The following is a 56,631-nucleotide window of genomic DNA, read 5'->3' as shown; positions in this document are numbered from 1 at the left end:
ACTACAATACGGACTTCCATAGTTTTGATATTCGCTGGCGTGGTAAATGTATCGAGGCCAGTACCCGTCCCAGAAATAGAGGTTCCGATCGTGTCTAATACAGTTCGCCCTTCATTGTCGTACCCCATTACATCCACATACACTCCACTATATTTTTCTTGACCATTCATAGTAACTTTCGCCCGGAGTGTGTAGATAGTATTCGGTATAGCAGAAACGAGATTAGAACCATACTGCACTACCGTTGAACCCGTTGCTTTGATTAAAGCAGAATAAGCTGACATTATGCTCATAGAACTACCGACAGTACCCTCATATAGTGTAGGGGCCAAATTCTCCCCATACCGGATTACATACGGGTTTCGTACAGGCTGAACACTATCGACGTATGGGTACTTGGCGGCGATTTGTTCTGGTGTCATACTGTCAAGTGCAGTGTATTCAGTGGCAGATATCTCGTATATTCGAATGGAATCATAGTTTCCCGACTGCCCATCCTGAATATATATTTCATTGCCTAATGAATCTTTTAGCTGCAATCTAGCAACAACTTTTATTACGGCTGTTGGCTTAAATTTTAGAACGACAGGTTTGAAGCTTGCTGTATCCTCCACTGTATTTGATGCTGCATAAATATTGTTAGGTTGATTGTTTGAGTCTAACCCGTATATCCTCATGTAGGCTTTACTTTTATTATTTGATGGCTTAGCCATTCCTACCAGGATGTAATGAGCATCCACCTTTACAGGTATTCCCTCGTGGTCAATATAATGCTCGGATGATGCGGTTCCCGTAGCTGAAACTTTTAGAGAACTTGAACCCCCTTCCTTCATGCCGGTATCGAGCATTACCGATGTTTGATACGCTGCGGACCATCTGTTTACAGATTCAAAACCCCCATCCCGCCCGAGCAAATTCACCAGCGTCCGCCCTTTAATCCCGCTCAACTTAAAAGGTGCGCTCCGCTCTGCGTTCACGATCTGGAGCCCTGGCTGCAGCACGACTTCCCTGCGTTCTTCCGTGTCCAGGCGCTTTTCCAAAGCGCCGATTGCTTCACTGGCTGCACCCGCGAACTGATCTACGGCATCCGCGTTCTGATCGATATACTTATCCAGATCGAAATACGTCGTGGACGGTGAGGTTCGATCGATTTTGTTTAATCCGATATTCGGTGTAACCGGATTTGTCATTTAAGCTCCTCCTCCCAACAATCTGTCTTGTGTTGTTCCTGATATTTCATCAAAGGTCATGCCCTCCACCTCGGCTATCGTGAGATAACGCAGCGCGTAATCGACAGTCATATGCGCAGGTTTAATCTCCTCAATGGCCGATTTCAGATCGCTTAAATTCGGGGGAATGCCCAGCGTATCCCGAAAATGAATTGTCACTTTATACGCATCCGGCTGTACGGTTACTTCGATGCTGCCCCGCTCGTAGGCCTGCGCCACGTTTTTGAGCATGCTGGCCGACACTTTCCCGCTCCCCCGCATCTTCGAGATAATAACCGAGCGCCGCTGCTCTATCGGCTTGGACAGATTCACCGGAATGTTCAAGTCCTGCTCATATCGGGACAGCGCCCAGGTAGCAGTCTCTGGATAATACTGATCCAGCAGATCCTCAAGTTCCTGCGTCAGCTTGTCCAGCTCGGTCCCTTCGGCTCCGGCGATGGCTTTCATCTCCCGAACATCGTGATAAAAGGACGGCAGGTAACTCAGCCAAACCTCCGCTTTGCTCATTGGACCGTCACCGTCCCCAAGACGGCTACCGCTTCCGGGTGAATGGGAATGCTGTCCGTTCCTCCATTAATGGTCAGTACCTCATAGTCGATTACCGCGGGTATGTCCAAAATCACGTTGGCAATCCGGTTAAACCGGACCAATGGATCGGACATGGCGAGATCTTTAAGATACTGGCGAACCCCCTGCTCAATCGCTTCCTGCACGCCATCCATGCCGGCTCCTTCCAGAAGCGTAACCTGCACTTCGATATGAACGGGCACTTCATTCGCGCCAACAACGGTAACCACCGAGCCGACGGGAGCCGCTCCTTCGCCCATCCCATCCATGGTCGGATCGATGTACTGCTGCACCGATTCCACAACAGAAGGCGTCGGCGATCGCATCTCATTGTCGAGCAGCACGACCTTCACGGTACCCGGACCATTCCACAACGGAAAAGCCCTGGCTTTGCCAACTCCGGCCTTTTCTCTGGCCCACAGCTCATATTGATTCCGGTTCGCGCTGGTCACGGGACGAGCGATTTTTTCCCGGTAACGGTCATACAACGCTTCGTCCGACTCGGTATCTTCGCCTGGTACCCACAGTTCCATCAGCTCTGCCTTCACCAAGCCTTCAATGTATTCCAGTGGCAGCAGCGAACCGAAGCGGCGGTTGCCATCCTTCCCGATCGTCTCGCATTCCACAATATATTGACCCGCTTCCAGCCGGGTAATGACCTTATAGTTCAGCGGATCCAACGAAAACCGGCTTCCCAGCGGTACATCCACCGGGACACCATTACTGCCAGAAAAGTGCCCCAAAAGCTGCGCTTTAGTAGCCTGCTTCCGGGTCAATCCCGACCACGCAATGCTCCGATCCAAATATTCACCCGATGCCGTAGCGGCAAATTTCAGATTCATGGAATATCCCAATTCCGCGTACATCTGAGCAAGCTCAGCAGCAGAAGGTGCCAACGCATCGTAGATGATGCTGCCCTCTCTTTTGTCCATGCCGTCCGGAATCCGATCCAGCATCCGCTCCAGAATGGCTTCATACGTCTGTTCCTCTACCATCCTCCCTCACCTCCTTCGTCATATTGAAAGTCCCATACAGACTCCGAACCGTAAATTCCGCCATCGCCTGCTCGCCCGCAAAAGTGATATTCATATCATCCACGGACACAATCCGGTCATCCTGCAGCAGCGCTTCCTTGATGTGCCTCTCGATTTCGGCATAAGCCCACAGCGGGTCACGCCCGATGACGGAATCCAGCTCCTGCCCGTAGTTACTGCTATAGATCAAATGCTCAAACCGGCGGGTCTGAAGGATTTTTACGACAGCCTGCTTAACAGCCTCAAGACCGTCTATGTGACCGGATATCGAGCCTTCCTCCAGGTTCAATTGGTACGTCAAACTGGGCTGCTCCAGCGTTTCCACGATCTCACTACCCGGTAGAATCGTTCCTCCCTGCGGGATCATGACGGCTTCACCAGCCGATCCAGCACGAGGTATGTCTGCCCGCCCTGATAACGAATTAGCAGCACTGTATCCCCAATCTCCAGCCCTCTGCGAATGTAATACTCTTCGCCGCCGATGTTCAGCTTATACTCGGTCATCGACTCGCCGATAACCAAAAAATCCTCCGTCAGGCTGAAACGCTGATCCACGTTCACCTCCAGAGGATGTACAGATGTGACTGTGCCGTACAGCACCGCCATCGGATTCGTGCTTCCTACGGCGCTGAGACTGGCTTTTTTGATAATATCCAGCATTCCTGCTTACACCACCTTCATATTGAGCGACATCGTGTGCGTACCGTCCGAGAATTTATGCGTACATTCATCGATGAGGTACGGCTTCAGCCCTTCTTCGGGAAGATTGACATAAATCGTGTTTCCCGCACGGACCCGCAAGTCTCCCATAGCCTCAATCGACAGCGTCTGCTGCTCCCTGTTCTTCAGTTCGAGCAAATTCTGTGCCAGCTGCTTCAATTGGGCCGGGTTCATGTTCTCGTCTGCCACCTCGTACAGCTGCAGCAAGCCCCACTGGGCGATGTTCTGCCCATGCTGGTACATATACACGTCCCGCTTCCCGCTCTCCTTGTTGTCCCGCACGACTTTAACGCGGTTGTACGTTTCGTTGTCGATGCTTTTTTTATATGAAAAATCCGTCATCAGGCTGTCTTCTCCAACAGCGAGCATGAGCAGCATATCATTGATGTTGCGAAGTGTCAGTTCACCATACTGGTCATAAAACATATAATACTGCTTGGTCGCAATCAGCGTGGACTCCAGCGTCTTGCAGATTATATCAATCAGCTTTTTGTCTGCTTCCAGCATCGCGGGAATCGTATGGCCGGTTTGGGCCAGCGTGCCTGTTTTCAGATTAAAATCTTTGGCAATCTTGCGAATGATTTCCTCTACCTTGGCATTGGTGAACCGATAGGTGTCGTTGCTGGACAAATAGCGCAGCTGGTCGTAGGCCATCAGTTTCACCTGGGCGTCCAACCCCCATTCTTTTGAAAAAACATAGCCATAAAATAGGTCCTTGTTATCCTTGCGGAAACGCACAATGTCACCGTTCTCCACGTCAAATTCCTTGCTCTGCGCCAGACCATTGTTGACGTAGTTGATATCAAGACTCGCCGGCTTTGCCTGACGGCTTGTTTTCCATGTAATATCCGTTACGATCTGCCCCAGATCCCACACGCTTCCATTCTTTCGGTCAATCATCAGCTCGATCATGCAGCCACCTCCTTAAGGAATCTTGAGAACCCGGCCAATCGCCAGCTTCCGAACCTCATGGTCCTGGATTCCGTTCAGTTTTTGGATGTCCGTATGGCGCGAGCCGCTCCCGAGCAGCTTTTGGGCAATGCTCCACAGGGTGTCGCCTTTGGCAACCGTATAGGAGACGGGCTTCTTCCGGTCATCCGGCCGGTCTTCCTTCTTCACGGCTGCCGCCTTCTTATCCTTGAGCGGTACCACCTTCCTTGCCCCATAGAACACATAGCGCTTTAAGGTAATGGAGAATTCAATATCCTCCGGCGATCCGGACATCGTGTTCCAGTTGAAGCTTTCGATGGATGCCGCCATGTTGATGCCAAATGACTTCATCGCCCGCACCACATTCTTGCCGTCTGTACCGCTCAGCGGATCGGGAACAAGCCCCGTCATCACAAAACGTACCGGTCTGCGGCTCTCCATCCAGCCTTTGATGGTATTCACGTATTCCATTGGAAGTTTCAGCTTCTCATCAGACCCTAGATGGACAAAGGGATATACCCTGCCCGGGAAAAAGCTCTCAAACGAAATCTCCGTCAGCTTCGGATGCAGAATCGCATTCACTTCGCCAAGTCCCGCTACCGTATAGGATTTGCCCTCACCACTATCCTTGACTTCAATCCGCTCAGGGTTCACCGGAAATCGAAAAACCTCCTCCTGGTTATTAAAGCTCAGGAAAAATCCGTAGTCGCTCATGCTACAAATACACCCCCTCGGCACTGGACACAAACTGTTCTTCCAGCGTACGATTTATTCTTGACATGATGGTATCCAGATCGGCGCCGGAGTTGATATCCCCCGTTGTCATCTGTACAGTCGGCGTCAGGGTGATCATATTGCTGATCGCGTTCACTTCCGCCAGGTCGCGCATGACCTTCAGATCCTCGCTCGCCACGTCGACCGAATTGTCCACTTGACCGATGGAATCGATGCTGCCGCCCGCAGCGGCTACAGGAATTGGGGCACTTGACATGGCCGGCATGGAAGACATCCCGGGCATGGCCGGGGTTGGAGTTGTTTTCGGCATCGTAACATCGTAACCGGTTTTGCCTATATTGTACTGCTCCAAAAGATCCTCGTTGTTCTTGCCCGCACTCTTATCCGGCATGAAACTGTCCTTAATCGTATCCATCGAAAAATCTTCTATAAAATCCTTCCCATTTTCCTTAAAATTCGTAAAGTCCGCCTTATATTCAATCTCTGCAATTTGCTTGGTATCCACGCCAAGAACCTTGCCAAAAAAGCCAGCTACCGCATTCACACCTTTGATGATGCCGTTAATAAGATTAATTACTGTATTGACGGTGTTTTGCGCAAGATCGACGATGAAGCCGAATACGTTGCTGAATATTTGCTTAAGTCCGAGGGTTACTACTTTCCAAGCACCGAAAGCTGAAATCACAGCAATAATTAATGCGATTAAGTACATAAGAGGATTCGCATTAATAATCATATTAAGAATTCTCATCGCACCAGCCTGGATGCTGGTTGCTGCTGTTAAGAGACTGGTCTTCACAGCTGCAGCCATTTGAGCGGCACCATAGCCCAATGCAGCGATTTTCCCGTATAAAAATCCTGCGTTAAGTATAGCTAATAAAACACCTACAAAAGTAAAAACAGGCATTAATCCAATCAAGATGTTAATTAAATTCCAAATGACTATCCCGACTCCTGTAATTGTACCTTTGATAAACTCCCAAGCCGGAGGAACCAATTGCGATACCCACAAGAAACCCTCAGCAATTACAGCTAATCCAATGGATATAGCGTCAATGAAAGGTTGAAAAGTTCCGTTTTCAAAAGCTGCATTTAACATATCCAGAATTGGGATAATTGCGGCTAAAGCCCCACCTCCCATCTGAACAAAAGAATCGTTAACGGATCCCATTAATTCCTTCCACTTATTAACAGGCGAATTTAACATGGCATCCATAGCTTCTTGTGTCATGCCTGATTTTTGAAGAAGCTTGTCCATGGACGAAAGAAACGCAGTAAAATTCCCCTTAGATGATGCGATCTCCGCATTGAAACTTTTAATCTGCGAATCAGGAATATTAAAATTCTTAGCTAAGGCGCTAGTATCACCTTGCATCGCACTCATAATTGCTGCAGTTGCATCTTTCGAGCTTTTGTTACCAGAGGAGAGTACGCTCATCCGATCAGCAAAACCGTTTAATTGTGAAATTTGATCTGAGTTTTTAGTCATCGACATGAATGATAGTGCATTGTTTAATGATTCGTTAACATCAACTCCGGTTTTCAATGCGTTCTGTTTCACATTCTCCAATATGGCTGAACCGACCTCAGCATTGCCAGTCTTGACTTTAAATAAGTCTTCCATTGCTTGTTCTTTGGCTGCTGGAACAATCGTCATCTTGGCAACAAAATCGGCTGCCTTATAAACAGATTTGAACAATTTAAAAGCATTTCCGAGCTTCCCGGCTTTCTTCCCTCCTTCTTCAATTCTTTGATTCAGCTGTTCCTGTTCTTGCACTGCTTTGGAAATTTGGTTTACGGTCTGCTGGAAGCTGTTTTCGAACTGCACCAGCTGATTCACAATCATATCATTAGCCATATTATTCAAATAGGACAACGCATCCTTTACACTCGCCATTCCTTCACCCCCTTCTTCTACAACCTATCTCCGCTTCCGTACCCGCTCGCGCTTCTCCTTCTCCACCCGCATCGAGATCATGGCATAGATGGCGGCCCGTTCCCGGACCGTCATCGCCATGAGCTGGTGAGGAAGGATGTGCAGTTCATGGAGGGCGTAGTACGCATAGTTCGCGTCACCGTCGCCCTCTTTGATTAGTTTTTTACGTCGTCTACCAGATCGTTCATATCCCGATCAAAACCGTTCAGGGCTTGCACCCGCTCACCAAGCGCGGCGAACTCGCCGGGCAGCAGCATTTTGCGGAGCAGGGATTCTGCACCAAGCACGCCGTAGGATTTTTGCAGCTCGCTGTTTTTCAGATCCGGGTAAATAACGCTCGATACCATCAACTTCGCCATATAGTCATTCGGGTCGATTTCCGGCGTGAATACGCCGTTCTTGCCCTTGACCTTACGGGTAGCGGCTTTGCGGCACTCCTGGTTCTCTTCCTCCGTGATGCTGCGCAGCTTCCAAGGTACGGGGCTCCCCTCAGCATCCTTAAAACGAACAGAGACCACGAATTCCTCCGTGATCTCCGCAGACGACTGTCCAGCAAAAAACATACTAAAATCGCTCATATTCCTTCCTCCTCATTCATGTTAAGTATTAGGCCAATGGGTTAAACGGCGTCTCAATTCGCACATTCTCAAACGTGAAAGCCACTTCTTCCTCCAGCGCCTCCGCTTCGGTGTCGAGGGATGCCATAATCACGCTGTCCAGGTTGACGCCTTCCAAAATCACCGTCTGACGCCCCGTTGACGAGCCCGGATCCTCATTACGCACTTCGATCATGAAGTAGGCGTCTTTGCCGGTCTGGATGTATTCCATCATCAGCTCGCGGAAGAGCGAAGTCACGTAATAGATGGTCATCGTACCGCTGCCCTTCCAGCCAATGGCTTTGTGCTGCACGGCGCGTTGGCCCATCGTTTTCAGCTCGGCTTTTTCCTTCTCCACCGTAGCTTCCAGTGTTTTAATGTAGAACATTTCCTCCATACGCTCGCCAATTTTGACGAATGCCTTGCCCTCTTGCCCGGAAATCGTGTCGTTTGCCCGCAAAAATGCCATCTTAGACCACCTTCACTTTCATGTATACTTTTTCAATTGCATCCACTGGCTGTACCTTGATATCCACAAACAGCACATCGCCTTCTGTACCCGGCGTCACCACAATATCCTCGTTTGCATCGAAATTCTGGATTGCTCCGATATTCTGCAAAGACGCAAAATACGCAGCACATTCCGCCCAGAACAGAGTCCGTCCATCCACGTTGTTGTCTACTTTCCCGATATAAGACTTCTCAAAAATCAGCTTCAGGTCATTTGCAATGCCATCCAGCACGCGGACCACTCGGTTTTTGGAAAAATGGCGCTGTTTCGCCGGTTCAATCGAAGTAAAGCTGTTAATATCCTGCTCGACCACGGCTTTGCCGCCGCTGTAGCTGAACAGGAACTCGCCCTTCGTGAGCGCCGCTTCAATCTCCGTATGGCTCAGGCGAACATCGGTATCCACCGCTTCGTCGTACGCTGCATACGTGAGCGATTCGTTAACAGCTGCCGCAGCCGTAGCACCAGTAACCCAAGCAACGGCTTTTACTTTATCTACAACGGTCCCGTCGGTGAGAACAACACCATTTTTCACGCTAATGATGCCTTCATAATCCGCAGCAGGGTAATCAGACAATACAGCTTGCACCTTCTTGCCTTCTGACTCGCGAAGACGCTTGACAAAGGCGGTATACAGGGACTTGAGCGTTGGATCTTCAGACAACAGACCTACGGTCTGGAAGTCTTGGACCTCAAGCCCGGCAAGAAAATCCACATGGTCTTGGTTGGTTACGGTGCCGTTCGCGCCGCCTGTGAGAGCAAACCCAGCCGTTGCAGTTAGATCACCGGTATCCGGTGCGAAGGCTACGTACAAGTTCGGTTCCAGTTCGGCCGCACTAGCTACAAGCTGCTTGTCCACAGCTTTGCCGCTCAGCAGCGTACTGACCACAAACTTCCCGGGATCATCCACCGCGTTCTCAACAACGATCTGGATGTCATTCCCACGTTCGCCGCCGTAAAGAGCAGTCGCTTTCAGTCCGGCAACCGAACCAGTTGCTTGTACGCCGCTATTCAAGCGGTACAGCAGGAGTGTGCCAGCACGCTTGAGGGTTTCTTTTACCGAAAGCAGCTGCGGTGCCGTGATATCATAACCCAGCACCTCGACCAGATTGGTACCTGGTTTGATCGTCAGAATCTTTTGGGGTTCTCCCCATGGAAGGGACAAGCCCATTGCGGCAATCCCCCTTTCACCTACGCGCCCGATCGGCTGCTCCTGCGATGAGATTTGGGTGTATACGCCTGGTCTTACTTTGTTGGGTGTTGTCCATGTTCCTCCGGCCATTTAAATGACCTCCTTTTTCAAAAATGTAGTCATCTGGTCCTTTGCTTGCTGAACGGTGTACGCCTTGCCCTCTTCGAGAATGGCGCTCAGCACATCCTTCTCGCGATTGTTGAATTGATTGGACTGTGCCAGCTGAAACTTGTTGAATGTTGGTACCGTTTCTTTTTTACTCATTTCAATTCGCCTCCCTGTTTCAATGTTTGCATCTTGGTTTCCGTTTCGACCTGATCGGTCGTCATCTGAATGACATACTCTGCGCGAAAATATCCTTCTCCCGCTGCCCCGTCATTCCCCGTGGGTCGCTCCCACGCCACTGCCGATGCCCGGCATGGTCGGCCGCTGACATCCAGGGATGTCAGGCTCTCCAGCATCGTGTCCATGATCGCGGACACTGGCTTTCCAGCAACCGGAACGTAATGGATCCTGAAACGAAAACGAGCCGCATATCGATGGGTCGATATCGGCTCGAACTCGGCTAGGGTTAGCTCGGTTTGGAAGTATGGGGCTGGAGGTAGTAGGGCGGCATCCTCTTTGGAGATGAGGGGGATGTCGGTGAAATTCGTTTGTAAGACGCTTTTCAGAGAAGCTTGCATCTCCTGAACAATCATACTTTATGTTCCTCTCTTTAACTGGGATGTCTATCGAGTAAACTCTAGACGGCGAAGTTGACATTCATTGAACAATCATATCACTGAGAAAAGGTTTCTTTCCATTAAACTCTGCATGCAACGGAGAGAGGCCAAGTAGAATTTTCTAACTGAGCTTTGCTCGTTTCAAGCAGGCATTCAACGGGTGGGGTTTGACGTTTTAAGATCACTTTAGCCCTTGGAGACAGGGTTGACTGGACCAATTTTATCAGGTACTGCAACTCAAACGATGTCAACTTCCCATTTCAGATGAAGTGAAATCTCGTCGTGAAAGAACAATCTTATATATTTTTTTATAATAATTCATGTTCTCTTTTTATTTAAATCAATAGTGGTTATTTCCACAGTGTTATAGATGAGCTTACCCGTTTCTTTGTTTTCAAAAATGGTCTGTCCCTATCTTACATATAAGTCTCCCTCCCTATGCCCATGCTCTTACAAAGACGTTATACCAAGGCGCTGTCTGTGCATTATAGACCCTAAAAGATGATGTCAAGAATTTCCCATCGGCTACATCGCCGGGATAATACGGGGTTCCGTCACCCTTACGTATTGACATAAACCCACCGTCTGAGATGGATGAAATCGGCGCCTGGCTCGCAGGCCTCCCTCCGTATGGGAAGACAAAAATTGTGGTAGTGTAGACTACCTGTTGATCACCGCCGGAAAGGGAAGAAGTTACAGTAACAATTCGAGGTAGGAACCCTGTATTAAATGTGAGGTGTCCAGAAGCTGCTATGGTTCCTAGATTAGCTTCATAATAATCCTTCCCCGTTTTAATCTGCGATATCTTATTCGCCAATACTGCAAACTCGTCGCCACCTGATGCTGGTACTCCCTTGCCAGTAATAGCGGCAGCGACCGAAGTCTTTCCATTACTGACATTTGTAAAAAGCTCGTTGATAGCTGCAACTGTATTGTCCTTATTGATCGTTTTCAGTTCAGACAAATTACCCAAAGTATTCTTTAAAGCTATTTGGCTTACCGTCGATGTATCAAGCTCTTGCAAGGTGATTCCCTTTGCCATGTGTGTTCATCTCCCTCTACAAAATATCATTAAGATCTTGCGGTGCACTATACCCAGTCTCTCCTTAAGCTTGCCAGTATTTTTTAGTGCATCGAGCATAGACAAAAAGATTATCGCCATTGGTGTTTACAATCCGCATGATAATCCGCACAGGTCCATTCAAGTTAAAGTTTGCGGGAATGGTAGGACCCACAGGAATATAGGCTCCTTGATCCGCGCTGCCCGAAATAGAGACGGATCTTGTGGGGTAGTAGATTATGAGCGGACTCAGGGTAAACGTAATGTCGTACGTCAAAGATTGTGGTTCCCCATATAGTGCTTGAAATTCCATATTATTCGAATCTTTGAGGATGATGTGAATTTTGCATGCTACATTTTGCACTCTCCATGTCCATTCACCTGTCCCGGACATGCTGAACAGGTTAACACCTGCCGGGATCGTATACATCAAGGTATCGTAGGTTCCGGGGTATCTACCATCCCCATTATTGATGTCGAAAGCCCCTGTAGCGGGCATTGCTGGATATAGGCTTCCTGCAATCCCTCCGATACTTGTACCCGCCCGAATATTACCCGCGATGAGATGCGGCTCGGCTGCCGTTACCCAGGTTAACCCGTTATAATAACCTCCGGGTGGCTTGATGAAATACCGATCACCCGCCCACACCGTTTTATCAATACCTGGCATATGCTCATTTTGGGCGCTCCGGTCCGGCATGCTTCCGTTAAATGGGCCGTTAGAATTAGAAGCGCTTCTTCCAACCAAAAGGTCTACTTCCGTAGCATTTCCCGTCGCCCGAATAACTGCCGCAATCTTCGGTATGAGTTGCGCCCATGTCTCACTAGTGGATGCCGGTACTCCGATGGCAACAAGCGCGGCAACCACTTCCGCTTTTCGCTCATTGCCAGCTTGAAAAGCCCCGTCTAGTTGATCTTGCAGCCCATTTACTCGATTGATCGGGACAGAATCCATCGCCAGCACTGCACCATTGATCGCGCCCTCCGGGCCGATTGGAACGTTTTTCAGGACTACCATCGTCACCTCAGACGTTGAGGCCACGCCGGAAAGAAGAGTGATCTTCGCCCTCTGACTGACTTCCCCAGCAGCGTTTCGGACTGTGTTGGTCACGGTGTATTGTGTCGGGTCCAGAGCAGCCCGATTAATTGCTACTAGCAAGGTGTCAGTGTCAGCGTCGAAAAGGTCAAGCGGGATCTCGAATACCTTCTGATTATCGGCTGTGGCCGTCACCAATAGCGGGTAGCTGACCAGCTTCGGGATGCCTGTTTCCGTGACCAGGCTAATCTGTTGGTCGGTGTATGATTTCGCCTGAAGAGCAGCATCCTTCACCGCTTTCTCCGTAGCCGCCACATTCTCCCTCGTACCATTTGTGGCGCTGGAGAGCTGCACAATCCCCTTCTCCGTCAACGAAGCGTCTGGAACTTTAATATTCCCCACCGCCTCATCAACCTTATCCCAGTTCTCATTCAGCATCGTCTCGATGTTAAAGGTCTCATTGCCATCCACCATCGGGTCTTTTTTCAATAGTCCTAAATTCGGTGTGTTACTGGACAACTCAAACACCTCCTGCAAATTTGTTTAATGGCGTCTGCCCCAGTTCACCCAGGGTCATCACATCATGAATATCGTGTATGAGCAAGTAGTTGAACACATACGCCACCGCCAGATGCGCCGGCTTGATCTCCTCGATTGCGGCCTTCAAGTCCTCCAGATTCGGCGGGATGCCGAGCGTATCCACGAACTTGACGGTAAAGCCCCATGCCTCTGGCTGAAAAAAAACCTCGACCTTACCGCCGTCATAAGCCTCCGCCACATTTTTTACAAGCGCACCGGAGAAGGTTCCTGCTCCGCGCAGCTTGGACTCCAGCACCGCCCGCCGCTGCTCGATTGGCTTGTTCCGGTCGGTGGGAATGCCCAGCTCCATTTCCCAGTGTGCCAGCCCCCAGGTGGCTGTACGGACAAAAAACTGGTCCGCCGCTGAATTCAGCGCTTGATAAAGCGCGTCCAGCTCGCTGCCCTTGGCATCCATATCGGATAACATGACGCGCGAGGTCTCGTAATAGGCCGGGAGATAAGAAAACAGCTCGCGACCGCGCAAGCTGTTCATTCGGACATTATTCACTTACGCTCACCGTCCCCAGCACCGCTACCTGACCGGAGCCAATTTCAATATTTTGCTGCTCGCTGTGGCCGTTAATCGTCAAATCCGAGTAGTCCACAATAATCGGAATATCCAGCAGTACAGCGGCAATTCTCGTGTAACGAACCAACGGATCTTTCCTGTTAAAAGCGATCTGCTGTAAATATGAACGAACACCGTCCTCAATCAGCTTACGGATTTCATCCATCGTCGAGGGCTGCTCCTGCGTGCGCTGCACTTTGACGGAAATATTTATCGCTACTTCCGCCGCGGGCATCACCGTGATAACCGGACCTGCCGGGGCAACGCCTTCCCCCTGCCCATCCTGGGACGGGTCAATGTGCCCCTGAACGGCATCCACGATATCCTGGCTTGCCGCACGCTTGTCCGTATCCAGAAGATATAGCCCGACCGTGCCGGGCCCTTGCCACAGCGGCGCCACTTCCACACCGCCAACGCCGGCAATCTCATTGGCCCACAGCATATACTGCGCTTTGTTGCCGCTGGTCCCCTGACTGCGAACCTTGGCGTAAAAACGCTCCAGCAGCGACTGGTCGCTTTCGGTATCCGTCCCGCTCCGCGTGGGTTCCGGGTTGGTAACCGATGTTACGCCGCTGACCGACGTCATCATAAGCTGAATGACGCCTGCCGGAACATTCCCGCTGCTGCCCGGTGTAACGGCTCGAATCGGCGCCGTGCCGGTACCCAAGTCACCCAGCGTAACGCCGGATATCGTCACATATTCCACCGAGGACTCCCCGGAACCTTCATCGGCCGGTGTTGCTACATAAGTTCCGGCAGGCACCGTTGTCCCCGGTTTTCCCGTAAACACAACACTACCGGACGAAGCGACCGCTTCTCGTCTCGTGATCCCATGTTCTGCTGTCCTCAGATCGAGTTCGGCTGACCGGATCTCCGGACGATCACTTGCCACGGTGCTTGCAAAGCCGCGCCGCAGCAGCTCCTGCGCCCACAAGGCCGCCTCGGACAGCATAAATGCCACCGGTGCCTGCGCATCCCAGATAAAAGAGCCCTCCGACTTGTCGATGTCCGAAGGCACTTGATTCAGCATGCGGTTCATAATATTTTCTTCCGTCTGATCCTGCAAATATAACGGCAAGTCTGCCATCAGATCACCACGCTTTCTATAATTTCCGTTTCATCCCGGACACTCGTAATACGGCAGCTGAAACGGCAAGCTTCTCCTTCCCAGACAAAAAGAAATTGGTCCACGCTCTCCGTCCGCGCATCTGCCAGCAGCGTCTCAGTCACCATGCGCTGAATTTCACTTTCCAGCAAGGCACGGTCGTAGCCTTTGCCGACCAGCTCCTCCAGCTCGCTGCCGTAATCCCGCGTATAGATCAGATGACGGTAACGCGGCGTACGAATCGCTTTTTCACACCAGATGACCCAGGCTTCCTTCTCGTCCGCAACCGGAATCTTCCGGGTGGGTGTCATAATAAACTCGCCAGCTTCAAAATCATACCGCCAGCTCCGTCCAAAAACAGCCCCGGCTCCCTCCAGCACCTCCGGATCCGTGGCATCACTCCAGATCATGTCATCACTTTCCGGAAATAAATTAGCCACCGCTGCTCACCACCTTGCACACGACCACCACGTCATTGCCGCTGTTGACCCGAACGGCGAGCACACGATCCCCCGGCTTCAAGCCTTTTCCCAATTGAAAAAGGGTGTCTTCCATTTCATGCTCTTCCACATCGAACGTCATATCCTGCTGCTGGCCCCCCAGATTCGCGCTGCCAGCAGCCGTATAACGGGGTAAGGACAACAAGCCCGGCAGCTCCGCCACCATATAGTCCTGCAGCTCATGCTTGAAATCATCCAGCTTGAGTCCTGTCGAGGTTATCGTGCCAAGCACGGCCCCCACGCCGCCCACGGCTTGACGAGTTTGCTTGTTTAATGAGGCATACAGGGAGGACGCCAGTTGTCCATAGGGGTCTTTATTCAAGGTAAAACCTCCTTTTTACATCGTCGTAACTCCCCAGCTCCAGCATCATGTTACCGGGGCTGCCCAGCTCTCGACTGACGGAAATGACGAGCAGCCTCATCGAACCGAGCATCACCGCATCACCGGCGCGAATCGTATTGATGTCGGGTGCATTGAGGGAAATGGTCTCCCGAATTCCTCTCAATTTATTTCGAGCCAGCTGGCGGGCAGCCGCAGGCGACTTCACTTCATCATCTTGAATAATGGCCTGGAGCTGGCCATATTTAGCGATATCTTTTTCCTCAATCGCCATCACCTTGGACGGAACCTCTTGTCCCGTCTCACTTGCGGCCGTTGCCAGCACCTTGACCTTGGTCGCCGCACCCTCCAGCGTCCGCGATTGCGTGGTATCGGCTAAAGCCTCCAGGATATACACATCTCGATTCGTTCCAAGCTCATACAGCTCCAGCCCGGAAGAGATCATTCTCGGGTGGTACAGCTTGCCGCCGGCTTTGGCCGTTTCCCGCAGATCAGCGAACATACTTGCGTAGATCGACTGCGTGCGGTAAACGGAACGTCCCAACTGCTTCTCGGTATCCGGCAAAACCGCAATTTTCAGGTTCCAGTCGGCTGCGTACTTTTTGAACCGCTGGGTGGCCGTCTGCTTCGCCGGGAACAGGTACTCATCCTCTGATTTGTCCAGATAGACCGTACGGTCGTACAGTGTGAGGGTCATTCGCTTCACCCCGTTATTCGAAGTTTCCACTTCCCACACGACAGCCGGGTGCAGCAGGGGGACATAATCCTTCTTGCCGTAAGGAATTCCGCTGATACGGATTGCCATTCCCGGCGAGATCGGCGGCATATCCGGCGTTACGACCAGATTGACGGTCCCCTGATAGGCAACTTGTTCAAGCGAATCCCGCAGATGGATAGCTTCTACTAAGGGAGATAAATCGTACTGATCCTGCAAAATCACCTTGTAACTCATGACAACACCAGCTTCTGTCCAGGCTTGATGGCGTTCGGATCTTTACCGATCATCTTCTGGTTCAGCTTGTAGATCTGGTTCCATTTTGAGCTGTCCCCGAGCTCCAGCTTGGCGATTTTGGAGAGTGAGTCCCCTGACTTCACAATGTAGGTTTTGTTCTTTTCCTTCATGTCTGCCCGAGGCTTTTTATTCGCTCCCGCTGCCCCGCTGCTGCCCGCTGTTTTGGCTACCTTCATATCGCTCCAGGTCCGAAGCGTGATATCAAAATACACATCCCCGACCTCGCCGCCACGGAACGTGGACTGATGGGAAGCAACATACACCGGCACATTCACCGCCGTCTCGGTAATGACGAACTGCAGCGGCGTTTTATACGCCAGAAACTCGTTAAGTTTATTCATCGCGGTTTGGGGTTTAATATGATCCTTCTTATCCCCCTTGCAGAATGCTGCATCATACTCTTGCGGGAAAAATGAAGAAAACGAAATCTCCTTGATCCGATTGCCCTGGGGAAAATCAAACTCTCCATAGTTAAGAATCGTGGCCGTTTCCAGGCCCTTTTGCCGTGAAATGGTCACCTCTTCGGGATTAACCGGGAATATGAACGTCATGCCCTTTCCATTCTTCAAAAGAAACTCCACCTTGGGCCCCTCCTTTCTGTATGGATGCGTTCCGCCCCTTTCATGCCTGTCATTATCGATTATCCTCAATAGGCCATCGGGGTCGGCTTCCGGTTCTGCGCCGCCTTGCTGAATTCGGCTCTCAGCCTCTGCCCAATCAGAAGGATCAAGCCTTCGACATCGACAGGGTGTTCCTCATGAACCGTAACCTGCACCGCACCTGGAGGAAGATTGTAGTTGACGGTTGTCTCCGTTTTGAAGTCCATCAGCAAGCCGGATATGGTGCTCATCTGGTCCGGACTAATCTGAACGGACTGCGGGGACGTTGGCTTCCCGGCAAAAGCCTGGTTCTGGGCAGCACTTGCAGGCGGCCCAAAAGTACTCATGCTTGCAGCATGACTAGGCGGCACATAGGAACCATACATCGGATTCAGAGCTGGGTTCGGCAGCAGCGGCTTGTTGAAATCAGCCGGCGCTGGTTTCGGAATGATGGGAGCCGGAAGAGCAGTCACGTTGGAATTAGGAGGCGGCGACTTTGGAGCCTCCTTCGGCTTGACTGCTTCCTCGTCTTTTTTTCCAAAGGAAAACGTCTTGGAGAACCATGCCGATACCTTCTCCTTGCTCTCATTAAACTTTTCGCTGATGCCCGTTATGGCACCGCCTACCTTCTCGCCAACAAAACTTCCAACGGTGCCGCCGAGCGTCGATCCAATCAAGGTCCCTGCAACCGGGATCACGGAGCCGACAATTCCGCCAATTGTGCTTCCAATGCCGCCGCCAACGGCAGAGCCCATGGCTTGATTGCGCTCTTTCCCTGGTTTAGCGGTAGCGATTGCGGCCGCATCGGCTATATATCCTAACGGACCAAGGGCCCGTTTACCAAGACCCTTCATTAAACCGGAGCCTAGGCCGTTTTTGCCGGCATTTTTCACTGCGTTTGCTGCGCTGCCATCGGCCGCCTGTTTTACGGCGTCTGACCCTGCACCCGTCTTGCTAGCACCTGCCAAACCTCCGGAAACGATGCCGCTGGCACCACCGCCGCCGAACATATCCTTGGCAAAATCTGAGGCCTTCTTAAGTAATTCCACTGCCCCCTTTCCCGTTGATCCAACGTTTTCTATAAAGTCCCCTGTTTTTTCAGCTCTGTTAAAAGCCTTGCCCCACTTCGTTAAAGGTTTCTCCGCTTGTTCAGTTTTGGGAACAGCAGCCGTGTTTTGATTCGCCTGACGCCCCCTATTTCTGGAGCCTACCCTTCGTTCTTTGTTGACCTCAGCGGGCTTGTTATCAGCAGGTTTATCTTTACTCCAGGCCTCGCGCATCTTCTGGTGTTTATCTTTCATTTGGCCCGTGCCACGCATAGTGGAACCAACCAACGCTACGTTCCCCAATATACCTATCGCCGTATCCCAACCAGATTTTTTCCCGCTCCCGCCTGCGGGCTTTATCGCCCCAAGCGAACTCGTAAGCTGAATCACAGCCTCCGTATTCGCCTTCAAGGCATCGATCATGGGAGTAAAATCAAGCCCCGATGCCCGCAAATCCACCATAACACTCGCCTGGATTTGCTTCTGCACGCTTAAGTTCAGATTGGTATCGATCTGCTTCTGCACGTTCAGCTTCACATTGGCCGAGGCCTGGATCACCTGCGACTTCACCCGCTGCATCTTGGCAAGCAGGTTATCCAGCCCTTTCGAGGCGCTGTCCTTCAGCACGATTTCAGGCGCCATGCGGGTGCGCCCGATTCGCATGACGCGTCCCTGGATCCGCTCAAAATAACGCTCCATCGCCCGCAGCTCGCGGTTGGCCTTGATCACGTTTTTCGGATCGATGACCAGATTCATGCGGTAGTTCATGGCTTCAGCCATTTCATTTCACCTCCTGTTCACTTCAAGCTCTGACCGGCCATGCCCTCCATCTCCTCCTGGGAGAAGGCAAGCAGCAGCAGCCGCTCGCCTCGCGGCAGCAGCCAAAAATCTCCGGGACGAAGGTGATGCCGGACCCACAGATGGTACAGCATCGATGTCATTCCCCCGGAGCCGATCAGTTTTTTAGGTCAGCAATCTCGACCCCGAAGCCGGAAAGCTCCAGCACCTTATCGCCTACGGCATCCAGTTCACCCGCCAGCAGCATGCGGCGGACCGCCTGCTCTCCGCCCGACAGCTTCAAGCGGCTGGTAATCCGGGAATCACCCCAGCCGCTAAGCGTCAGACCCTTTACGGACAAGCTGCTGGTGGCCTCGGAGATCAGCAATGCATTAAAAGTCTCCGTATCCACCTTCTCGTCCACCGCGCCTTTGATCGTCCGGCGGACTGTGCAGCGCTCGCGGATGCTGTCCACTTTACTAGAGGTCAAGCCTTGCAGTACCATCTGCATATCCAGCCGCTTAATGCGTACGGTTTCCTCCGGCAGCTTCTCCGCCGCCTCAAACAGACCATCCAAAATTTGCTCTTCGCTCATGTTCTCGTTTAAACTCATGCGTCTATCTCCTTTATGAATCAAGTAATCAAATCGGTGCCCTCAATGGGGCTGCTACGCGAGCCAATGTCTGTTCCGATGAAGGATTGAAGGGTACAGTAGTGTACAGTGTAACAATCCCCTACCTTCAAACGCATGAGGAAATGGGCAGAACGAATCCGTACATGCAGCCACTCCCTCTATGCTTAACTTCAGCTGTCATAACCAACATAGCATTCATCAAAATCATCCAGCGGCTAGCCACCGGCTCCCATCGTTTGGACCCTACTCTTAAAGCGGACCCAGCAGACGCTATTTCGAATAAATGGGTTGTTTTTAGAAACTGAACGGACCCACGATCCGCTATTTGCGCGAAAACACAATAAAAGTGCCAATAATAGACCCAATAGCGCATCTCATGTCCGCTAAATCTAAAATTATGGCAATATCCCAAGACATAACGGAACCAGAGTCCGCTACTCAAAAGACACAAATAGAAGTACACCCGTAAAAGGGACACGCTGCTCTCTGAGGAGCCATTGGCGTCCTAAAACGAACAGCCCCCGACTTTACATCCTGCACACATCAAGTCTGTCCCTCTTAATCCCCCTGAATCGGATCCAGCAGCTCATACCCCTCGAAGGTGAAGGAAGTTTCTTCCTGCACTTCCTCACCCGCTGTCCAGTTGGCCAGCTGGATTTTGTCCGGCATGCAGCGGATCAGGCGAACGCGCTCATGACCGTAGGATTCGGGATCATCCAGCTTGGAGATGATATCGAATTTGGTGAAGCCGCGGGAGATCATATCGGAGGTGACCTTGTAGCCGGTCATCGTGCCCGTTCCTTTTTTGCTGCCGTTCTTGTGCACCGTCCAGTCGTTGCCGACCAGCTTCAGCTCGCGCTTCTCCAATTCCACGCTGGCTTCCAGCTTGTTAATATGCGTCTGCCATACCCCGTCAATATACGCCTGGCCGTATGTCCCCATAATGACTCTTGAAGCATCCAACATGTTAAGTTCCTCCTCGAATGGTTAGGTTTTAATCAAACAAAGCCCTCTTCGGGCAGTTCGTGGTATCTTAAATACGCTGATCGGGCGTCCTATTTATTGCACGTAGAATGTTCCAAACAGCTGCTCCATCACGTCGGTCAGCTTCACGTTCCACTGCAGGAAGACCTGATCGGGTTCCGGCGTGTTCACGGCGGAATCGCCATAATAGGACGGATCGAGAATGACGTCATAGCCATCAGGCTCAATGACATTGCTGAGCGACAACGAAGCGAGATATTCCTTCACGGCGCCAATCAATGCGAGTCGGCCTTCCTCCGTGTTGTTTACCTTGCCGATGTAGGTTTGTTCGGCAGCCAGCTGCAAATCCGCATGGATCGCATCCATGACGCGGATCGAACGGATTTTTTTCCAGGCATTGTTTTGACCTTCTGCCGGACTCACCAGTGTGTTGATTCCGCGCAGCGCCTTTACCTGGCGTCCGTCATAGAAGAGCACGAACACACCGCTGCGTACGGCCAGCTCCTGCTCGGAGCGTGTCCAGCGCCGGGTCACATCCTCAAAAGGCGTTACCGCGTATGTAGCGGATTGATTCAAGCGTTGGCCGGCAATGAGCCCGGCTACATAAGCAGCGGTTTGGGCGGAACTGTAGTTCACGCCGGACAGACGCACGCCCGTACCGACATTGATAATCCCTTCGTGGTTCAATGCAAGCGAACGGTCTGCCGCCAGTTTTGCTGCATCCTTGGAGGTGTCGTCCGCAGCGCTCCCTCCGAACACCGCCAGCACGCCGCGTCCCTCTTGGCGGAGGCGCTTCACCCAAGCGGCAAAGCTTTGCAGCAGAGCCATATCGGCCGCATAATCCAGTGCCAGCACGTTGAACTCCTGACCTTCGACCGCATCCTGCATCTCGATGTAATCCGCGTTGGTCAGGCTGCCGTTGCCGCTCTTGCCTCCGGACAGCATGGCACCGCTCACATCGGCGGGAATACCGGCAGCATCCAGCGCTGCAGCCGTTACCCAGAGATTCGCGTCATCCGCATTGATCTGAGCCGCAATCGAAGCGGCTGAACCGTCTTCACTTGTGTAAGAACCCAGCAGCTTGGCGCCTTCATAGAGGCGAAGTTCCCGGGCTGCCGGATCAATCAGCGACGGCTGAACGCTGACCGAGAAGCCGTTGCCCCGGCTGCCCGGGTATTTAGCCGTGAGCTTCAGCACATCGGATGGCGTGGCCTCCGCATTTTGAAGCGTAACAGTTGCCGCGGCTGCTGTGTTATCTGCCAGGCGATAAGCCAGCAGCTTCTTCGGACCGCCGAGCAAGGCCAGGTAAAGCGTCTCGTAGGCCGTTGCCCCGTCCTGGTTATCCACAGAATACAGGTCGGCAATCGCAGACTCGCTTCCGATTTCTACGAATTCGCGCACCGGTCCCCAATTGGCCTTGACCGGCACAACGACCGTACCTCGGGCTCCGCCCTGGATCGCCGAAGCGGCCGCCGCCTTGAAATTCATATACAACCCCGGCAATACCGGTTTATTTGTACTTTCCCATGTTCCACCCGCCATGATTAGACCACCTTCGCTTTCATAAATTGTTGGATTTTTTCTTTGACCTCGGCTACCGTGAACAACGCTCCGTCAATTCCATACATGGCGCCTGCGAGCACTTCCGTCCGAACCTCGAACAATTCCTTGGCGTGTGCTTTAAGCTCTGCAAGTGCATATCGCGGAGCGCTGCTGCTCTGGGCTTCCGCCTTGTTTGTTTTTTTCACAGCCATTGTGGCCACCTCACTTTAAAATAGGTTGAATGTTAACGCGCCTGATCAAGGCTGCTTCTTCCGGTGAACGCAGCTTCCGCTGCGCCAGGGTCAGCTTCAGCTGTCCGTCGAGAATGGGATCGGCTTGCATATCGCTCGCAATCTCAACCACCGATGCATAGCGGCGATTCTGTGAATCCAGCAGCAGCTGAACCTGGGTGCCCAGCTCCTCCACAAGCCTTACAGCGGTGAGCTGCTCGCTTCCGGAATCCAGAGCGGCGATGTGCCCGGTGAAGGTTTTGCGGACCTCAACCATCGAAGCACCCGCCATTCGGGTCTCACAACCCGTCATCCGCCATAACATGGCGCAATCGTCCCGCCCTGCCGGCCATGCCGTGTGGTAGATGCTCCAGGAATTGCCCAGCACATCTCCCGTCCAGGCTGCCAGCGCACTCAGCCATTCGTCAGGCTGTCCGGTGAAACCGGCTCCTGAAAGCTCCGGCACATAGACACCGAATCGCATGATTCGGATCATTTTGCCTGTGGATGGATCGAACTTGTCGGCTTCCGGCACACCCAAATAATGCAGCTTGAAGCTGTTCCCGTCTGCTCCGGTAACCCGCTTGCGGTGAAGTCCCGGAATTAATTGATTCGCCCAGCGATCCAGCTGCAGCAATTCGGAAGGATTCGCATACAGCTTCAAGCGAACCACCTGCCGGTACCCCGCCCATGAGGATTTCCATACGTCCTCACCGAGCGTGATGGCCGCAAAAAGAGGCTCAACGGCCCCATCCGGCGGGTATACATCATACACGCGGCCTTCAAGCTCCGGAATGATGCCTACAACGGCCTGCCTGACCGCCCCTCTCATTCCGCAGATTGCCGGACGGCTTCCGCTCGTTCATCGGACAGGCAGCTTGTCACTACGATCACATTGTGCAACACGGCCCCTCCTTTCTGTTCATATAGGGATCGAAAATGAAGCAATCGAAACTCATCCGAAAGCAAAAAACCGGTCCTCTACAAGGCCGGCCTACATCTACACGATGCGTGTTCGGTATGCTCTTTTGCTTCATTCCCGATAATACAATCTTACACCCCTAAATCGGATACGCTGACGTATCGTTGGACGGTTAAAGCGGAACTTAAAGTGGATTGTCGGCGGAAAAAAGCAAGAACACTTGTTCGTATTTATTGTATAATCCACAACCTCCTTTGAGTTCTAACATCATGGTAAACTGCACACATCTTGAAACAAAAAAACCGAAGCGCCTCTTAGAGGTGCTCCGGTTATCGTTTGCTTGGATCCATTAGCTGAGCGTGTATCAGCTCAAACTTCCATGTGCTTTTCTAGCTGGGCATGTACCAGCTTTAAACTTCCATATGCTGTTCTAGCTGGACATGTACCAGCTCAGCTCCGTGTGCTTTTCATGGCTTTTTCCAACTCGTTCAGTTTCAGCAATCCCCTGTCCGCCAAGGCCAAGGCCAGTTTATAGAACGCCCGGGTGCGGATCTTCGTATACGTATCCTTGCTGACCGGCGGTTCGAGGATATGGTTGTACACCTTGTAATCAAATACGTCGTCATGCTTCATATACCGTTCCCGGATCAGGAGCTGTTCCCGCTCGCCAAGCCGTTCCACAATCGATTCGATGGTCTCGCAATACTGCTTCCTCGCCGCTGGAACATCTACATTATATATAGCGACCTTCGCCGTTTGATCCGAGGTTACGTTGGTTGGCCCATGGAACCGTTCCATGTAGGAAGCGGTGACGCTTACCTCTCTTACTTCGAATGTAATGGTTTTATAGATACGATATTTCTCGAATATCGCCTCAACGGCATGCTGGGTTTTTCTGCGATCTAATTCCGGTAAAAATGGATTCATTTTAAAACACTCCCTTTTGAATGTCATTTTCAAAGTTTAATTTGCCATTTGGCAGAAGGTGGTCTCATTCTTACGTTCGTATATTGTTCGTATTTTTTCATTAATATACCACTATTTGGAGAGAGACGTAAACCATCAAAAGGGTGAACTTTTCACGAAAATAGGGATCATAACTCTCGTTTTCTTGCCTTTTGGCAATAATCCTCTCTTTTATTTTACCTGTTGGCAAAGATTGTGAATGTGTTTATACTAGGGGTAGATGTCTCAGATGGACTATGGTGAGGAGTGGCCGGAACGTGGATCACATATTTGGAACATACTTGAAAGAGATCAGGGAGGACAAAGGCTGGAGCATCAATCAGCTGGCACACGCCGCTGACATCAGCGGATCACAGATCTCCCGTATCGAGAACGGGCTGCGGGGCATACCCAAGCCGCAAACCTTGCGCAAGATTGCCGATGCGCTTGAAATCCCCTACGAAGAGCTAATGAATAAAGCAGGCTATCTGCCGACGGATGCCGCACATCAAGATGAAATATCGGCTCCCGCTTGGGCAACCTCCAGGGACAAACGGGATTTTAAGAAAATGCTTGAGGATGACGGCGAGCTGATGTTTGATGGCGTCCCTCTGAATGAAGAGGACAAGCAGCGCATCAAGGACGTGCTGACCGGACTGTTCTGGGAAGCCAAACAGATGAACAAACGCAAGAAATAATCTACTAAATCTACATAATAAGGAGCTATATACCGATTACTACGATTCAACCAATACCAATATTGCAGGTGAACCGGCATGGATGATCAATTACAACCCGTAATCCGCCAGCTGATCAAAAAACATCATACCAACTGCCCTTTTGAAATTGCGGCTTCGCTGGGCATACATATTCGATTTGCAGATTTAGGCCAGACGACCAAAGGGCTGTATTTCCGTAAATTAAGACGGAGATTCATCGTCATTCATAATCAGCTGCCACCACCTTGGCAGCGCTTTGTGTGCGCCCATGAGCTGGGACATGATCGTCTCCATAAGGGAATCAGCCGTTTTTTTCTGGAGGAGCATTCCTATTTCAGCCCCGGCAAACTGGAGCGGCAGGCCAACCGTTTTGCCATCGCCCTGTTGACGGCCAATCTGGCCCCGGGACCGGGAGAATCCTTGCACGAATTCTATCTACGGGCTGGCATCCCACAGGAAATGCTATATTTTTTTAGACTTTAATCGAACATACGTTCTGAATATGTATATCCATATGCCAAAGCTCTAAACAAACTTGAAATCAGACCTAAAAAGTGACGCGAATGATTTCATTTGCACCGCTGGTTGTGTTCATACTTTCCTTACATAAAAAGAAATAGACCGTCCTTTGGTCAGGATAGCGGTCTATTTCTGATCGGATTTCCCATAGCAAGGCCGCCCTTATAGCGGTACCTTGTATCCCGGGATCGTGTTAGCGCACGGTCCCTCTTACATTCTATACACATTAGAACGGAGATGATGCACGAATGCCACGCATCGCCTGAAATACGCGGCTGTCCCTTACTTATCCAGGTGGGACATATAGTCAAACGCCGTTGTGCCGTACACATTCTTGAAATGCCGGTTCAGATGGGCAAGGTCTGTGAAGCCACACTGGGTAACAGCCTGATAGACATCCCTGCTGTCCTCGATCAGATGTTTGGCGCGCTCCACTTTGCAGTTCAGATAGTACTGATAAGGCGAGAGCCCCGTATTCGCTTTAAAGGAACGGATGAACTGATACTTCGACATCCCGAACTCCCCGCTTAATTCGTCCAGCCTTAGAACATGGTCCAGGTGACCCTGCATCAATTCTTTTGCCTTCCGGGTAAAGATGGTGTCCCTCCTGCCGTCCGGGTTCAGAATATGCTCGTTAAAATGTCCCGCCAAACCCAGCAGCAGCTCGCTGCTCATTGCCTCCGGTTGACCGGTGAAAATCGACTTTGTCACGTCCAGGATGCTTTGCCGAAGTCCGGCATGATACACAACCGGGGACTGAAAACGGACAATATCCTTCTTCTCGATCAATTCCAGGAACAGCTCAGGATGAATGTAGATCATGACATAGTCGATACCCGTCCGTTCCTGCGACCAGCCATCATGATTCTGCTCCGGATGGAACAGCATCACCCCGCTTTGGTAGGAAGCCTGCTGACTGCCATCCAGCGAGTATTTCTGAATGCCGCGCAGGGTTACGCCAAGGGCATACTCCTCGTGGTAATGTTTTTTGTATTTAAAATCAGTCAGGCTCGCGGACAGCGCCGTAATGCCTACCGCTTTTTTATAGATAAACTGCTCCATCTTTCCATCACCCCTTTATGAGCTCCGGTATGCCAGATACGACGATTGCCGAATACAGCAGAAACAAAGCCAGAATCGTGTTGGTCGTTCTCCGATATTTTTGCATAATTCCTTGAAAAAGGCTACCGCACACCGCCCAGGTCATGTACGCAGACAGCCCGATTAGTGATACCGCAACAACAAACGCAGAGATGACAGGGCCTGCCGTATAATATGGCATGACATAACTCGGAATAACCGTGAGGGTGAACAGCACCACCTTCGGATTGAGAAACTGCATAAGAAAACCGGATGTGAAGGATGTCGTTTGGTTACCGGACGACTTGGATACATCCATGGTATACACTTGATACGCAAGATACAGCATAAACAGGCAGCCCGCAATTCGCAGCACCGGCAGAATGAAAGGCATGCTGGACGTCAGCAATTGACCTAACACAACCGAAGCGACAATTAATAGGAAAAAGGCAATCGATGCTCCGGCAATGTAGCGCAGCGTCTTTTTCATGCCAGAATTTTGAACAGAGGCCAAGATGACGATATTCGCTGGCCCCGGCGAGAACGCCACAATGACACAGTAAATAAAAAACGACGAAAGGTTCATGATGATAGCTCCTTACAAAGGAATTTCCTTTGCCATTATAGAGCCGGTTGCGCTGCGGGGCATAGTACATTATTGCAGCAGAACAAGAGCCGCACCAAGCACTTGGCACAGCTCTTCTCTAAGAATCCTATATGGTTGACGCACTTAGTTGCCGGACTGATGAATCCTTGGCTGTTCCTGCGCATGCGCGCTGCCTGACAAATTCAGCAGCACTACACCCGCAATTATAAGCAGGATGGAGAAGACCTTCAATCCATTGATCTGCTCCGCAAAAAACATATATCCGATAAGCGTAATAATAAGAATGCCAAGACCTGACCAAATCGCATATGCCACCGAGATTTCAATCTGCTTCAGACTCAGCGTCAGAAAGCTCAGGCTGCAGATGTAGAATACAACCAGCAGAACGCTGGGCAGCGGTTTGCTGAACCCTTCCGACAGTTTCATATTCAGGGTACCCGCCACCTCAAACACAATCGCCAAACCTAAATACAACCAATGCATAATCTTACGACCCCTCCCGTTTATCCGCGGCGATGCCAAACAGTAATATGTCCATGATGGACTCCAGCAGTTCTCCCAGCGGCAATTGATGCTTAACCGTCGCTCTCGAGTCATAAATCTGATGAAGCGACCCGAGGTACAGATCAATGAACACCGGCAGATGGATTCTCTTTAGACTTCCTTCCGCCATCCCCTGCTCCATCAGCTCGCTGACAATACCCCATTCTTCTCTGAAAAAGGTGTCCAGCTTCTCCCATTGCGGATAATGCGACCGTTTCAAATCCGGCAGCATCCCCAAATCCATCTTCTCCATCTCCTGAGGCAGACAGATCAGAATTTGGCGAAGCTTCTCCGGAATGGTAAGCTCCTCATCCGCTGCAATGTCACGTTCCTGTTCCTGGATATGCCGGATCATTCCATCAATGATATGTTCAACAATCTCTTCCTTGGAAGAGAAATGCTCATAAATCGTCCGTTTGCTGATGGCAAGTTCTCGGGCCAGGTCACTAACGGTGAAGGTGAAGCCCTGCCGCTGAATCAATCGCATCGTTTCATTCAATATTCGCTCACGCAAGTGAATACTCCCCCGCTTCTGGTACTTCAAATACTATATCAGTACCAACAGTATTATAACGCCAAACTCGGCATTAAATCCAGACATCCTTACAAAAATATGAAGAATGGCCTGTTCCACACTCAGGTATAGCCTTGAAATCTCACCAAAAAAAGATATCCCAAAAGGTCCATAAAGACCCTTCAGGATATCCCCGGCTTAGTTGCTGCAAAATGAATTCTTCTTAATCAAAGCGCACATCGCCAATCCCGAACCACGGAAAATACCCGGCTGCCACATAAGCGCAGCAGGCTGCGGCCGCCAGCAAGCCGATCACCAGCAGATCATACCGCGAATAACGTGACGGATAATAATACGTCCGGGCCTTCACCTGGTCCCCGTTAAACTGCTTCGCCTCCATTGCCGCAGCCACCCGGTGTGCCCGGCGGATGCTCTGCGCCAGCAGCGGCACCACGTACATCCCCGCACGGTTGACCATGTCACGCACGCCCCGAATCGGGCGAACTCCCCTTACTTTCAAGGCTTGACGGCGAATCACAAACTCCTCCCACACCATGGGCAGAAGCCGTATCGAAGCCATGAAGCTGTACGCATACTTGGGCGCAAGCCGCAGCTTCTGCATCAGGCTGTAGAATAAATCCACGGAGGACGTTGTCGTTACAAGGAGCAGTCCCTCCGAGGCAAAAGCAATCCCCTTAAACCCCAGATGCAGTCCCCGGTAGAAGCTTTCTTCCGATACCCGGAACAACCCCCACTCCCACCAGAGAGTCTCCCCTTTGCCGAACAGCATCATGGAAGAGGACGAAGATATAAAGGCAAGCAGAAACGGAATGAAGAAGAGCAGCATCTTCCACGGTTTAACCCCACTCAGCACCACCAGACAGACCATAAATACCAGTGCCTGATACATCATGAAATCAAGATCATGGGTCAGCACCGTCATGAAAAAGAGGGCAAAAATAAGGCCGAGCTTCACCACCGGATTGGCCCGGTGCAGCCAAGTGATCCGTACAGGGTTCCATATATTCATGAATTCACCCCCGTGAGGTGAGCTGCACTTGCGGAGGAGGGATCGTAGGATTCTCCGGCCCGGTTCAATCCATCATCCTCCTGCCGGGATTCCGCACCGGTACACAATCGGGGTGAAGCCATGCTCGAGGTCAGCTGACCTTCCCGAATTTCCCATATATGCGTGGCGACCCGCTGCGCAATCTCCATCTCATGGGTCACCATGAGAATGGCGGTTCCCGCACGGCGCAGACGCTCGCACATCTCCAGAATCGCAAACGTATTCCGCGCGTCCTGACCGAAGGTCGGCTCATCCAGGAGCAGAACTTCCGGCTGTCTGGCCATCGCAGTGGCAACGCTTAAACGCCGCTTCTGACCGGTTGACAGCTGATAGGGATGCCTGTTCTCCATTCCGCTTAGTCCGAAGCGTTCGAGACAGCGATCGGCTTGGGCCTTCGCTTCCTCCGCAGGCATGTTATCCACCAGCAAGGAGTAAACAACCTCGTCGCCAATACGCTCCGTCAGAAACTGAAGCTCCGGATTCTGAAACACGAATCCGATTTGACGGAGCTGCTGCTCTCTCTTCTTCCGCACCTTTCTCGCCTTGCCTTGCACAACCTCTTCCCCGCAGAGCACGTAGGTCCCTTGCGCGCGCAGCAGTCCCATCAGACTGAGAAGAAACGAGCTTTTCCCCGCTCCGTTCGGCCCTACCACCGCAATAAATTCTGCCCGATAAACTTCTGCCGAAGGGAGAGAAATCACAGGTTTATCCCATCTCAGTCCCTTGAAATCCTCTAAACGGATCACAGGCTCCCCATCTAAAGGGTAAGGCAGGGCAGCCTCGTGCAGGAGATTCCCCAGATCTTCGCCATAGGCATCAACCGGAGCAAACAATTCCCGGCCGGCCCGGGTCTGAGCATAATCTTCCCACACGCCGGGATACCAGATTCCATAGGATTTAAGCTCGCACTCATACTTAGCAAATACTGCCGCCGGCGGTCCATCGCCCAGAATAACGCCATCCGGACTGAACAGAACGACACGATCCACGTATTTCGCCATCTCTTCGATCCGGTGCTCGACGATGATCAGTGTACGTCCTTCCGATACGGATTTCACCGCATCCCAGATCTGCTCCCGTCCTTCCGGGTCAAGCAGTGCGGACGGCTCGTCAAGGAACAGCACCTCCGGCTCCAGCAGCAGGGCGGAAGCCAGCGCCAGCCTCTGCTTCATCCCTTGCGACAGATGGCCGATCGGCAGATGAAGCTCCTCCAAATTCAGCCCCACCTCATGCAGCGCCGCTTGCATCCGTTCCTTCATCTCGTCTCGGGGAATACTCAGATTCTCCAGTACAAAGGCCAGCTCCTCATCCACATACGGCATGCAAAACTGCGTATCCGGGTCTTGAAATACGTATCCCCAGGAGCGCGGGACAATCTGTGCCTCACACTTCATTGGCACTTCCGTAGCGCGGGGAATCATTCCGCTAAGCACCTGGAGCAGCGTGGATTTGCCGCATCCGCTCGGACCAAGCAGCAGCACCTTTTCCCCACGGGCTGCCGAGAACGAGAGATCTTTGAACATCAGCCTCTCTTCCCCGGGATACTTCAAGCGCAGTCCCTCCACCTGCACAGCCTGCTCCTGTTGAACCTCAGCGGACTGAGCCGGAAATAGGCTTACCGTGGCATTAGACATGGCGCGCATCATCCAGCGCTTCGTAATCCTTCTTCGACGCGGGACGCAGCAGAGACGTTACGCCTGTGCGATCCAGCGCCTTGGCCAAGAGCAGCATTAACAGACCTGCAATAACTGCACCGCTGATTACCCGCATACCGTATTTGGCAAGGAACATCCATGTCTGCAGATCATCCGTATAGCTGTAATAAAAGTCCATCATCATCGAACCGATGGCCGCTCCGGCCCCGGCAATCACCAAGGTCCACGCTGAGGTACTCCGATAGCGGAACGCCGCGAATACCAACTCTGCCCCCAGTCCTTGAATCAAGCCATATAACAATAGAGTCAATCCCCAGCCGCTGCCAAACAGCACCTCCACGTGGGCAGCAGCCACTTCCGCGATGATGGCCACGCCCGGCTTGCGAATTAACAAATAAGCCAGCGTAGCTGCCGCAAACCACATGCCGTAGAGCAGCTCATCCGCTTCAAAAAACAACGGTTTAAAAAGATTATAGACCGACCCCCAGAAGTGATAAATCACGCCAAACACAAGCGATACCAGCACCGTCACCAAAATATCGCTTAACCGCAGCCCTCTTCTGGGCTGAACCCCCAACTTCTCTTGCATTGATGTTCCCATAACAACCTGTACCCCTCTCCACCGCTATTTTTGTGTAAACACAACAAAAAACCGTCTGGAAAAACGCGCAGACGGAAAAATAGGCCCTATGTAGGTAGGGTCGGATATTCTCTACGCTGGCATTACCCAGTTCAGATTAACGGTCAACAGCGGATAATAGCTGCAATCTCAGCCTGATTCACTCAAGCCCCCGTATTCCCTATTCGGTTTTATGTTAATTTTAAAATACAGGTCCGCTCCAGAATTTGCAAGAACCTTTTTTCAAATATGGCTATTTATTGATTTCCATCTCATTCTATGTCAATATCAGAGTGATTGGCTTTTCCACCATCGCTATATTGCTTACACCTATGCACAAAGGAGAATGACATGGCTAAACAATTGCTGCGTCTGATGACTGAGCTCTCCTCCCGAAAATGGTTGTCCCGAATGATGGGGCATTGTTCCCACAGCCGGCTGAGCCGTCATCTAATACCTGCATTTATACGAATCTATCAAATTCCGGCTCATGAAGCGGAGAAAGAGATCCACGAATACCGCTCATTGAACGAGTTCTTTTCCCGCCGGTTAAAAATAGGCCTGCGTGCCATCGATGACACCGTCGATGCCATGGTAAGCCCTGTCGATGCCACTATTTCAGCAATGTGCGCCATTCATGCCGGCACCATTCTGAGTGTCAAGGGACAGGATTACACCCTGAGCGAGCTGCTCGCGAAATCCCCGAGAATGGAAAACTATATAAACGGTTATGCATTCGTATTGTATTTAAGCCCAACAGATTATCACCGCATCCATTCACCCGTAACCGGTGTTCAGGCGGAAAGCGAGCATCTGAAGGGGAAGGTTTACCCCGTGAATGACTTTGCGATGACCCATATCCGAACTGTGCTGAGCCGCAATGAGCGTCTCATTACCTACATTGCCCATGAATTCGGAGAAGTTGCCGTCGTGAAGGTGGGCGCAATGAACGTGAGCAGCATCCGTTACGCCGATGAGAGCGTTAAGAAATGGCAGATCGGCGATGAACTCGCGTATTTTGAATTCGGCTCTACCGTTGTGCTTTTGACGGAGAACGGCACGTTTAGCCCTCGCGGCGACCTGGAGCCCGGCTCCAAAGTGAAAATGGGAGAATTACTCGGTTTGCTGCACCCCTCCACGGCCAAAAAAGGGTAATTCCTGCCGCCCCAGCGCACATGACAAGTTAAGGCATTCGATCATTAGCAGCATGAATGATTAACGTCTGCCCAGCATCCGATAAATCATCTGCTGAAACCACCGGTCCGGCAGCAATCCCTTAATCCATGCGGTTATACGCGTGCCTTGGGGCAGCTTATATCGGAATCTCGGTTTGGACATGGAGGCAATCCTTGCCACGAGCTTCGCCACCTCCAACGGATTTCCGCTTCCCCTGGCTGTCCGCTCGGAATAGTCCAGCACACCCTTCAGCATGTCGCTGTAGGGTGACCCTTCCTTCACCTCTAACTCACCAAAGCTCTTATTCCAGATCGGTGTGCCATAAGCACCTGGCTGAACCAGCACAACGTGCATGCCGAAGGGCATAAGCTCCAGCGACAGGCTCTCCCCGAATCCTTCAATCGCAAATTTGGAGGAAGCATAAGGTCCATAACCCGGGAAGCCGACCACGCCGCTGATGCTGCTCATGAGAATAATCTTGGAATTCTCGGTCCGGCGCATCAGCGGCAGCATGTGCTGTGTCACAGATACCGTTCCGAAGAAATTCGTCTCCATCTGTCTTCTCCACCCACTCAGCGGCACTTCCTCCACCATTCCGCCTACCGCTTCACCAGCATTGTTCACCAGCACATCCAATCGACCAAACCGCTGCTCCAAATGCAGGGCAACCGCCCGTACCTGCTCTTCATCGCATATATCCAATCGAACCCGATGAATTCGCTCTGCAACACCCGCCTGCTCCGCGCGGGTCATCAGCTCTTGAGCCGCCTCCGGTCTGCGAAGCCCTGCAACCACATCATATCCCGCTTGCGCCAGCTCCAGGCTGATAAGCAGCCCAAAGCCGCTGGAGGCCCCCGTCACCAATGCCACTTTTCCTGTCCCTGCAATCACCAACGGTTCACCACATATTCCGTACTTGCCACCAACAACGTCACTCCCATCACCTTTCTATTCCTTCAGAATACCTTACCAACAAACTTACTCCCTTTGGCCTCAGCCGAACAAACTTTATGTATATGCTTAATATGCCAAATTTCCGTTGTATGAATAGGTCTGGCACCCGAAGGTACACATAAGAAAAAAATACCTATCGCGTACTCTAAATATACGAGAAAAAGGGAGCCGGTTAGCTCCCTTTGCGGTTCATCCTGAGAAAAGCATATATGAAATCGGGATTCAACATCACCCGTATGAAGGCCAAGGCTCATTAAAACCACACATCCTGATGATCCTGATTCGTTGTCTTCATGCGGCGCAAGCGATTTCTGAATATACCGCAGCCACCGCGGCTGAAGAAACGACCGCGCACCCGTCTTCTTGGGCTCATTCCCCTCTCCCCCCTTCATAAAATTAAACTGTACGTCACATTTACCCTAAAGCGCTTACTATGAAACCCATAAGCCCCTTCCATCAAGCAGGTAAGTTATGGAAGGGTGGGGGAATCACCGAATTTCGGATGGGCTCTTGCCCGTATACTGTTTAAATTGACGGCTGAAGAAGAAAATGTCCCGATAGCCCAGCGCGTCGGCTACTTCCGTGACATTCATCCCTTGATGCAGCAGCAGATGCTGTGCCCGCTCGATCCGCATCTGAATGATGTAGGATTGCACCGGCGTACCGATCAGTTCCTTGAACTTGATCGAGAAGTAGCGGGGGGACAAACCCGCTCTCGCCGCCAAATCCTCTACCCGATGGGGAACCCCCGGATGCTGACGGACGTAATTCGCGATTTCATGGATCGCCTCTGACAGCTGATTGCTCGCTTTTTTGACAACGGGCTCATCCAGGTCCACACGCAGCAGATGAATCATCAGCTGCTTGAGAATCAGCTGACCCTCCTCCAATGCCCCGTAAGGCTTGTCCAGATACAATCGCACGTATCGTGCCAGCAAGTATTCAAAATCCATCGTTTCCGTCAGCTGGCGATACGGCGCAGGGATGTCTTGGACCGGATCGGTCACGTCAAAATGGATATATGTCAATACGAGCGGCTTCTGCGGATTATGCGTTGCACTCGTATGATCTCCAGGTCGGAACAGGAAGCAGCTTCCTTTTCCCACGGTAAAAGGCTCGTCATTCACCTCGACTGTGCCTTCCCCGCTCCATACATAGAACAAATCATAGTTCTGCATGGGTCTTTCGCGTTTCTGCCATTTCCAGCCCGGCTCACAGACGATTTTGGCAAGCGCAGGCATGATTATAAAAGAAGACGGCGATGCATTCAGCATCACGTCATTACCCCCTCATCTCATTTCTTGAAAATTATCTCTTTTCCATCATACCCGGTTTTTAAGTTTTTTGCATGTCCAGCCATGCCAAGGCTATTCGTCTAACCCCTTCCTCAATCATAGAAGCATCTAAATGCGAGAAGCCAAAGCAGGCGGCAGGCGGCCCAGGCGTGAGGTGATAGACCGCAGCATCCCGAAACATAACCCCTCGATTACGGGCTGCATCCCGCAGCGCCGCATACTCTTCCCCCGATCGCAGCCAGTTCGCGTACACGTGCAGACCTGCATCACCGGAGTGCAGGCAGAACAGATCGGAGGCATAAGCATCCATCGCTTGGTGAAGCGCCTCGTACCGCGCACCGTACAGCCTCGTCATCCTTCTTAGATGCCGTCCATAGCCACCTCTTACAATAAAACGCGCAAGCGCACGCTGCTCCAGTACGGCAGGCGAGATCGGCTCGTACAGAGCCTTGGCCTGCACGACCGCCTCTACCAGGCTTGGGGGCAGTACAGCATAACCGATGCGAAGCCCGGTAAACATCGTTTTGGAGAAGGAACCGACAAAGATGACACGTCCCTCGTCATCCAGCATTTTCAAGGGCTCGATAGGCTTGCCGCCCCAGCGGAATTCACTGTCATAATCATCCTCAATGATAAAGGCTTGACGGCTTCTCGCCCAATTGAGCAAAGCCCTTCTCCGCTCCAGCGGCAGCACAGCACCTGTCGGGTACTGACGGCTGGGGCTTACGACCAGCAGCCCGGCATCCCAATCACGCGGAATCAGTCCGGCCTCGTCAACCGGGGAGGGCAGCGGGATTCCGCCGCTAAGGCTTACACCCCGGTGGATTCCCTGATATCCCGGATCTTCCATGACCACATGATCACCAGGATCCACAAGCAGTTGAAATAACAGAACAAGCCCCTGCATCGATCCACTGAAGATGACAATATGCTCGGGATCGACCTGGATCCCTCTTGTAAAGCGCAAGTGCCCGGCAATCGCCTGACGCAATTCCGTATCTCCCTCGGGCGGCGCTCCGCTCTGGAGCTGCGTTCCTCCGCTTCCGCCCGCGTAGGACAGGGCACTCCTCCATTCCGAATACGGAAAATCTTGAATGGGCATCCTTGCATTCGCGAATGAGATCGTACCTAGGGGAGGCTCTTGAATCGACATGAGAGCAGAGGCATATTCCCCGCTCTTCTCCATTAATCGCTGACCCCAAGCCGAGAGAACGGGTGCGCGATCTGCCGCCGGCGGCTGGTCTATCATAGCAATCCCCTTAGCCACATAGGTTCCACTGCCCGGTCTGGATACAACATACCCTTCTGCCATGAGCATGTCATAACTTTGTGCGGCTGATCCTCTGGACACCCCGTACAGCTTCGCCAGCTCCCGGGTTGCAGGAAGACGGGTTCCTTCCGGCAGCTTGCCGCTGTGTATCGCAGTACGAATGGCGTGATATAAAGCCAAATATTTATATCGATATTGTTCCACATACGTTTCGAAAGGCAATCCCAGCTCCATGTTACCTACTCCTCTAACCTTCGTAAGATTGGACTATATAAATTACTCTAAATTGGCGCTTTTTCCTTGTCAATGTTCATCGTATGCTGTTATTCAAAATGATAGAGGGAGAGTTTAATCATGAGAAGAGACGAATTTGCGATGGAAGACCCACATGAGGTCGAGGATTTCCTGAATGGCATGAGTTTTGGTTTCCTTGGAACGACGGATGAGGCGGGAATCCCTCGCGTCACCCCCTTGAACTTCGCCTATGTCAACGGTGCATTTTATTTCCACGGCAGCCGAATGGGTGAGAAAATGGAGCATCTGCGCCGAACGCCAGCGGTCTGTTTTACCGTTGCCGACGAATATGCCCTCATCCCTTCTTATTTCTCCGATCCGGAGATGGCATGCCCGGCCACGGCTTTTTTCAAAAGTGTAACGGCTGTCGGAGAGGTGATCCTCGTCGATGATCTGGAGGAGAAAGCACTTGCGATGGAGGCTTTAATGCAAAAGCTGCAGCCTGAGGGCGGGTACCGCACCATCGATGCAAGCGACCGGGCTTATATTCCCAGACTAAAAGGGGTAGCCGTCATTAAACTTGCTCCGCAGCGAATGAGTGCCAAATTCAAGTTCGGTCAGAACCTGAAGCCGGAACGGCTGAACTCGGTCGTAGAGGAGCTTGAGTGCCGGGGAAAACACCGGGATGAGGAGACCGCGGAACTTATGTGCAAGTATCATCCTGTACCGCGTTAAAGCATTACATTTATCCGTGACGGTTCCAGGGGTAGGTGGTATAATGTTAGGCAATGAAAACGTAAAGGTAACACGTCATCTGCTCTCACGTTAACCAAAAGCAATCGGAAGGAAGGAATCAGTTCATGAACCCATTGGTTGGTCAATTGAATGAAAAAATGCAAGCTGGCAATCCGCATGTATACGACATGCTCTCCACACTCGGCAAAGAAATTTACTTCCCGAAGGAAGGCATCCTGAGCCAATCTGCGGAAGCAACGAGTCATGCGAAAAAATATAACGCGACGATCGGTATTGCCACCGAAGGTGGAATCCCGATGCATCTTGGCGTCATCCAAGACAAACTTTCGGCTTACCAGCCGAAGGATCTGTACCCGTATGCCCCGCCGGCAGGCAAGCCGGAGCTGCGCTCCGTATGGCGAAGCAAAATGATTCAGGAGAATCCCTCCCTGGAAGGGAAGAACTTCAGCAATCCGATTGTGACCAATGCCCTGACGCACGGACTTAGCATTGTAGCGGATCTGTTTGTGGATGAAGGGGATGCCGTTATTTATCCGGACAAGAATTGGGAGAACTACGAGCTCACATTTGGCATTCGCCGCCATGGCGTTCATGTAACCTATCCTCTCTTCACTGAAGATATGAAATTCAACGCCGAAGGACTTCGGCAGGCTCTGCTGAGCCAGAAGGATAAAGGCAAAGCTGTCGTTCTGCTCAACTTCCCGAACAACCCGACAGGGTATACGCCTGGCGCCCAAGAAGGGGCTGCCATTGTTTCCGCGATCCAGGAAGCTGCCGAAGCCGGCATTAACGTTGTTGTTGTTACGGATGACGCGTATTTCGGATTGTTCTTTGAGGATTCGCTGAAGGAATCACTCTTCGGCCGTCTGGCTGGCCTTCATCCTCGGGTGCTCCCCGTTAAAGTGGACGGTGCAACCAAGGAAGAATTTGTGTGGGGATTCCGCGTGGGCTTCATAACGTTCGCGGCTGACGATAAAGACGTACTGGACGCACTGGAACAGAAGACCCTCGGCATTATCCGCGCGACGATTTCCAGCGCCTCGCATCCTTCGCAAACCTTTGTTCTGGAAGCGCTGAAGGCACCTGAATTCCACGAGCAGAAGGAAGAGAAATTTGTCATTATGAAGGGCCGCGCCAACAAAGTGAAATCCATTCTCGACAGCGGTAAGTATGGTGACGTATGGGAGTATTATCCATTCAATTCCGGCTATTTCATGTGCCTCAAGCTGAACACGGTATCCGCGGAAGCGCTGCGCTCCCATCTGATCCATGAGTACGGCGTGGGAACGATCGCCCTCGGAGAGCATGATCTCCGAATTGCGTTCTCCTGTATCGATGAAGAGTACTTGGAGGATCTGTTTGATCTGGTTTACAGAGGGATTCAGGACCTGCAGCAGGCTTAAATTAAACGTTTGGAGATCACATGGCCAATCCATCATACCTAATAAAGACCGGGATTCCTCCCGGTCTTTATTTGTCCTTCAGCCATAAGAAGAATGCATCAACATACCATGACCAAGAAGACATCCCTCGGCTGAAGGAAACGTTTTTCATGGAATTATCGCATTTATTCAGCTTCGCAGAGAACTTATAATTTCTATATTCGTAAATAAGCGCTCGCCCATACACATAGCTCCTTTGCTACATACAATACCGTGTACTACAAATCAACGAACCGAAAGGGGAATGAACATGAGTGGAGTAGTAGAAGAAGCAAGATGTGGCGGATACGGCGGTGGATACGGAGTCGGAGCAATTCTGGTTCTCTTTATCCTGCTCGTTATCATCACTCGCTCTTTCTGGGTGTAATGACATCTAGATAACAGCGTACAGAAATCGCAAGTCTTCACGCGAGAAAGCACTGCGATTTCTGCAGCAATAACTTATACTATATCCTCACCCATAGAAGGCCGAGACGTCAACGTCTCGGCCTCTTCTATGTCTATTCGTCTCTATTCGTCATCTTCGTCCTCGCGGCGATTTTTTCGTGCAGCTGCGCTTCGGAACAGGAATACCAACACGATGCCTGCAGCTGCCGTACCGAGGATCCGGCCTGGAGCGCTGAAGATACTCGGAATGAGCGGAAGCCACAGGAGCACAGCCCAGAACATTTGCACCTGGAAAATCAGCTTCCCTTCATTGTCGCGGCGCGTTCCCTCCGGAAGCGGGTATACATGCAGCCAGAACGATTCAGGATGAAGTTTTCGCAGTGCGGACAGCTGGAGTCCGATAATCATAAGGCTAATCAGATACACCAGCACAGATGACAGACTATCGCGGGTTATCCATACAAGAAAAGCCGCAAGCAATCCGACCCGAATCAATATGCCCAGAATATCGCTGCGTGAGAGGCTCTTGATAAGAAGAAAGCGATATGCGCTCTCCTTCTTCCAAGCAAGCCCCTTCCCCCACCCGGACAGCCATTTTCGCGCATGCACGCGCTGTCCACGCTGAGGCACATTCACAAACCAGCTCAGGACCATCATCACCCGGCTTGCCTGCCTCTGCTCCACCGCAATTAATCGCTCCCAGGCTACCAGATGCCTCGCAGGTACGGACAAGGCGGCAGCATAGGTTAGAGCGAGCAGCCCCATAAATATGAACGCCCGGCCTGCTGGATGCCATAGCCAGGCAGCTGCGGCTAGCGCGGGAACGATCCAGCGAAGCACCCGATAGGCGGCTGCAGCATTCCTAGAAACCATAAGCTGCTCTTTCCAGCTTCCATAACTGGACAGCAATTTAAAGGCAATCAGGACCGCAAATGTAACCAAAAGCGGTTTGGGCGAAATATCGCTGCGTATGTACAATGGCCACAGGATTAGCATGACTAAGCCTAAGCCGATGATTTTATAAATGACTCCGCTGAACCAGCCCTTCCGGAAGTATTCCTTCATCCGAGATTCCTGTGGAATGAGGAACACCGTATCCGCAGTACGAAGATACGTGCGGATGCTGCTGTTTATCATGATGGGCACAAGTATGACCAGCATGATCCAGCGTATCGGAAGATCTGGCGGAACTTGCTGCAGAAGGGCGGTATACCAGGCTGCGAATGCGATAAGCAGGAAGAGAAATACCACTGCCACGCCGCTCTGTATGACATAACCCAGATAGGGAAGAATCTCGCCCCAGAACTGTCCGCGTCGTTTGACATACAGCTCACGCAGATTCATTCGTTGTTACCATCCTGAATCAACACGTTAAACAGCTCTTCCAGGGACATTCCCGGTCTTCCGGTTTGATCCTGGATTTCCTTCAGCGTCCCCTGAGCAATAATGCTGCCGCGGTGCAGCACGATGAACCGGTCGCAATAATTCTCGATCGTGGAGAGAATGTGCGAGCTGAGCAATACGGAAGCGCCGGATGCCTTCAACTCCAGCATAAAATCAAGCAGGGATCGTATCCCTAGCGGATCAAGACCCAGAAAGGGCTCGTCAATGATATACAAGGACGGTCTGGCCACGAACGCGCACATAATCATCACTTTTTGACGCATGCCTTTGGATAAATGGGTGGACAAGCTGTCCATTTTCTCTTCCATGCGGAACATCTTCGACAGCTGCTCCGATCGCGCCTCATAATCTTCGCGGGATACGCCGTAAGAACGCGCGGTAAATTCCAAATGCTCGCGCACGGTCATTTCCTCATACAGAAGCGGGGATTCGGGAACAAACGCCAATGCGCTGTGATAGGCCTCTGAATGCTCCGCCCGGCGTTTGCCCTGAACCTCTATATTTCCCTTTTGGGGATTCATCAGTCCCAGAATATGCTTCATCGTGGTACTCTTGCCCGCACCGTTCAGACCAATCAACCCTACCATCTCGCCTGGTTCAACCTGAAAGGTTACATCATGCAGAACCGGGCGGTTGATGCTATACCCGCCACTTAATCCTTGAACAGACAATACCGGCTGTTCACTCATTATCAATCACCTCTTATTCTAAAGAGTCCGGTCCCTACTGGCTTACTCTTCCTCGGTTGAAAACCGTCCGGACCCCGTAAACAACAAATTCGAATAGGATACACACTTTAAGCTGATGGAAAATGCGAACCGTTAGCCCCGTGGAGGCTTATTCTTCAGCCATTTCGGAGCACCCTTGTTCTTGCGGTCGCGCTCCCGCTCGCTTTGCCGTTCACCGGATGCCTTTCCGCTTCCCGCTTTTCCTTGCACACTTATGGAAGCCGGCTTGCCCGCTGGCTTATCTTTACGGGCGGTTCCCCCTGCTGGCCCACGGGCGCCGCTTCTCCGGTCCGGAGGCGCTGAACGCGGTGTTCTTACCTTGCCGCCATAGAGTGCGCGCTCTTCAATCGAAATGCCAAGCTCACGATTGAACTTGCGCATAATGAACGTCTGACGGTCCGTGACAAGCGTAATCGCCATGCCGCTTCGCCCCATACGCCCTGTACGACCGGCACGGTGGGTATAATGCTCCGCATCGATGGGCGGATCGTAGTTGATCACCATCCCGAGCCCTTCAATATCAAGCCCCCTGGCCGCAACGTCACTAGCTACAAGAAGTTTGGTTCGCCCTTCTCTAAACGCATTCAGCACGCGGCTTCTTGTCATCTTGTCCGCATCTCCGTATATAGCAGCTGCATTTAATCCCAGATAGTTCAGCTTCGCCTCGACTTCTGCCAAATCCTCGGTGGCATTCACGAAAACAATAGCCCGATCGGGGTTGTAATGCCGAACCACTCTGCGCAGCATGTCCAACTTGTCACGCTCTTCCGTCACAAAATAATAATGCTCCAGCGCAGACGGTGTCCGCTGCTCCGGATCGATCCCGATCTCAACCGGCTGGTCCATCTCCTTCTTGACAAGCTCCGCTGTCTCCGGACTCACCGTGGCGGATAAGAATACCAATTGGCGGTCTCGAAGCGCACTGCGCAGAATGCGGTCAACATCGCCGGCACCGCCGAGATTGAACACCTGATCCACCTCGTCAACCACAATAGTGGTCACTTGGTGCATCTTGAGTTTCCGGATTTCGATCAGCTCTCGTACTCGCCCCGGTGTCCCGACAATCAGCTGCGGATGCGACTTCAACTTCTCGATTTGGCGCTTGGCCGCGGCCCCGCCGATTAATCCGAGCACACCGATTCCACGGGTCTCCCCGTAACGCTCACTCTCTCTGACAATCTGAACAGCAAGTTCCTGTGTCGGAGCAAGGATTAGCTTCTGTGCTCCCTTAATCTCCGGATCGATGCTCTGAAGCACGGGCAGCAGATATGCCAGTGTCTTTCCTGTGCCTGTCTGGGAAGTCGCAAGCACATCCCTGCCTTCCAATATGGGCGGGATAGCTTCAGCCTGAACGGGAGAAGGCGTAACGATGCCGAACTCCGCAAGTCTGGAGGACAAATCCTCTGTTATTCCTAATGTATGAAATGTAGTCGAAGTCATATGTTAGTCCATCCTTTTTTTAGATATCAGAAGTCTATATATTCCAAAGCGCGTCTGCCTGATATCGCTAGAAAAACTTCCGTTAATTTCCGTTTTGTTGCTTTACAAGTGGTGCAGCAGGCGTATTTCTTCACAAGCCTTGTTCGCTCTTTATCATTATATGCCAAAACAGGAGTCCTCACCAAATAGAACATGAGGAATACCTGCGAATATCCCATTATTTATGGATAACTCAAGATTTGTCTTATTCTTATAGACAGCTAAGGCAGTAAGGAGAGAAATGATTTAGCTGCAGCGGACAGCGGAATTCCACGAAGCGTCGCAATGCCGATGCTCCGCTGAGGAATCGGCGGATGAAGGGGAACCTCTACCAACTGGCCCGTTCGAAATTCTTCAGAAGCATAATCACGAATAATAAAGGCAAGTCCGAAGCCGCTCCGTGCAAACTGCACAAGCAGCTCAATGCTGCCAAGCTCAAACTCGGGCTTCAATGTCACACCTTGCTGCGCCGCATACTGGTCGATATATCTTCTCGTGCTCCCTCCTCCCTCCAGCATGAGCAGCGGGAAGTCCTGAATACCGGGAAGGGGTAAAGGGTTATGGATATTAGCCCGCTCCGCAAACGGCTTGCCGGCAACCAGACAATCCTGAATCGGTGAGCTGGCCCGAAAGTCGATTTGTTTGTCGGAGGCCGGTAAATGAACGATGCCGAAATCAATCTTCCCTTCTTTTAGAAGGACTAAGGTTTCCGGTGTTGTGCGATTGGTAATGCGGATGCGGATATCCGGATAAGCAGCATGGAAATGTTCCAAATGCGGCAGCAAGTAATACTTGCACAAGGTATCACTGGCACCGATATTGATTTCGCCGCTGTGCAAATTATGCATGTCCCCAATTGCCTTCTCGCCGATTTCAATGAAACTGAATGCCTGCTCGATGTAGCGGAATAACACAGCCCCCTCCGATGTAAGCTTCACTCCCTTGGTCGTTCGAAAGAATAACGGTCCTCCGAGCGTTCCTTCCAAATGCTTAATCGTATGGCTGACAGCCGGCTGGGTGATATGCAGATGCTCCGCTGCCTTGGATAAACTGCCGAGCCGGGATGTCCAGTAAAAGACGCGGTACCACTCCATATTGATTTCCATAATGATAACCTCGATTTTATCAAATGATAACGTGAACCGGATCCATGACAGCCGGACCGGAATTCATCCGGCATCGAAGTATCCTTCACCACAGAATCGTATAACATAACTTAAACTAATGTCTACCATTATTAATATCAATTTTATTTATATTGTAACAACCAATTATAATGAGCCAGTAAAAGAAAATGATCGCAGGAGGCGAACAGTTTGACAGTCACAGCCATTGTAGGTGCTAATTGGGGAGACGAAGGCAAGGGTAAAATGACGGATGTTCTTGCGGCACAATCTTCGTATGTCGTTCGATTTCAAGGGGGCAGCAATGCCGGCCACACCATTATTAACGATTACGGGAAGTTTTCACTGCACATGCTGCCATCCGGTGTGTTCTATCCGAATATAACGAATATTATCGGTCCAGGGACGGCTCTGGATATGGATGTATTACTGAAGGAGCTGCAAGAGTTGGAAGCTAGGAATGTTCCAAAGCCCAATCTGTTTATATCCGAACGTGCCCAAGTCGTCCTGCCCATTCATCGGCTGCTGGATGAGCTGGAGGAAGAACGACTCGGTGCCCGGGGATTCGGTTCTACCAAACGAGGAATTGCTCCATTCTATGCGGATAAATATGCTAAGCTCGGGATACAGGTCGCTGATCTGTTCCATCCCCATCGACTTCGTGTGCGACTCCAGCAGCTGCTGGATATCAAGAATGTACAGCTTCAGCACCTTTACGGCAGAGATCCGCTAAGCGTGGATGAAATGGTCGATCAGCTTCTCGAGCCTTTCCAATACTTAACTTCTTATATAAAAGACACCACCACGATGCTGCAGCAGGCTTATATCAAAGGCGATCCCATCCTGGTTGAAGGCCAATTAGGAGCACTGCGCGACCCGGATCACGGGATATATCCGTTCTCTACCTCCTCATCTACTCTGGCAGGTTATGCACCAGTAGGTGCCGGGCTCCCGCCGTACGCCATCAGCAATGTCATCGCTGTGGTGAAGGCTTATTCAAGCTGTGTCGGAGCGGGTCCTTTCGTGACCGAACTCCACGGAGATGAAGCCGACGAGCTCCGGCGCCGCGGTGGAGATGCCGGGGAATACGGCGCAACGACCGGCCGGCCCAGACGAATGGGGTGGTTTGATACGGCAGCCACTCGCTATGGGTGTATGGTACAGGGCGCTACGGAGGCCGTACTGACCAATCTGGACGTTCTGGGATACCTGGATGACATTCCAGTATGCGTTGGTTACGAATTAGAGGACGGAAGCATTCTGGATCATTTTCCTGTCACGGCCGATCTGCAATCCGCGAGACCCGTCCTGAGGACGCTCAAAGGCTGGAAGTGTGACCTGTCGGACATCCGATCGTTTGAAGAGCTCCCTGAAGCCGCGCAGCAATATGTGCAGTTTGTTGAATCGTCGATTGGAGTTCCTATCAAGACGATATCCGTCGGTCCAAGACGGGATCAAATTATGATGAGATCATAGACGAGTGGCGTGCATTCACTTGAGCGGCGAAGCTTTTCAGAATCCGCCGGACTCCACCGGGATTACTCAACATCGGCAAATGCCCGGTGTCCAGGCTCTCTACCCCATCCGGGGACAGATTGGCTATCATGGTATCCTGTGTGGATCCTCCAAACTCCTTATCTCGGGTAAGCTTCACATAAAGCTTGGGTATATCGGGAACAGCCACTTGAATCCGATCCGTATAGACTCGGCGTGACTCTGGAACAAACGCTGCTGCTATGCGGGAGGCATGCTCCACCGGCAGGTCACTGCATAGCCCTTTACGGATTGCGAATTCCGGCGGCTTCGTCCCGGCCATTCTTAGAACCCATGGCATGATCACTCTCTGGGGAAACGGAAGAATCGAAACAAACGACCTGCCGCGCCTAGGAATGGCGGCACCGATTGCCACGAATCCTACAGCACGATCGGATAATTGAGCAGCCATCTCCAGAGCAAACACTCCACCCAGAGAATGAGCCACGATTACAAACTTGTCCGTCTTCCACCCTCTCACCTGTTCCGTCATATGAGTTACGTAATCCTCAAGCTTTAGATGATGTCCCGGTGCTGCTGACCCGCTTCGCATAGGGTAATCGACCTCCAAATACGGATGGCCCAGCTCATCTACAACCGAATTCCAAACCCCTCCGTTCAACCCTGCACCATGCACAAACACAAATCCAAGCTCTTGAGACATTTCTTGTTTCATCCTTTATGACTCCCTTCCAATGACTTGTCATGTTCCCGGTTTATCATGAAATCCATCTTCTGGTGATATCGTATCAACTAAATAAGACAGATATTGTCTTATTTAAGGAATAAGATAAAATAAATAAAAAATGATGAGACGAGGCGTGCCATGCAGAAATCCCAGCGTCTGATTCAATTAATGATGATGATCAACGCAAAAAAAACGTTTACCGTTAAAGAGTTGGCCGACGAATTTGGTCTCTCCGTCAGAACCTTGTCCAGAGATCTGGATGAGCTGAGCGTTCTCGGCGTGCCGATCTATTCCGTGCAAGGGCGGGGCGGCGGTTACCGATTGCTGCAGGAGCGGATGCTGCCGCCGATCAGTTTCACGGAAAGCGAAGCGATCGCGATCTTTTTTGCCTGCCAATCCCTGAACGACTTCAGTTCGTTACCGTTCGGTGACGGGGCAGCCGCGGCAATCCACAAGTTCTATCATTACTTGCCCGCAGACATCAAGGAACAGATCAATCGCCTTAAAGACCGCGTCATGATTCACAATTCGTTCCGGCCGATGTCAGCCAACATTCTCCAGACGCTTATGCAAGCTGTAATGGTTCGGCAAGTCGTTACCGTCCACTACCGCTCATCAACCGGAAGCAGCCAGCGGGATATACAACCGATCGGCCTGTATGCAAGCTCGGGCTACTGGTATTGTCCGGCATACTGCTTCACACAAGATGACATCAGGCAATTCAGAGTTGATCGGATGACGGCTGCCAGCCTGAATAAGTCCATCGCCATCCGCGAGGATATCGCCGTCAAGACGCTGAAGAACAAACCGGTAACCAGTGGTTGGGAAATGAAAGAGTTCAAGGTACAATTAACTTCCAAAGGGGTTTGGCAGCTCGAAACGGATACACGGCTCGGTCCCTTTATCCACAAGAACAAGGACGGCAGTGGATCGGTTGAAATTGAAATTCCGGCAGCAGACATTGCGTTCTACTCGGACTATGTTTGGCGGCTGGGAGAGGAAGCAACCATCATCTCACCGACTGAAGCGGTCCAATGGACGTTAGAGAGAATAGAGGCCATGAAGCGAAGATATACATAAAAGACATCGGACAATAGAGATAGCAGACTTTTTAGAATGGCGATAAAGGGGATGGTCTCGTAATGAATTCAGAATTGGAGCATTTAATCCAGCGCATAACGACAGAATTGCAGGGTCTGCCTGGCATTACAGGTGTAGTCCTTGGAGGATCAAGGGCCAAAGGCACCGCCGCAGCGGAATCCGACATCGATATTGGCATTTATTATGATGAATCACAGGGATTCAAGGTGGAGGATGTAGCCAGGGCAGCCAGGAAATTAGACGACGAGCATCGTGATAACATCATCACTTCCCTGGGAGAATGGGGAGCCTGGGTTAACGGGGGCGGCTGGTTAAGGTCAGAAGGCTACCATGTGGATTTCTTATTCCGCGATGTTCACCGCGTGTCACGCATAATTGAGGAATGTTCTGCTGGCATGGTATCAGCCCATTACCAGACCGGACATCCACACGCTTATCTGAATGTTATGTATATGGGGGAAGTTGCAATCTGCCAGATACTGTCTGACCCCGATGATCGGATCAAGACATGGAAAGCCAAAACGATTCCATATCCACCAGCATTAAAGGATGCGATGATCGGCTCTTTTACCTTCGAGGCATCCTTCTCCTTGATGCTTGCGGAAAAAGCAGTATTAATCGATGATATCACTTATGTAACCGGTCACTGCTTCCGCAGTATTTCGTGCCTGAATCAGGTGATCTTCGCCAAAAACGGGCTATACTGTATCAACGAGAAGCGTGCAGTATCCATGATCGAGACCTTTCTCCTCAAGCCTGCGAACTACAAGGATCGATTGGACCAAGTGATTACACTGCTCTCATCCGATATAGAAAAAACAAAACTGGCCTTGTCGCTGCTTCAGGACATCATCTTCGAAACAGAAGCATTGTGAATCAGCAGGCACGCTACTTCTTGTTCATCCATTTATACGACACACGGTCCGCAAACCGTGGGAATAGCTGATACAGCCTTATACCGAATGAAGCAAGCCTTGGAAGATTGAGTTCTTCCTTGCGCTTTCTAACCAGCTTCACAACCTGATCCGCAACATAGTCTGCCTTCATCATAAACCAGCTCACATTCTTGACATACCCGCCTGTTGGATCCGCCAACGAGAAGAACGGGGTATCGATGGGCCCCGGATTGACGGTAGATACCGTAATTCCGGTATGACGCAGCTCCTGTCGCAAGGCATTGCTAAATCCCAGCACAGCATGTTTGGTAGCCGTATAGGAAGTCGATTTGGCCGTTCCGATCTTCCCAGCCATGGACGCGATATTGACGATTTGGCCGTCTCCCCGCTCCAGCATGCCTGGGAGCACGGCTTGGGTGCACCGCACAATGCCCATATAATTCACGTCCATCATGTCCTGGAACTCTTCCACCGGCATGTCCATAATGGCTTCAAACTTGCCATAACCGGCATTGTTGACCAGCACATCGATTCTGCCATGCTGACGTTGAATCCCCTTCATGACGGACTCAACCTGCTCGGAATTCCGGACATCCATTATGGATAATTCATGAGATCCGGATATCCGTTCGCCGACTTCCTGCAGTCGGTCTGCTGAACGTGCGCACAGCACTACATGGGCGCCCTCCGCAGAAAGTTTCTCCGCGATCAAGGCCCCGATTCCGCTCGATGCTCCTGTAACGACAACAACTTTGTTTTTCAGCATGATTTCATTTATCCCTTTCTTCACCGGCAGCAGCTCCCCGTTCACCGATTTAGATGAAGGCCGTTACGTGCACGGTTTGGGTTTACTACTCTTATTTTATGAAATCATGACTTGAATATCCAGCTCTCCGATTCCTTCCATGAAGAGCGGAATGCAAAGCGCCTTTTTCTGAATAAGATTTGACGTACTATCCGACTTCATCACTCTTGGCGGCGTAATATCTACACTCACACCCTGATTCGATAAAATGGTGCTGGCATTGCCGCTGATCATATTACCGAGCTCTGAAATCGCACTCCGGCCCATCTCGTCCATCTCGGTAATGACATAACCGCCCATCATCACGGATACCATCTGCAGCGCTACATGCTCCTGAATTCCAAATACAATATCACCATTCATCTGACCTGTCATGCCGATTTGGATCCAGATATGATTCTCGATATACGCGATCTCTTTGACCCCAAGATTCCCCGTGGAAGGTGAAACCTGTATGACTTGTTCGATTACGTGTCGTGCGGACTCTAAAAAAGGATTGATGACTTCAGCTTTCATTCCTCATTACGCCCCTTTCACTGGGTTGTTGGTCAGGGTCCCAAAGTCCCACCTATTTATTTAAACATTATAATGGATACCTTGTAATAAATCATCACAAAATAGCGACAGCCCCCATGACAACAACTGTCTTGCTATGTCAGATATCGCCTGAAACGCTTTAATACGAAGATAATCCTTTCGCTTAAACGGGCCTTTGGTCTCACCTTTTTTCTATGTCTACTTTACTATTATCGGATGGTTGCCCCATCTTTTAATAATAATTATGCGGAAATTAAAATGTTTTTAAGCTTTTTTAGTCGATAACCGGCAGGTTTGCTCTCTTCATTGCTCCACCGGGGAGAATAACCTATAATTTAAGTAATACAGGTTGCACGCGATCGTAGGAGCGGAAGAACATATCAAGTAAGGAGGAAGGCTATGAACATCAGCCAATTGGAAACGCTAATTACCATCTCCAAAACGATGAGCTTTCGCAAAGCGGGAGAGCTTCTTAATCTGACACAGCCAGCGGTATCCGCTCAGATCAAAAGCCTGGAGGAAGAATTCAAGACGGTACTGGTCGACCGGAGCCAGCCAGTGACGTTAACCGACCGGGGGCAGGTCTTTGTGGATCACGCCGAACAAATCCTCAGCATTGTGGATGAGCTGAAACAGCGGTTATCCGACCTTGACCAAACTCCCCAGGGACATATCCAGTTAGGTACAACTACTTCCATTGCGATTCAAATCCTGCCACGGGTGCTTTCCTACTTTCAGGATCAATTCCCTCATATCAAAACTACCATTCAATCCATGGCTTCCTCACAGATCTATCACAGCGTGGAGAATGGTCTCATCGACATCGGGATCGGCTATCTGATCGAGCGCAATCCCAACTTAAGCACATCCATTCTGTATTACGATACCTTTGAGCTGGTTGTATCTCCACAGCATCCGCTGGCTAAACTGTCTACTGCAAGTATGGACGTACTGGGTGGAACGCCGCTCATTCTGCTTACGCGTGACACCGTCGGCCGACGTTTCGCCGATGACGTGATGAAAAAGCACGGCATCAATCCGCAGGTTGTCATGGAATTGTCCAGCAGCGAGGAAATTAAACGGATGGTCGAGATCAATCTGGGCGCAGCGATCATCTCGAAGCAGTCGGTCTCTACCGAGCTCCGCAACGGCACCCTGCAGATCGTTCCACTCAGCGAGCTTGAAGTCAGCCATCCTGTCGGCGTAATCTATAAGAGCGGGCGATACGTCAGCTCAGCGATGCGTCAATTCCTCAGCGATCTGAAAGGCATGCCGGAAACGCAATTCATCAGCAGTGAATAACGCAAATACAATCCCTAGAGGATCTTAACAACCATTCTATCAACATGAAGGAGGTCCATATGAAATTTGATCTGCACACCCATCACTTCCGCTGCGGTCACGCAGAAGGCAGCATTCGGGATTATATCGACGCTGCGATCGCCGCGGATTTTAAGGTGATTGGGATCTCTGACCATACTCCGTATTTTGGAAGCCCCGAAGATCAACCCTTCCCGGCCATCTCCATGAGGAAAACGGATTTTGAAGGTTATGTCCAAGAGGTTTTGGAATTAAAGCGGGAATACGAAGGGAAAATCAAGGTGCTGCTGGGCATTGAATCCGATTATTTTCCTGACCATGCCCCGGTTTATCAGCAAGCGTTAGCTGCTCACCCTTTTGACTACATCATCGGTTCTATTCATCACGTCAGAGATGTAAGCATCTTTAACAAGAAGCGCTGGAACAACCTGACCCCGGAGCAGCAGATTGCCGATAAAGAGGAATACTTCAATCTGATCCGTCAATCCGCGCGCAGCGGGATGTTCCAGATTATCGCCCACATGGATGCCATGAAAGGCAATTACCCGCCTTTTTCCGATATCATGACCGATGCTGCTATCGATGAAACCTTACGCGTTATCGCAGAATGCGGCTTGGCTATCGAGGTCAACACTTCGGGTAAAACCAAGTTATCCGGCGGCTGGTACCCTTCCCATGCCATACTGGAAGTTGCCCACCACCATGGTGTCGATATTACGTTCGGTTCTGACGCACACAAACCTTCCCGTGTCGGGGATGAGTTCGATGAAGTTGCCAAAGTGCTCAAAGAAATCGGATATAAGGAATGGGTATACTTCGAACAAAAACAGAAGGTGACTGTACCTCTCTAATGGGGTACCCCTTCTGTTTTTTCGTATATACCTATGAAGTTAAGCAAAATAGGCAAAAAAAGTGGACCCGTTTCCGGGTCCAAAACATAATATATATTCTCAAAAGGGGGTCATGTGATAAGTTTAACCTGCGGCTGTTAGAGTTTGATAACAGGTATATTTCATTTGTGTAACAAATTCCAGTTAAACCTTTCATATTGAAATTTTTAGATAGATAACTAAAGATCCTGTCATGTCATTGAGCGTAATGTGAGCATGGTAAGCTCCGGCTTGCACAAGAAACGAAAAGGCAGCCCTGTCGTGCCGATTCCTCTGTTTACATAGAGCTGCATCCCTTGAGAGCCAATATGGTACAGCCCCTGCACATAAAGTTTTGCTCCGGGAGGCGTTATTACCTCACCCACCAAGGGCAGGCGGACCTGGCCCCCATGGCTGTGTCCGGAGAGCTGGACATGGAATGAATACCCAGCCGCAATGTCTCCATAATCCGGCTCATGCATCAGCAGCAGCTTGAACATGCCCTCAGGCAAGTCGCGAGTGGCCGCTATCGGATCCGGATTTCCCCAGATTCCATCGTCCAATCCCACCACCGCGATCACAGCACCGTCCCGCCGCAGCTTCACCGAAGAGTTCCGAAGCACTCTAAACCCGGCCTCCTCCTCCATGTGGGTCAGCTTCTCCACGTCTCCGTAATCATGATTACCCAGTATGGAAAATGAACCAAGAGGGGCCTTGAGCGTGGCAAACGGCTTAATCGCTTCTGTCATATCCTCTGCATGACCATCCACCATATCCCCTGTAAAACAGATCATGTCCGGCTTCTCTGCATGAATCGCTTGCACCACACGTTCCACATCTTTCGCTCCAGTATGAAAACCCAGGTGCAAATCGCTAAAGTGTGCCACTTTCATCCCGTCAAAAGCCTTGGGCAGTGAAGGAAGCCGCACCTCCAGTCGGGTAACCTCCAGCCGATGAGGCTCCCATAGATAGGCGTAGGCCCCGGCTGCAGCGCCTGCTCCGACCACCGTCGATAGACCTGCCTTAAGAAACTGGCGGCGCGACAACGTCTTACGTTGACTAACTCGTTCTGCTCCTTGGCGAGCGGTACCATGCAGCGGTTCTGAGGATGGATTTCTCATATATGGACATCCTCCTATATAATAAAATGAAAGAATACCCGTTTTGCAGCCTTACCCATGACTCATATACATAAACGATCCGAAGAGAAAGGGGTCTTAATTATGACTGTTAACGATTCTATAGCAGCAATAGTTTCGGCACAGCAGCATTTTTTTCATAAAGATATCACCAAGGAAATCGATTTCCGTCTACAGCAGCTGGGGAAACTGCGACAAGCTGTGATAGCCAGAGAAAACGACATCATGGAAGCCCTTCGCAAGGATTTAAACAAGAGCGAGCAGGAGGCCTTCTCCACCGAGATTGGAATTGTCTACAAAGAGCTTTCCTTCATCATAAAGAATCTGAAGCGCTGGGCCAAGCCCAAGCGTGTCAAAACCGCGCTGACGCACGTCGGCAGCAAAGGGATGGTCTATCCCGAGCCATACGGCACCGCGCTGATTATCGCCCCATGGAACTATCCCTGGCAGCTGGCCATCTCTCCGCTCATCGGAGCACTGGCGGCCGGGAATACTGCTATTGTGAAGCCTTCCGAGCTAACACCTAACGTATCGAGGCTGATTACTGCAATGATCGAAGAGACGTTCGATCCCGAATACGTAGCATCTGTCGAGGGAGGACCCGAGGTCAGCACAAGCCTGCTGGAGCAGCCTTTGGATTATATCTTCTTTACCGGCAGCACCCATGTCGGCAAAATTGTCATGGAAGCCGCAGCCAAGCAGTTGACCCCGGTCACACTTGAGCTTGGTGGAAAAAGTCCCTGCATCGTCCATGAGGATGCCCCCCTTGCCTTAGCGGCTTCACGTATCGCTTTTGGCAAATATACGAATGCCGGCCAAACCTGTGTTGCCCCGGATTATATTCTGGTCCACAGCCAGGTGAAGGAGAAGTTCATCTCGCATCTGAAGGATGCCATAACTTCGTTCTATGGCAAGGAACCACTGGCCAACCCCGACTACGGCCGTATTGTGTCGGAGAAGCATTTTGACCGATTATCCGGATTTCTGAACAATGGGACCCTTCGTCACGGCGGAAATACCCTTAGAGATCGCTTGCTCATTGAACCCACCGTGCTGGATGATATCACGTGGGATATGCCCGTGATGGAGGAAGAGATCTTTGGGCCGCTGTGCCCGATCCTGACCTATGACCATCTGCATGAAGCTGTCCAGGCAATTAATGCCCGCCCTAAACCGCTGGCGTTGTACCTGTTCACCGAGAATGAAGACGTGCAGGATTACGTTCTTTCTTCCGTTTCTTTTGGCGGAGGATGTGTGAACGATACGCTGATGCACTTGGCAACGCCCTTCCTTCCGTTCGGGGGTGTCGGGGAGAGCGGCATGGGCTCTTACCATGGAGAATACAGCTTTCATACCTTTTCCCATATGAAGAGTGTGCTCAAACAGACCAACCGGTTTGATTTTAAATTCCGTTACCCTTCAAAAAACGGTCTGGGCATCCTGAAAAAATTAATGAAGCCGTAGGCCCGGCTGTAAGCAAGGCGTCCGTTTCCTTCTACGCCGGCAGAACTGAAAGAGACGCACCAACTTGGTGCGCCTCTTTTTTATTACATGGAAGAATGCTTTCTCCGGTGCGGCATGTTGGCCTTCTTACTCTCTTCGCCGCCATCCAGCATCTCCGAGCCGTCTCCACCCGGTTTAAAGATCCGGCGAAGCGTTCCCAGCATCGACAGCGCGTAGGCTACGGTAATGAAGCTGAATGCAATCTCCAGCACGACCACCAGCCGGGACGTGTTGTCCACAGCGGCTACATCACCATACCCCACCGTCACAAACGTCGCCATGCTGAAATACAGGAAGGTAATGAACTGGCTCAGCAAATCCTGACCGATATTAACACCTTCGAAGGATACACCTCCAAAGAGCTTATAGATGGACATATACACCAACGTGAAGAACAAAATACACATGCCCGCCGCCATGCTTATTCGAACCAGAGTTGTTTTCATATCGACGTGCTGATGAACAGAGTCAGCGATCTTATCAAATATGTACAGCACATAAAAAATAACGGAGCATAACGCAAACAGCAGGATCAAAGCGCGCATGCCGCCTTCTCCGGGCACAATCTTCATGAGATCGATCCACCCGAGCAGATCTTCAACCGACACCAGGGCATAAATGAGCAGCGGGGCTAGCAGCAAAGGCCTGCTGGACCATTTCTTATCCATGCTGTAGAAAAAATAGATCAACAGCAGCAATCCAGTTAAATTGAGCAGCCACATCCACCAGGACATGTTCAGTCCCCTCCTTCGGCTTGGGGCCTGACCAGCAGGCCTTACTATCATCCTATTACCCTCGAAACGGTACTGAAACACCTGGAGGTGGTTGGTAATCGGCGTAATTGGCGTGATGTGTTCATGGCAGCTGGTTCTCAAGACACTTTACGAGTCTAACGATTCTCCTCCATCCAGCGCACCGCATAATCCACCATGGCCCGTTGTTCAGCCAAGATGCATTTCGCCTTGCCTACACGGCCATGCTTGTATGCTTCCCTGCATTCAACTTCAAATGCTGTTCCCAAGGCTTCGAAATCATCGGAATGGTAGGTGATGTCCTGGAATGCTTCCCATTCCGTTCTCCCCTGCACTCTGCGTACCGGGGCATGGGCGGTAACTATCCTCTTTCCTTCCCAATCGGCGCGATATTCGCTAAGGTGGAATGATGTGTTATTGCCATAACCGCTCCCCAGCATCAGCACGTAGGCTCCTGTCTCATATAAACGCGCTAAAGGCGAGGTCTCTCCCAGGCTATAATCAAGCGCATGAGGATGCATGAGTGACTCTGCGTTCCTGCCGCGGGCAGCAAACGAGACATGAGGATGAGCGCTGCGGATAACGCCTTCCTGCTTCCGGAACACCTCCGGTATAATCCCCATGCCCGTAGTGACCGTCATATCGGGATGATAGGGCGGCATGCCCTCGCGGATCAGCTCCCACCATTTCGGGTCCGCCGGAGGATTTCCCCACGTCTCAGGATTGGTCAAGTTCGCAGATTGTGTCGGCATGACCAGTGTCCCTTCTTCGCCCAACACCTCCTCCAGCGCCAGTATGACTGCCTCTGGACCGCCAACAACCCACCCCCCAATGCTTTTGAGCGAGGAATGGACAAGCAAGGTCATTCCCTTCTGTACGCCCAGAATCATCAAGTCATCGCTTATGTCTTGTATCGTAATCGGTCTTTCTATAATCAACCTAACTCACCTCTGTTTAAATATCCGTAAAACACATGAATTATATCACACATTAAAAAAGCGCCTGTACCGAAGTGATGCCCCGGTCAGACGCCTTGGTTGTGAAACCTGAAATCCGATTAAACGCCAAGCCAGCGCTTAAACAGATGTTTGGTTGTATCCTTGTTCATTTCCGCAATGGACGTTGTAAGCGGAATGCCTTTCGGGCAAGAACGGACGCAGTTCTGCGAGTTGCCGCAGCCCTCAATGCCTCCATCCTGCATCAGAGCTTCCAGACGCTCTTCCTTGTTCATCTCTCCTGTCGGGTGAGCGTTGAACAAGCGGACTTGGGAAATGGCCGCGGGACCAATAAAGTCCGTTTTTTCGTTAACATTCGGGCAAGCTTCAAGACATACACCGCATGTCATGCATTTGGACAGCTCGTAAGCCCACTGGCGCTTCTTCTCAGCCATTTTCGGTCCAGGTCCCAGGTCATAGGTGCCGTCGATTGGAATCCACGCCTTAACACGCTTGAGCGCCGTGAACATACGACTGCGGTCGATAACCAGGTCTCTTACGACCGGGAACGTCTTCATCGGCTGAATCCGGATCGGCTGCTCCAGCTTGTCGATCAGCGCGGCACATGCTTGGCGCGGCTTGCCGTTGATGACCATGGAGCAAGCTCCGCAAACTTCCTCAAGGCAGTTGGAGTCCCAGCATACCGGCGCGGTTGTCTGACCTTGCGCATTTTTGGGATTACGCTGAATTTCCATCAGCGCACTAATGACGTTCATACCTGGACGGTATGGAAGCTCGAATTCCTCAGTGTAGGATTTCGTCTCCGGGTTGTCCTGGCGTGTAATGATAAACTTGACACTCTTTGAGGCGGCTGCCGTTTGAGACATATTAAATCCCCCTTCCTTCTTACTTGTCTTTCGAATAGTCGCGA

Annotated in this window: 63 protein-coding genes and 1 riboswitch (2 of these 64 running past the window's edge); of the genes, 12 read left to right on the top strand and 51 right to left on the bottom strand. The window is 51.2% G+C overall.

The features are described 5' to 3' along the window. The 29 genes from M2277_RS20335 to M2277_RS20195 form a co-directional block, all read right to left on the bottom strand. Positions 1-1,190 carry the beginning of a hypothetical protein gene (locus M2277_RS20335; RefSeq protein ID WP_280755446.1) on the bottom strand. It extends 1,465 nt beyond the left edge of the window, so only the first 1,190 of its 2,655 coding nucleotides appear in the window; the start codon lies at positions 1,188-1,190; its stop codon lies beyond the left edge, outside the window. Continuing rightward, a complete protein-coding gene (locus M2277_RS20330) occupies positions 1,191-1,736 on the bottom strand; it encodes a YmfQ family protein (RefSeq protein ID WP_280755445.1) in 546 nt (181 codons plus the stop codon). It lies immediately after the preceding gene. Then, on the bottom strand, positions 1,733-2,791 hold the full coding sequence (locus M2277_RS20325) for a baseplate J/gp47 family protein (RefSeq protein ID WP_280755444.1): 1,059 nt from the start codon (positions 2,789-2,791) through the stop codon (positions 1,733-1,735). Before M2277_RS20325 ends, M2277_RS20330 begins: the two co-directional genes overlap by 4 nt. Then, on the bottom strand, positions 2,769-3,197 hold the full coding sequence (locus M2277_RS20320; RefSeq protein ID WP_280755443.1) for a contractile injection system sheath initiator: 429 nt from the start codon (positions 3,195-3,197) through the stop codon (positions 2,769-2,771). The genes M2277_RS20325 and M2277_RS20320 overlap by 23 nt, the downstream gene beginning before the upstream one ends. After that, positions 3,194-3,490: a DUF2577 domain-containing protein gene (locus M2277_RS20315; RefSeq protein WP_280755442.1), complete on the bottom strand. Its 297-nt coding sequence runs from the start codon at positions 3,488-3,490 to the stop codon at positions 3,194-3,196. The genes M2277_RS20320 and M2277_RS20315 overlap by 4 nt, the downstream gene beginning before the upstream one ends. Before the next feature lie 6 nt (positions 3,491-3,496). Beyond that, on the bottom strand, positions 3,497-4,462 hold the full coding sequence (locus tag M2277_RS20310) for an XkdQ/YqbQ family protein (protein WP_148246516.1): 966 nt from the start codon (positions 4,460-4,462) through the stop codon (positions 3,497-3,499). A 12-nt stretch (positions 4,463-4,474) separates the two neighbouring features. Next, positions 4,475-5,194, bottom strand: coding sequence for a LysM peptidoglycan-binding domain-containing protein (locus M2277_RS20305; RefSeq protein WP_280755441.1), 720 nt, complete (start codon positions 5,192-5,194; stop codon positions 4,475-4,477). 1 nt (position 5,195) lies between these two features. Further along, the gene (locus tag M2277_RS20300) at positions 5,196-7,112 is read right to left on the bottom strand and encodes a phage tail tape measure protein (protein ID WP_280755440.1); all 1,917 of its coding nucleotides are present in this window, start codon (positions 7,110-7,112) and stop codon (positions 5,196-5,198) included. A 194-nt stretch (positions 7,113-7,306) separates the two neighbouring features. After that, entirely contained in the window at positions 7,307-7,729 is a 423-nt protein-coding gene (locus M2277_RS20295) for a phage tail assembly chaperone (RefSeq protein ID WP_006212528.1), read from the bottom strand. A gap of 28 nt (positions 7,730-7,757) precedes the next feature. Beyond that, the gene (locus M2277_RS20290) at positions 7,758-8,216 is read right to left on the bottom strand and encodes a phage tail tube protein (protein WP_006212529.1); all 459 of its coding nucleotides are present in this window, start codon (positions 8,214-8,216) and stop codon (positions 7,758-7,760) included. A 1-nt stretch (position 8,217) separates the two neighbouring features. Then, positions 8,218-9,537, bottom strand: a complete 1,320-nt coding sequence (locus M2277_RS20285; protein WP_280755439.1) for a phage tail sheath family protein — start codon at positions 9,535-9,537, stop codon at positions 8,218-8,220. Beyond that, positions 9,538-9,711 carry a hypothetical protein gene (locus tag M2277_RS20280; RefSeq protein WP_172963904.1) on the bottom strand — a complete coding sequence of 58 codons (174 nt, stop codon included), beginning with the start codon at positions 9,709-9,711 and terminating at the stop codon, positions 9,538-9,540. Continuing rightward, positions 9,708-10,130 carry a phage tail terminator family protein gene (locus M2277_RS20275; RefSeq protein ID WP_280755438.1) on the bottom strand — a complete coding sequence of 141 codons (423 nt, stop codon included), beginning with the start codon at positions 10,128-10,130 and terminating at the stop codon, positions 9,708-9,710. The genes M2277_RS20280 and M2277_RS20275 overlap by 4 nt, the downstream gene beginning before the upstream one ends. Positions 10,131-10,605: 475 nt before the next feature. Further along, positions 10,606-11,211 carry a hypothetical protein gene (locus M2277_RS20270; protein ID WP_280755437.1) on the bottom strand — a complete coding sequence of 202 codons (606 nt, stop codon included), beginning with the start codon at positions 11,209-11,211 and terminating at the stop codon, positions 10,606-10,608. A 64-nt stretch (positions 11,212-11,275) separates the two neighbouring features. Beyond that, the gene (locus M2277_RS20265) at positions 11,276-12,784 is read right to left on the bottom strand and encodes a phage tail protein (RefSeq protein WP_280755436.1); all 1,509 of its coding nucleotides are present in this window, start codon (positions 12,782-12,784) and stop codon (positions 11,276-11,278) included. Between the two features lies 1 nt (position 12,785). Next, positions 12,786-13,352 (bottom strand): YmfQ family protein, encoded by a 567-nt coding sequence (locus M2277_RS20260; protein WP_280755435.1) that lies wholly within the window; start codon positions 13,350-13,352, stop codon positions 12,786-12,788. After that, entirely contained in the window at positions 13,345-14,499 is a 1,155-nt protein-coding gene (locus M2277_RS20255) for a baseplate J/gp47 family protein (protein ID WP_280755434.1), read from the bottom strand. The genes M2277_RS20260 and M2277_RS20255 overlap by 8 nt, the downstream gene beginning before the upstream one ends. Next, positions 14,499-14,957 carry a DUF2634 domain-containing protein gene (locus tag M2277_RS20250; RefSeq protein WP_280755433.1) on the bottom strand — a complete coding sequence of 153 codons (459 nt, stop codon included), beginning with the start codon at positions 14,955-14,957 and terminating at the stop codon, positions 14,499-14,501. Before M2277_RS20250 ends, M2277_RS20255 begins: the two co-directional genes overlap by 1 nt. Then, on the bottom strand, positions 14,950-15,339 hold the full coding sequence (locus tag M2277_RS20245) for a hypothetical protein (RefSeq protein ID WP_006212539.1): 390 nt from the start codon (positions 15,337-15,339) through the stop codon (positions 14,950-14,952). Before M2277_RS20245 ends, M2277_RS20250 begins: the two co-directional genes overlap by 8 nt. Next, entirely contained in the window at positions 15,332-16,309 is a 978-nt protein-coding gene (locus M2277_RS20240) for an XkdQ/YqbQ family protein (protein ID WP_280755432.1), read from the bottom strand. Before M2277_RS20240 ends, M2277_RS20245 begins: the two co-directional genes overlap by 8 nt. Continuing rightward, a complete protein-coding gene (locus M2277_RS20235; RefSeq protein ID WP_006212541.1) occupies positions 16,306-16,950 on the bottom strand; it encodes a LysM peptidoglycan-binding domain-containing protein in 645 nt (214 codons plus the stop codon). Before M2277_RS20235 ends, M2277_RS20240 begins: the two co-directional genes overlap by 4 nt. Before the next feature lie 65 nt (positions 16,951-17,015). Continuing rightward, positions 17,016-18,794 carry a hypothetical protein gene (locus tag M2277_RS20230; RefSeq protein WP_280755431.1) on the bottom strand — a complete coding sequence of 593 codons (1,779 nt, stop codon included), beginning with the start codon at positions 18,792-18,794 and terminating at the stop codon, positions 17,016-17,018. A 17-nt stretch (positions 18,795-18,811) separates the two neighbouring features. Continuing rightward, on the bottom strand, positions 18,812-18,946 hold the full coding sequence (locus tag M2277_RS20225; protein WP_006212543.1) for a hypothetical protein: 135 nt from the start codon (positions 18,944-18,946) through the stop codon (positions 18,812-18,814). 23 nt (positions 18,947-18,969) lie between these two features. Next, positions 18,970-19,404, bottom strand: coding sequence for a phage tail assembly chaperone (locus tag M2277_RS20220; RefSeq protein ID WP_006212544.1), 435 nt, complete (start codon positions 19,402-19,404; stop codon positions 18,970-18,972). Positions 19,405-19,983: 579 nt separating this feature from the next. Beyond that, positions 19,984-20,391: a phage tail tube protein gene (locus M2277_RS20215; RefSeq protein ID WP_006212545.1), complete on the bottom strand. Its 408-nt coding sequence runs from the start codon at positions 20,389-20,391 to the stop codon at positions 19,984-19,986. Positions 20,392-20,484: 93 nt separating this feature from the next. After that, the gene (locus M2277_RS20210; protein ID WP_280755430.1) at positions 20,485-21,951 is read right to left on the bottom strand and encodes a phage tail sheath family protein; all 1,467 of its coding nucleotides are present in this window, start codon (positions 21,949-21,951) and stop codon (positions 20,485-20,487) included. Positions 21,952-21,953: 2 nt separating this feature from the next. Then, entirely contained in the window at positions 21,954-22,163 is a 210-nt protein-coding gene (locus M2277_RS20205; RefSeq protein WP_006212548.1) for a YqzN/YkzM domain-containing protein, read from the bottom strand. A gap of 10 nt (positions 22,164-22,173) precedes the next feature. Then, complete coding sequence (locus M2277_RS20200) at positions 22,174-23,013, bottom strand: hypothetical protein (protein ID WP_006212549.1); 840 nt, start codon at positions 23,011-23,013, stop codon at positions 22,174-22,176. A 540-nt stretch (positions 23,014-23,553) separates the two neighbouring features. Then, positions 23,554-24,030, bottom strand: coding sequence for an ArpU family phage packaging/lysis transcriptional regulator (locus M2277_RS20195; RefSeq protein WP_148246506.1), 477 nt, complete (start codon positions 24,028-24,030; stop codon positions 23,554-23,556). 296 nt (positions 24,031-24,326) lie between these two features. Between M2277_RS20195 and M2277_RS20190 the strand changes: the two genes are divergently transcribed. Together M2277_RS20190 and M2277_RS20185 are read left to right on the top strand one after the other, a co-directional pair. Further along, on the top strand, positions 24,327-24,746 hold the full coding sequence (locus tag M2277_RS20190) for a helix-turn-helix domain-containing protein (protein ID WP_006212551.1): 420 nt from the start codon (positions 24,327-24,329) through the stop codon (positions 24,744-24,746). A 78-nt stretch (positions 24,747-24,824) separates the two neighbouring features. Continuing rightward, a complete protein-coding gene (locus tag M2277_RS20185; protein ID WP_006212552.1) occupies positions 24,825-25,250 on the top strand; it encodes an ImmA/IrrE family metallo-endopeptidase in 426 nt (141 codons plus the stop codon). Positions 25,251-25,568: 318 nt separating this feature from the next. Here the strand turns inward: M2277_RS20185 and M2277_RS20180 are convergent, their stop codons facing one another. The 7 genes from M2277_RS20180 to M2277_RS20150 form a co-directional block, all read right to left on the bottom strand. Further along, positions 25,569-26,348 carry an AraC family transcriptional regulator gene (locus M2277_RS20180; RefSeq protein ID WP_006212553.1) on the bottom strand — a complete coding sequence of 260 codons (780 nt, stop codon included), beginning with the start codon at positions 26,346-26,348 and terminating at the stop codon, positions 25,569-25,571. Positions 26,349-26,355: 7 nt separating this feature from the next. Further along, positions 26,356-26,952, bottom strand: coding sequence for a LysE family translocator (locus M2277_RS20175; protein WP_036644642.1), 597 nt, complete (start codon positions 26,950-26,952; stop codon positions 26,356-26,358). A 144-nt stretch (positions 26,953-27,096) separates the two neighbouring features. Further along, on the bottom strand, positions 27,097-27,456 hold the full coding sequence (locus M2277_RS20170) for a DMT family transporter (protein ID WP_006212555.1): 360 nt from the start codon (positions 27,454-27,456) through the stop codon (positions 27,097-27,099). Positions 27,457-27,460: 4 nt separating this feature from the next. Beyond that, positions 27,461-28,030, bottom strand: coding sequence for a TetR/AcrR family transcriptional regulator (locus M2277_RS20165; RefSeq protein ID WP_036644645.1), 570 nt, complete (start codon positions 28,028-28,030; stop codon positions 27,461-27,463). Between the two features lie 223 nt (positions 28,031-28,253). After that, positions 28,254-29,060 (bottom strand): energy-coupling factor transporter transmembrane component T family protein, encoded by an 807-nt coding sequence (locus tag M2277_RS20160; protein WP_006212557.1) that lies wholly within the window; start codon positions 29,058-29,060, stop codon positions 28,254-28,256. Further along, positions 29,057-30,733, bottom strand: a complete 1,677-nt coding sequence (locus tag M2277_RS20155) for an ABC transporter ATP-binding protein (RefSeq protein WP_280755429.1) — start codon at positions 30,731-30,733, stop codon at positions 29,057-29,059. Before M2277_RS20155 ends, M2277_RS20160 begins: the two co-directional genes overlap by 4 nt. Then, complete coding sequence (locus M2277_RS20150) at positions 30,726-31,355, bottom strand: ECF transporter S component (protein WP_036644649.1); 630 nt, start codon at positions 31,353-31,355, stop codon at positions 30,726-30,728. The genes M2277_RS20155 and M2277_RS20150 overlap by 8 nt, the downstream gene beginning before the upstream one ends. Positions 31,356-31,446: 91 nt before the next feature. Further along, a riboswitch (TPP riboswitch) is annotated at positions 31,447-31,559 on the bottom strand. Positions 31,560-31,724: 165 nt separating this feature from the next. On the opposite strand from M2277_RS20150, the gene asd reads away from it, so the two are divergent. Beyond that, entirely contained in the window at positions 31,725-32,528 is an 804-nt protein-coding gene (gene asd / locus M2277_RS20145) for an archaetidylserine decarboxylase (protein WP_006212559.1), read from the top strand. A gap of 60 nt (positions 32,529-32,588) precedes the next feature. Here asd and M2277_RS20140 read toward each other — a convergent pair whose 3' ends face one another. The 3 genes from M2277_RS20140 to pdxR form a co-directional block, all read right to left on the bottom strand. After that, positions 32,589-33,440 carry an SDR family oxidoreductase gene (locus M2277_RS20140; RefSeq protein WP_280755428.1) on the bottom strand — a complete coding sequence of 284 codons (852 nt, stop codon included), beginning with the start codon at positions 33,438-33,440 and terminating at the stop codon, positions 32,589-32,591. Positions 33,441-33,991: 551 nt separating this feature from the next. After that, on the bottom strand, positions 33,992-34,777 hold the full coding sequence (locus M2277_RS20135; protein WP_006212562.1) for a helix-turn-helix domain-containing protein: 786 nt from the start codon (positions 34,775-34,777) through the stop codon (positions 33,992-33,994). 61 nt (positions 34,778-34,838) lie between these two features. Further along, positions 34,839-36,302, bottom strand: a complete 1,464-nt coding sequence (gene pdxR, locus M2277_RS20130; RefSeq protein WP_006212563.1) for a MocR-like pyridoxine biosynthesis transcription factor PdxR — start codon at positions 36,300-36,302, stop codon at positions 34,839-34,841. A gap of 120 nt (positions 36,303-36,422) precedes the next feature. Here pdxR and M2277_RS20125 point away from each other — a divergent pair, with 120 nt between their 5' ends. From M2277_RS20125 to M2277_RS20115, 3 genes are all read left to right on the top strand, one after another. Continuing rightward, the gene (locus M2277_RS20125; RefSeq protein WP_280755427.1) at positions 36,423-37,037 is read left to right on the top strand and encodes a pyridoxamine 5'-phosphate oxidase family protein; all 615 of its coding nucleotides are present in this window, start codon (positions 36,423-36,425) and stop codon (positions 37,035-37,037) included. Between the two features lie 125 nt (positions 37,038-37,162). Next, positions 37,163-38,461 (top strand): aminotransferase class I/II-fold pyridoxal phosphate-dependent enzyme, encoded by a 1,299-nt coding sequence (locus M2277_RS20120; protein ID WP_036644661.1) that lies wholly within the window; start codon positions 37,163-37,165, stop codon positions 38,459-38,461. 289 nt (positions 38,462-38,750) lie between these two features. Beyond that, a complete protein-coding gene (locus M2277_RS20115) occupies positions 38,751-38,867 on the top strand; it encodes a sporulation protein YjcZ (RefSeq protein ID WP_081742878.1) in 117 nt (38 codons plus the stop codon). Positions 38,868-39,010: 143 nt separating this feature from the next. Here the strand turns inward: M2277_RS20115 and M2277_RS20110 are convergent, their stop codons facing one another. From M2277_RS20110 to M2277_RS20095, 4 genes are all read right to left on the bottom strand, one after another. After that, positions 39,011-40,231 carry an ABC transporter permease gene (locus M2277_RS20110; RefSeq protein ID WP_036644662.1) on the bottom strand — a complete coding sequence of 407 codons (1,221 nt, stop codon included), beginning with the start codon at positions 40,229-40,231 and terminating at the stop codon, positions 39,011-39,013. Continuing rightward, complete coding sequence (locus tag M2277_RS20105) at positions 40,228-40,980, bottom strand: ABC transporter ATP-binding protein (RefSeq protein WP_036644665.1); 753 nt, start codon at positions 40,978-40,980, stop codon at positions 40,228-40,230. Before M2277_RS20105 ends, M2277_RS20110 begins: the two co-directional genes overlap by 4 nt. A 132-nt stretch (positions 40,981-41,112) precedes the next feature. After that, positions 41,113-42,459: a DEAD/DEAH box helicase gene (locus M2277_RS20100; protein WP_280755426.1), complete on the bottom strand. Its 1,347-nt coding sequence runs from the start codon at positions 42,457-42,459 to the stop codon at positions 41,113-41,115. 260 nt (positions 42,460-42,719) lie between these two features. Further along, positions 42,720-43,604, bottom strand: a complete 885-nt coding sequence (locus M2277_RS20095; RefSeq protein WP_076151635.1) for a LysR family transcriptional regulator — start codon at positions 43,602-43,604, stop codon at positions 42,720-42,722. Positions 43,605-43,814: 210 nt separating this feature from the next. Between M2277_RS20095 and M2277_RS20090 the strand changes: the two genes are divergently transcribed. Further along, positions 43,815-45,098 (top strand): adenylosuccinate synthase, encoded by a 1,284-nt coding sequence (locus tag M2277_RS20090; RefSeq protein ID WP_152826636.1) that lies wholly within the window; start codon positions 43,815-43,817, stop codon positions 45,096-45,098. Here the strand turns inward: M2277_RS20090 and M2277_RS20085 are convergent. Next, positions 45,082-45,831 carry an alpha/beta fold hydrolase gene (locus tag M2277_RS20085; RefSeq protein WP_063477727.1) on the bottom strand — a complete coding sequence of 250 codons (750 nt, stop codon included), beginning with the start codon at positions 45,829-45,831 and terminating at the stop codon, positions 45,082-45,084. The two genes, M2277_RS20090 and M2277_RS20085, sit on opposite strands and share 17 nt — an antisense overlap. A 150-nt stretch (positions 45,832-45,981) precedes the next feature. On the opposite strand from M2277_RS20085, the gene M2277_RS20080 reads away from it, so the two are divergent. Next, complete coding sequence (locus M2277_RS20080) at positions 45,982-46,923, top strand: helix-turn-helix transcriptional regulator (protein WP_280755425.1); 942 nt, start codon at positions 45,982-45,984, stop codon at positions 46,921-46,923. Positions 46,924-46,985: 62 nt separating this feature from the next. Beyond that, complete coding sequence (locus tag M2277_RS20075) at positions 46,986-47,819, top strand: nucleotidyltransferase domain-containing protein (protein ID WP_280755424.1); 834 nt, start codon at positions 46,986-46,988, stop codon at positions 47,817-47,819. Between the two features lie 13 nt (positions 47,820-47,832). Here M2277_RS20075 and M2277_RS20070 read toward each other — a convergent pair whose 3' ends face one another. Together M2277_RS20070 and M2277_RS20065 are read right to left on the bottom strand one after the other, a co-directional pair. Continuing rightward, entirely contained in the window at positions 47,833-48,606 is a 774-nt protein-coding gene (locus M2277_RS20070; protein ID WP_280755474.1) for an SDR family NAD(P)-dependent oxidoreductase, read from the bottom strand. A 96-nt stretch (positions 48,607-48,702) separates the two neighbouring features. Next, complete coding sequence (locus M2277_RS20065; protein WP_006212576.1) at positions 48,703-49,161, bottom strand: chemotaxis protein CheX; 459 nt, start codon at positions 49,159-49,161, stop codon at positions 48,703-48,705. Between the two features lie 420 nt (positions 49,162-49,581). Here M2277_RS20065 and M2277_RS20060 point away from each other — a divergent pair, with 420 nt between their 5' ends. Both M2277_RS20060 and M2277_RS20055 read left to right on the top strand, forming a co-directional pair. Then, complete coding sequence (locus tag M2277_RS20060; protein WP_006212577.1) at positions 49,582-50,484, top strand: LysR family transcriptional regulator; 903 nt, start codon at positions 49,582-49,584, stop codon at positions 50,482-50,484. A 59-nt stretch (positions 50,485-50,543) separates the two neighbouring features. Then, the gene (locus tag M2277_RS20055) at positions 50,544-51,353 is read left to right on the top strand and encodes a histidinol-phosphatase (RefSeq protein ID WP_006212578.1); all 810 of its coding nucleotides are present in this window, start codon (positions 50,544-50,546) and stop codon (positions 51,351-51,353) included. A gap of 230 nt (positions 51,354-51,583) precedes the next feature. Here M2277_RS20055 and M2277_RS20050 read toward each other — a convergent pair whose 3' ends face one another. Beyond that, entirely contained in the window at positions 51,584-52,492 is a 909-nt protein-coding gene (locus M2277_RS20050; protein ID WP_280755423.1) for a metallophosphoesterase, read from the bottom strand. Positions 52,493-52,594: 102 nt separating this feature from the next. Here M2277_RS20050 and M2277_RS20045 point away from each other — a divergent pair, with 102 nt between their 5' ends. After that, entirely contained in the window at positions 52,595-53,974 is a 1,380-nt protein-coding gene (locus tag M2277_RS20045) for an aldehyde dehydrogenase (RefSeq protein WP_006212582.1), read from the top strand. An 83-nt stretch (positions 53,975-54,057) separates the two neighbouring features. Here M2277_RS20045 and M2277_RS20040 read toward each other — a convergent pair whose 3' ends face one another. The 4 genes from M2277_RS20040 to sdhA all read right to left on the bottom strand — a co-directional run. Next, complete coding sequence (locus tag M2277_RS20040; RefSeq protein WP_006212583.1) at positions 54,058-54,747, bottom strand: potassium channel family protein; 690 nt, start codon at positions 54,745-54,747, stop codon at positions 54,058-54,060. A gap of 155 nt (positions 54,748-54,902) precedes the next feature. Continuing rightward, positions 54,903-55,703 (bottom strand): AAC(3) family N-acetyltransferase, encoded by an 801-nt coding sequence (locus M2277_RS20035; RefSeq protein WP_063477732.1) that lies wholly within the window; start codon positions 55,701-55,703, stop codon positions 54,903-54,905. A 119-nt stretch (positions 55,704-55,822) separates the two neighbouring features. Further along, positions 55,823-56,587, bottom strand: a complete 765-nt coding sequence (gene sdhB / locus M2277_RS20030) for a succinate dehydrogenase iron-sulfur subunit (RefSeq protein WP_006212585.1) — start codon at positions 56,585-56,587, stop codon at positions 55,823-55,825. 19 nt (positions 56,588-56,606) lie between these two features. Continuing rightward, positions 56,607-56,631, bottom strand: the 3' end of a protein-coding gene (gene sdhA / locus M2277_RS20025) for a succinate dehydrogenase flavoprotein subunit (protein ID WP_006212586.1). The gene runs 1,718 nt beyond the window's last position; 25 of the gene's 1,743 nt are visible here — the last part of the coding sequence; its start codon lies beyond the right edge, outside the window; its stop codon occupies positions 56,607-56,609.

It is taken from the genome of Paenibacillus sp. LBL (assembly GCF_029893715.1).
Classification (GTDB): domain Bacteria; phylum Bacillota; class Bacilli; order Paenibacillales; family Paenibacillaceae; genus Paenibacillus_AQ; species Paenibacillus_AQ glucanolyticus.
This window is presented reverse-complemented; position numbering and strand designations above follow the sequence as displayed.

Excerpts from the sequence above, each read along its gene's own strand:
- M2277_RS20330 (WP_280755445.1), bottom strand. The coding sequence starts at position 1,736 with ATGAGCAAAGCGGAGGTTTGGCTGAGTTACCTGCCGTCCTTTTATCAC.
- M2277_RS20325 (WP_280755444.1), bottom strand. The coding sequence starts at position 2,791 with ATGGTAGAGGAACAGACGTATGAAGCCATTCTGGAGCGGATGCTGGAT.
- M2277_RS20320 (WP_280755443.1), bottom strand. The coding sequence starts at position 3,197 with ATGATCCCGCAGGGAGGAACGATTCTACCGGGTAGTGAGATCGTGGAA.
- M2277_RS20315 (WP_280755442.1), bottom strand. The coding sequence starts at position 3,490 with ATGCTGGATATTATCAAAAAAGCCAGTCTCAGCGCCGTAGGAAGCACG.
- M2277_RS20310 (WP_148246516.1), bottom strand. The coding sequence starts at position 4,462 with ATGATCGAGCTGATGATTGACCGAAAGAATGGAAGCGTGTGGGATCTG.
- M2277_RS20305 (WP_280755441.1), bottom strand. The coding sequence starts at position 5,194 with ATGAGCGACTACGGATTTTTCCTGAGCTTTAATAACCAGGAGGAGGTT.
- M2277_RS20300 (WP_280755440.1), bottom strand. The coding sequence starts at position 7,112 with ATGGCGAGTGTAAAGGATGCGTTGTCCTATTTGAATAATATGGCTAAT.
- M2277_RS20295 (WP_006212528.1), bottom strand. The coding sequence starts at position 7,729 with ATGAGCGATTTTAGTATGTTTTTTGCTGGACAGTCGTCTGCGGAGATC.
- M2277_RS20290 (WP_006212529.1), bottom strand. The coding sequence starts at position 8,216 with ATGGCATTTTTGCGGGCAAACGACACGATTTCCGGGCAAGAGGGCAAG.
- M2277_RS20285 (WP_280755439.1), bottom strand. The coding sequence starts at position 9,537 with ATGGCCGGAGGAACATGGACAACACCCAACAAAGTAAGACCAGGCGTA.
- M2277_RS20280 (WP_172963904.1), bottom strand. The coding sequence starts at position 9,711 with ATGAGTAAAAAAGAAACGGTACCAACATTCAACAAGTTTCAGCTGGCA.
- M2277_RS20275 (WP_280755438.1), bottom strand. The coding sequence starts at position 10,130 with ATGCAAGCTTCTCTGAAAAGCGTCTTACAAACGAATTTCACCGACATC.
- M2277_RS20270 (WP_280755437.1), bottom strand. The coding sequence starts at position 11,211 with ATGGCAAAGGGAATCACCTTGCAAGAGCTTGATACATCGACGGTAAGC.
- M2277_RS20255 (WP_280755434.1), bottom strand. The coding sequence starts at position 14,499 with ATGGCAGACTTGCCGTTATATTTGCAGGATCAGACGGAAGAAAATATT.
- M2277_RS20240 (WP_280755432.1), bottom strand. The coding sequence starts at position 16,309 with ATGAGTTACAAGGTGATTTTGCAGGATCAGTACGATTTATCTCCCTTA.
- M2277_RS20230 (WP_280755431.1), bottom strand. The coding sequence starts at position 18,794 with ATGGCTGAAGCCATGAACTACCGCATGAATCTGGTCATCGATCCGAAA.
- M2277_RS20225 (WP_006212543.1), bottom strand. The coding sequence starts at position 18,946 with ATGCTGTACCATCTGTGGGTCCGGCATCACCTTCGTCCCGGAGATTTT.
- M2277_RS20220 (WP_006212544.1), bottom strand. The coding sequence starts at position 19,404 with ATGAGTTTAAACGAGAACATGAGCGAAGAGCAAATTTTGGATGGTCTG.
- M2277_RS20215 (WP_006212545.1), bottom strand. The coding sequence starts at position 20,391 with ATGTTGGATGCTTCAAGAGTCATTATGGGGACATACGGCCAGGCGTAT.
- M2277_RS20210 (WP_280755430.1), bottom strand. The coding sequence starts at position 21,951 with ATGGCGGGTGGAACATGGGAAAGTACAAATAAACCGGTATTGCCGGGG.
- M2277_RS20205 (WP_006212548.1), bottom strand. The coding sequence starts at position 22,163 with ATGGCTGTGAAAAAAACAAACAAGGCGGAAGCCCAGAGCAGCAGCGCT.
- M2277_RS20200 (WP_006212549.1), bottom strand. The coding sequence starts at position 23,013 with ATGAGAGGGGCGGTCAGGCAGGCCGTTGTAGGCATCATTCCGGAGCTT.
- M2277_RS20195 (WP_148246506.1), bottom strand. The coding sequence starts at position 24,030 with ATGAATCCATTTTTACCGGAATTAGATCGCAGAAAAACCCAGCATGCC.
- M2277_RS20185 (WP_006212552.1), top strand. The coding sequence starts at position 24,825 with ATGGATGATCAATTACAACCCGTAATCCGCCAGCTGATCAAAAAACAT.
- M2277_RS20180 (WP_006212553.1), bottom strand. The coding sequence starts at position 26,348 with ATGGAGCAGTTTATCTATAAAAAAGCGGTAGGCATTACGGCGCTGTCC.
- M2277_RS20175 (WP_036644642.1), bottom strand. The coding sequence starts at position 26,952 with ATGAACCTTTCGTCGTTTTTTATTTACTGTGTCATTGTGGCGTTCTCG.
- M2277_RS20170 (WP_006212555.1), bottom strand. The coding sequence starts at position 27,456 with ATGCATTGGTTGTATTTAGGTTTGGCGATTGTGTTTGAGGTGGCGGGT.
- M2277_RS20160 (WP_006212557.1), bottom strand. The coding sequence starts at position 29,060 with ATGAATATATGGAACCCTGTACGGATCACTTGGCTGCACCGGGCCAAT.
- M2277_RS20155 (WP_280755429.1), bottom strand. The coding sequence starts at position 30,733 with ATGTCTAATGCCACGGTAAGCCTATTTCCGGCTCAGTCCGCTGAGGTT.
- M2277_RS20150 (WP_036644649.1), bottom strand. The coding sequence starts at position 31,355 with ATGGGAACATCAATGCAAGAGAAGTTGGGGGTTCAGCCCAGAAGAGGG.
- asd (WP_006212559.1), top strand. The coding sequence starts at position 31,725 with ATGGCTAAACAATTGCTGCGTCTGATGACTGAGCTCTCCTCCCGAAAA.
- M2277_RS20135 (WP_006212562.1), bottom strand. The coding sequence starts at position 34,777 with ATGCTGAATGCATCGCCGTCTTCTTTTATAATCATGCCTGCGCTTGCC.
- pdxR (WP_006212563.1), bottom strand. The coding sequence starts at position 36,302 with ATGGAGCTGGGATTGCCTTTCGAAACGTATGTGGAACAATATCGATAT.
- M2277_RS20125 (WP_280755427.1), top strand. The coding sequence starts at position 36,423 with ATGAGAAGAGACGAATTTGCGATGGAAGACCCACATGAGGTCGAGGAT.
- M2277_RS20120 (WP_036644661.1), top strand. The coding sequence starts at position 37,163 with ATGAACCCATTGGTTGGTCAATTGAATGAAAAAATGCAAGCTGGCAAT.
- M2277_RS20115 (WP_081742878.1), top strand. The coding sequence starts at position 38,751 with ATGAGTGGAGTAGTAGAAGAAGCAAGATGTGGCGGATACGGCGGTGGA.
- M2277_RS20110 (WP_036644662.1), bottom strand. The coding sequence starts at position 40,231 with ATGAATCTGCGTGAGCTGTATGTCAAACGACGCGGACAGTTCTGGGGC.
- M2277_RS20105 (WP_036644665.1), bottom strand. The coding sequence starts at position 40,980 with ATGAGTGAACAGCCGGTATTGTCTGTTCAAGGATTAAGTGGCGGGTAT.
- M2277_RS20100 (WP_280755426.1), bottom strand. The coding sequence starts at position 42,459 with ATGACTTCGACTACATTTCATACATTAGGAATAACAGAGGATTTGTCC.
- M2277_RS20095 (WP_076151635.1), bottom strand. The coding sequence starts at position 43,604 with ATGGAAATCAATATGGAGTGGTACCGCGTCTTTTACTGGACATCCCGG.
- M2277_RS20085 (WP_063477727.1), bottom strand. The coding sequence starts at position 45,831 with ATGAAACAAGAAATGTCTCAAGAGCTTGGATTTGTGTTTGTGCATGGT.
- M2277_RS20080 (WP_280755425.1), top strand. The coding sequence starts at position 45,982 with ATGCAGAAATCCCAGCGTCTGATTCAATTAATGATGATGATCAACGCA.
- M2277_RS20075 (WP_280755424.1), top strand. The coding sequence starts at position 46,986 with ATGAATTCAGAATTGGAGCATTTAATCCAGCGCATAACGACAGAATTG.
- M2277_RS20070 (WP_280755474.1), bottom strand. The coding sequence starts at position 48,606 with ATGCTGAAAAACAAAGTTGTTGTCGTTACAGGAGCATCGAGCGGAATC.
- M2277_RS20065 (WP_006212576.1), bottom strand. The coding sequence starts at position 49,161 with ATGAAAGCTGAAGTCATCAATCCTTTTTTAGAGTCCGCACGACACGTA.
- M2277_RS20060 (WP_006212577.1), top strand. The coding sequence starts at position 49,582 with ATGAACATCAGCCAATTGGAAACGCTAATTACCATCTCCAAAACGATG.
- M2277_RS20055 (WP_006212578.1), top strand. The coding sequence starts at position 50,544 with ATGAAATTTGATCTGCACACCCATCACTTCCGCTGCGGTCACGCAGAA.
- M2277_RS20050 (WP_280755423.1), bottom strand. The coding sequence starts at position 52,492 with ATGAGAAATCCATCCTCAGAACCGCTGCATGGTACCGCTCGCCAAGGA.
- M2277_RS20045 (WP_006212582.1), top strand. The coding sequence starts at position 52,595 with ATGACTGTTAACGATTCTATAGCAGCAATAGTTTCGGCACAGCAGCAT.
- M2277_RS20040 (WP_006212583.1), bottom strand. The coding sequence starts at position 54,747 with ATGTCCTGGTGGATGTGGCTGCTCAATTTAACTGGATTGCTGCTGTTG.
- sdhB (WP_006212585.1), bottom strand. The coding sequence starts at position 56,587 with ATGTCTCAAACGGCAGCCGCCTCAAAGAGTGTCAAGTTTATCATTACA.